This window comes from Solibacillus sp. FSL K6-1523, assembly GCF_038005225.1.
Taxonomy (GTDB): Bacteria; Bacillota; Bacilli; order Bacillales_A; family Planococcaceae; genus Solibacillus.
The window spans coordinates 110,001-167,671 of sequence record NZ_JBBOSU010000001.1 but is presented as its reverse complement, the minus strand read 5'-3'; the positions used below and the strand labels follow the sequence as shown (position 1 = coordinate 167,671).

The window sequence follows — 57,671 nt, the reverse complement described above, 5'->3', positions numbered from 1 at the left end:
CCGCATCACCACTCGAAATGACTGCAACGATATTTCCTGCCTCTGCCTGTTTAACAGCATCTTGCGCTCGTGATACTTCTTCGGTCATACCTGTACTGACAATTGTTTGTGCTGTTACTAAATGGCGAATTAAATCTACATACGTTTTATAACCCATAATATGATTACTTTGCTGTAATGCATCTACGGCTCTTTTTGTAATATGTTCTCGATCTCCAGGACCAAACCCAACTACAAAAATCTTCCCTTTACCCAAAACGTTCCCCTCCAATAAAAAAAGATACCCAAACTTCTTTTACAAAAGAAGTTTGGGTATCTGAAAATTTATATAAAAAATCGTATTTTCAAAAAATAGAATCTACTACGACCTGCTATATTTGAGTTCTCATCTACACTTCTCCCACCGAAAAGTAAGTAATCGAATTAAACAAGCAGGTTTCCTGGCTTAAACTTCACTTTACTCTCACATCTTCCCATCCTCATCAGACAGTGATATTCGTGATTTCATCCGTTATTACAGTAGCGGGGGCTGCATTAGATTTTCACTAATTTCCCTATTATTCTCAAAATATAAGCACTCATTTAATAGTTTATTAAATTATGACTTTACAATACCATATAAATGAAATATTACAACTATTTAATAATTATCTTAGCAATTTCATCTTTATAAAAAGCTAAACCTTCACCGTACTTGCTCGCTTCTTACTAAAGTAAATTCCTATAATAACAAAGACAAACATTAATGAAACCGTCATTGTAAATGTACTCCAAAATATTGACATCGTGACAGATTCATCAATAAGTCGCAATCCATATGTCGACAATTTATACGGAGTAACCGTCCAAAAACCACCAATGATGGAGTCTACAACTGAACCAATCAAGATCAAAAAAATTGCAATCGTCGTAGCAACCGGTGTTTTGAATGCTGCACTCATTGCCACTGTAACCGCCATGACAAATAGGAGCCATATACAATACGTTCCAAGCATCGCCATAAAGCGAGTAGGATCTACTTTGCCATATAAAAGTACCGTATAATACACACTTCCCGCATAGCCAGCTGTTGCACTAATAATTGCTACGCTGCTCGCCACAATCCATTTGCTCAAAAACATTGCGGTAAAGGAAATCGGACGCACATACAATAATGTGGCTGTGCCGCTTTGGCGTTCCTTGCTAAACGTACCTATATAGGAAGCAATTAGTACGATTAATCCAATAGATTGAAACTGTCCCGTTGAAGCCGCCAGTAAATCCATCGCATGAAGTTCTGGCATCATCATCGCAAATCCTTCAGGCATATTACCAACTGCATTCAAAATATCCTCCATGAAATAATTGAGGATTGGATCACTTACACCGAGTAGAACAAAGACAATCGGAATCCATATAAATTTAAAACTACGCCAGCTTTCCCGCCATTCTTTTACTAACAACGTGTTAAATTGACCCATTAGTTCCCGCCACCTTCATGAAGATTTCTTCCAAGCTCGCTGTTTCCCGCTCCACTTTTACAACGTGATACGGGGATTTCGCTAAACGATAAAGTAACTGTTGCATCGATGGTTTTTCTTCTCGGATTTCAACATAAGCAATATTTTGTTCTGCTTTTGCTACAAGCTCTGATTGACTCGCAAACTGTCTTGCTTCTTCATTTGATGCAAACTGGATTTTATAGCGCGGCTCATCAAATTTTGTACACACTTGATGAAGGGATCCTTGCTCGACAAGTTGACCTTTTCGTAAAAAGAGCACTTGATCGGTCATTTCCTCCGCGTCATTTAAAATATGCGTCGAATATAAAATCGTCGTTTGCTGTTGAATTTCTTTCAGTAAGTTCATAATTTCTCTACGCCCAACAGGGTCAAGCGCTGATACCGGCTCATCTAGCAATAATAATTTCGGTTGATGAATAATAGCTTGTGCGATACCTAAACGTTGCTTCATCCCACCTGAAAACGTTGCTACTTTTTTGTGCATCGCCGCTCCAAGACCGACGAATTCTAATATTTTTTGTGCTTCTTTTTTTACTTTTCTTTTTTCCACACCACTTAAATTTGCGGTCATTTCCAAAAATTCAAATGCCGTTAGCCAAGAAAAAAATTGCGGATACTGCGGCAAAAAGCCGATTGCACTTCGAATATCTTTAACACCTGGCATTAGAATTTGACCACTTGTTGGTTGTAACAAGCCTGTTAGCATTGATAATGTGGTCGTTTTCCCCGCACCATTTGGACCAATGAGAGCGGTTGCTGTATGTTCTTCCAATGTAAACGACACGTGATCGACAACTTTTTGTTCACCATATTGTTTGGTTAATTGCGCTACTTGAATACATGTCATTGGCTTTTACGTCCGAAAATAAAGTACAAAATCGGTCCAATTGTTGAAACAAATAATGCAACGACTACCCATAACCATTTCGGTCCATTCGTTGCGCCGTTACGTGCAATATCAACAATCACAACAAGTGCCAAAATAAATTGCAAAATAATTAAAGGGGCAATAAGCGCCCAATTTATATTCGCTAATTCTTCCACTATAATTCCTCCTCTAGTTGTAAATGATGTTGTAAATTCGTCATCATTATTTTAAATTGCGTATTGTCTTGTAGTGCATTAAATATTGGATTATTTGCAATACTTGTTACAAGATCTTTTTTAATCGACAAATTATCCCGTGGCGCTTGTTTATCAATTCGCTCCTGCTGATCAATCCAGTCCCCGAGCTTGTAAAAATAACGATCTCCTTGTAACTCCAATGGAAATTTTAATGTGCTACAAACTTTGATATAGTATTCAATCATTTGAAGCGCCTGCTCTGTTTGATTTCTCATCATATATCCACCTGCTGCTTTAATATAAAACACAAGCGCTATATTAGGATTTAAGTTTGCAATTTGAAAAGTTTCAAGCAACTGCTGTATACGTTTTATCGTTTCGTCAAAATGGACAGTATGATCAATTTCAAGCAACAATGTTTCCGTTGCATTTGAAATTAACCCGACCGTTTGCTGATACATGCTCACCTGCAAAACTTCTTTCGCCTTTTCTTTAGTACCGAGCATCGTATGCGCTGTTGCAATCAATTGCTCAGCCCCATATTGCACAGCTGCTTCTTCCCCTAATAATTCAAGCACTTGCTTCGGTTTCCCTTGCATAATAGAAATGTATGCTTCTAAAACTGTCGCTTCATATGATAGCTGGCGATGATGGCTTTGCGTTTTAATGCGCTCACATAAAGTAAGACATTTCCCCAAAATTTCATCTGGGTTCGCGGCTTTCGGATAATAATTCATATATAGTTGCACGATTTTTAACAAGAATGGAAAGCATGAATAATATTCTGCTATCATTTCATCGATTTGTTCATCTACTTGCTCGAACGGCTCATTTCCAAGCTTCGTAGCAAACATTGCATAAGTAGACATAATTCGTTCCTTCGTCATTTGCGGTTCATAGCCTAATAGAAGATCAATCGACACATTGAAATAAGTTGCGAGCTTCGGTAAAATTGTTATATCAGGATAACTTAATCCCTTCTCCCACTTCGAAACGGCTGCGCGTGATACACCGACATAGTGCGCAATTTGTTCTTGCGTCACTGCTAGTTCTTTTCGGCGCTCCGTGAAAATTTGGGCAAATTGAAAGTTTTGCATATGCATCCTCCTCTTACTACTAACTATAAAGATATTTAATGGGAAAAAGTAGCGAATGCATGTTAATTTTTCGTACATTCGTCAACTGGTAGTTGCAATGCATATAAAAAAAACGAAATCGCGCAAGTAAGTGCGATTTCGTTTTTACTATTTTATATAAAGTCTTTCAAGCGCTGCCTGCATATTGTCACGTACTTTTACTGCCGGGCGTGCTTCTTTTACTTGCGTAATGGCTTCATCTAAACTCGATGCAGCTCCGATTTCTAACAATGTCGCTACAGCCATAACACCCGCGCGACCTGTGCCACTACCGCAATGAATGTAAATCTTTTCACCCGTTTCATATGCTTGTGCTAATTTTTCCGCACCTGCTTTAATCGTTTCAGCTGTTGCCTCTTCTGTAATCGGCGTATGAATATAGTTGTACGCTTGCTCGCCTTCACGACCATTGACACGCACATCAAATACCGTATCAATTTGCTCAGATGACACCGCTTGTTCCGTATCATCCGCACTACCGATGAAAATTCGACCTGCTACTAGTTCATTATAATGACGATTCATGAAAAACCCTCCATTATTTAATCTTCTAATCAATTACGCCTCGGCGTAATTGCGTCCAGATTTTTTCGAGCATACTTGAAAAACTCCCCTTAAAAATCTATGACATCCGCCGGGGCATCGGGCCAACACGATGTTGGTCACTCAGGCGTTGCCGCACGACGCGGCGTTCTTAGCCAGAATTCCACTAATTCAGCGGGGGATGTACCTCGCTGAATTAAATTAGATGTTTAATATCTTCATAGCTTGGTAATGCCGTTAGAGCACCCGGTTTTGTCGCTGCCATCGCGCCTAATTTATTGCCGAAAGACACACATTTTATTAAATCTTCTGCAACTGTTGGAAGCCCGTTAAAATGAACATAACGTAAAACGCCTGCCATAAATGCATCTCCAGCACCTGTTGTATCTACTGGAACGACTGGATCAACTGTTACATGCATTACTTCCCCATTTAACACCGCATAAGCACCATCTGCCCCAACCGTTATAAGCACAATCGGCACTAACAGCTCGTCTAATTTCGCTAAGCCATCCTCAATTGTGTCTGTTTCTGTTAAGAAAAATAGTTCCTCATCCGTCAGCTTTAAAATGTCCGCATCTTCAAAAAATGAAGAAATCGTTTCGCGGCATTGTTGCTCTGAGTCCCAACGTAATGGACGAATATTCGCATCAATCGCTAAAATGGCTCCCTTATCCTTCGCCATTTCAACTGCAGCACGTGTCGTTGCAAGCGCAGTCGGCTCAAACATTGTTCCTGAACACACATTAAAAATCGATGCGCGTTTAAAAGCAGCCTCTTGTAATTGTACTGATGCTACTTGAAGCGCTGGTGTTTCGTCTACATAATCCTTAAACTCGCGCTCACCATTTTCATTTAAATGTACATAAACACCACTAACACGTTTAGTTGGGTCGTAAATAGCATAATCTAAATTTACGCCTTCTTTTAAAATTTCCTCACGACAAAATTGAGAGGTTTCATCATCCCCTGAAATGGTAATAAGTGCAGAAGGTGCACCAATTCGGCTAATGCCTGCCGCAACATTAATCGTTGCCCCACCTAGATATTTTGTAAATGACGTATTCGTTTGGTCATTTGCTATATAATCAACAAAAGCATCTCCGTAAACTAAAATGAAATCTTTGTCTGACTGACTCATGAGTTATTTACCTCCGACATTGTATTCCTCTTAATTTACCATAGAACTATGATTCCAATAAAGCTTCATACTTTTCTGAACTATCCCATTTCCCCTTATTGAGTCGATTTCTGTTATAATTTATTAGGTTAAGGAGATGTTTTTAAATGACCATTTTTATTAGACAGGCTGAAATTGCGGATGCACAAGCAATTGCACCTTTAATTTATGATGCGATTGGTGATATTGCTAATAACTTAACAGGTGAGCAAGAATTACCAAAGATTATAGCTGCTTTAGAACAACTTGTAAGAGAAACATCCAACCGACATTCTTATTTAAATACATTTGTTGCCACTTCAAATGATACGGTACAAGGCATTGTTGTTTTATATGATGGCAAACAAGGCGCAATACTTGATGGCCAGCTCGAAGCACTACTTGCGCAAAAAGGACTTCATCTGAAGGTTGATGTGGAAGCCCATGAGGATGAATATTATATTGATACAGTTTGTGTTTTAAAGGAAGCCCGTGGTCTTGGAATTGGGACAAAGCTTCTTCAATTTGCTGAAGAAAACGGCAAAAAACTTGGCTATCGTAAATTAGCATTAAATGTAGAGCTCGAAAAACTGGATGCACGTCGTTTGTATGAACGTATGGGTTTTCATGTCACAGAGCCCTGGACAATTATAGACGAACCGTTTCATCATATGGTGAAATCGCTTCATTAGAATAGGACGGTATTAGATGAAAGCAACTTGGATTTACCCTCTAATGATTGTCATTGCTTCTAGTAGTTACGGTATTTTATCAACGATTGTAAAAGTAGCAATGCAACATGGATTTACTTCTTCCGAGGCCATTACAAGCCAATATGTTTTTGGTTTTTTACTTGCCCTCGTGTTATTTATCGCAACACAACGAACATTACCGAAACTTACGAAATCCAGTGTACTCTTTCTTATATGTGCAGGTACATTAACGGCCTTTACTGGAATTGTTTACGGACACTCTTTAAATTATTTACCCGCTTCACTCGCAGTCGTTATGCTCTTCCAATTTACTTGGATTGGTCTCTTTATGGATTGCATTATTAAAAAGCGTTTCCCTAGCCGCATCGAGCTTTTTTCATTGGCATTTTTATTGGCAGGGACAATTCTAGCAGCTGGTATTATTGACGTCGATTTATCACAAATTGCATGGCAAGGGTGGGTATTTGGTTTTGCAGCTGCCTTTAGCTTTGCAGGCTTTTTACAAATCAATGCGCGTCCAGTAGAAGGCGTGACGACGATTGGTCGAACATTTATTTTATCCATCGTTTCACTGATCGTCGTTTCGATCTTCCTATCTCCTGAAATCATTTGGAATGGACAACTTACTGCGGGCTTATGGAAATTCGGTTTTGTGCTTGGGTTATTCGGCATTATTTTCCCAATTCTATTGTTCTCAATTGCTGCCCCGAAAGTTGGCGGTGGACTTGTTCCGATACTGAGTGCAGTAGAATTACCTGTTGCGATTATCGTATCCGTTATCGTGTTAAAAGAAACGTTAACAGTGATACAAATCGGCGGTATTATTCTCGTGTTAATTGGGATGATGTTACCTTCCTATTTTGCCGGGAGAAAACAGCGGATGATTTCATCTTCAGTTGAATAAGTATTTATGATTAACCAGCATATTTCGATATGCTGGTTTTTTAATTTTTCGGTGGGAAGTTACCTGAATCTTGGTTCTATCCGTCACATTTTAGATTCTATCCAACACTTTTTCACTTCTATCCAACACTTTCAGCTTTCTATCCGTTTAAACTTTTTTCCATGATTAAAAAACGAATTCCAAGCCATATTAAGAAAGATTCAAAATGAAAGGAGAGATATTTCATGGGAAGAGATAATAAACAAGGTCAAAGCAGCAACAAAGGTTCCTTACCCCAAACACCGAAAAACCAAAAGATTGCCCCAAACAAGGTGCGAGAGGAATTTGCGCAAGAGTTAGCAGATCTAAAGAAATTGGCTTTTAAAACTCCCCATAAGAAATAGGAAATTTATATTTTTCGCCTACACCCTTAATGTGCGCAATAAAAACTCCTTCAAACCATCAAAAAGCACTTCCTGTTCATTACCCTGAACAAGAAGTGCCTTATTTTTAACAGCTCTAGAAACGAAACAACCTAAAGCGATTTTATAGACTATTCAAAACTTGCTTCAATTTCCCCGATAATCTCCGGTAACTGTTGCATCGTTTCAATCGTATAATGCGCACCGTATGATTCAAACTTCAAGCGTGTTTTTTCAATTAGCTGTTGTTGTTGCTCGGTTGTGAGTTGTTGGTATTCTTCTTCACTCACACCCATTTCTGAGCTCCCAACAAGTACACCTACTGCCCACACACCAGCATGTAGCGCCTCTTTCATGTCTGATGCGGTATCCCCTACTTTGACAACATGCTTCACATGGCTTAGTTGTAGTTGACGCATATTTTCAAAAACCATATACGGGTATGGGCGCCCAACATCTTCTAAATCCGTCGGTGTGACAAGATGATCTGGTGAATAGCCTTTTTTCTTCGCTTCCGGTACGACTACCGCCATCATTTCCTTCGTATAACCTGTTGTTGAACCAATTTTAATATTATTCGCACGCAACCATTTTACTGTTTCTAACACACCTTGGATTGGGGTTGTATATTCTGCAAGGGAAATCATTAACTGTTCCTCAAATTGCGCATACAATTGATTCACATCTTCTTCACTAAATGAATTGCCGTGTACTTCTTGCCACTTCGCATGGATGCGAGGCATTTGTAGCATTGCGCGAATATGGTCGATTTTTAACATACCCATTGGTTCGCGTGCTTCTTCTAACGTTACCTCTACACCCGCATTCTTAAAAATCTCTAAAAATACATTTACCGGAGCAAAACATCCGAAATCTACAGTTGTTCCAGCCCAGTCAAAAATAACACCTTCAATTTTCGTTGTCATTATACTTGAACCCCCATATATTCTTTAATTGCGCCTACTAATTGCTCCATATCGGACAGATGAATATCGCCAATATTACCAATGCGGAATGTATCGGCATCCGTTAATTTCCCAGGATATAAAACGAATCCTTTTTGCTTAATCGCCTCATAGAAGGCCGTAAATTCAAAGCTTTCAGTCGGATAATAATATGATGTAATAATCGGTGACTGATCCGCTTCATCGATATATGGTGCAAAGCCCATTGCCTGCATTTCTTTGCGTAAATAAGAGTTATTCGCAGCATAACGAGTAAAGCGAGCTGCTACCCCACCTTCTTCTTCTAGTTCAACTAATGCCTGTGCAAATGCAGCCACCACATGTGTCGGTGATGTAAAACGCCATTTGCCATCTACTTTCATCGTTTGCCACTGATCATATAAATCGAGTGACACACTGCGAGCTACCCCTTGGCATGCTGATAGACGGTCGATATTCGCAATAACAAAGCCGAAACCTGGTACACCTTGAATGCACTTATTCGCACTACTAACTAAATAATCAATTTGCAATGCTTCCATATCAATTGGGACACCACCAAAGCTACTCATCGCATCAATAATTACTTGTGCATTATGTTGTTTTGCCACTGCAATCACTTCTTCAATAGGGTTTAAAATGCCTGTTGTCGTTTCACAATGCACCATTGCTACGTGCGTAATTGTTGGATCTTGTTGTAATAGAGTTGCAATATCGGAAGCATTTACCGCTTCGCCATAAGGTGTTTCGTACTGTGTATGCTGGATACCAATTGCATTTGCCATTTGCACCATGCGCTCACCATAAGCACCATTTGTAATGAATAGCACTTTATCACTTGATTGAACCGCTGTTGTTAGCACTGCTTCTACAACGAAACTCCCACTCCCTTGCATTAAAACAGTAGTATATTTTTCTTCAGTTACACCCGCAATCTCCAATAATTGTTTACGAATCGTTTGGGTAATTTGTTTATATTCATCATCCCACGTGCAGCGGTCTTCATTCATCACATTGCGTACAGTATTTGTCGTCGTTAACGGTCCTGGTGTTAGTAATTTATATCGATTCATCATAATCCCCCATTATTTCGCAGCGTTAAAGATCGCTTGATGTTGTTGTAATAAATCTACTGTTAATGTCGTTGCCCATTTTTTTAAGTACGCAGGTTCATTTGCCACTTTTTCACCTTCATACAAAGCGACTGGATATTGCACTAGTAATTGTTCACGTGCATCATTGGCAATTGTTAAAGCAATTTCTTGCGCTTTCTTTTCTTTTTCATCATCGCCCTTATCAACGACCGCAACCGATTCTACTAACGAGTAATTCCCTTCAATTGGATCAATATAATCAATCGGTAATCCCTCTTCTTTTGCATCAAGCGCCTGTGCACGTAAGCCAAAACCAATCGGTACTTCACCCGTTTTCACTTTTTTAATTGGACCTGATCCCGAGCTTTCTAAATGCGGCCCTACGTTTTGAATTAAATTTGCTAAAATTTTCGGTCCTTCTTCTTCCCCGTATTCCGCCATAATTGCTTGTACAAGTAGCCAGCCCGTAGATGAATCCATAATGTTTGGAATCGAAATTAAATCTTTATATTGCGGGTCGGTTAAATCTTTTAATGATGTCGGTGTGTCTAATCCTTTTTGTGCCAACATTTCAGTATTAACGAAAATCGAGCCGACATTCCCCAAAATCGGTAATTGGATATTCGACGTTTCATCGATCAATGCTTGTGAAGACGTTAAATCAATAAACATATCATGCTGTGCATCCGCGCTATCAATATAATAAGAAGCCATCGTCACAACATCAGCCTCAATCTTTTTCCCTTCAGCTAAAAGCTTTCCACCAAGCTCCGATGTCCCGACAGATTGAATCATATATTCCCCTTTAAAACCTTTATCATTTAGCGTATTTTGCATCACTTCAATCGCTTCATCATCTGCATTTGAATAAATAATTACTTGGTCATTTGAATTTGCACTACCACTGCTACAAGCTGCCAATACAATCGCCGAACTTGCTACCGTTAAAAATCCCATTACTTTTTTATTCATTTCCTTATCCCCTTTTCGATTGACTATTTAGATAAAACTCACAGGCTATTTTCACAACAATATTTGTTACTAAAATAAACAGAGATAGAATAAAAATTTCATTGAACTTTGAGAAATGCTGCAACTCTTTAATTTTGGTTGAAACTAAAACGGTATGTGTTGTAACTATGAAAATAACCCCACTCACCGTCACCATTGCGTTAATAAAGTAATAACTAAACACTTCTACTAATGTTTTTTTGATATTCGGTAAGATCACTCGGAAAACTGTTTGCAGCCAGCTATCACGTAGTAAAGCGCCTGTCACTTCCCAAGAAGGGTCCATTTTTTGCAATGCATTTTTCACCATTAAAAACGGTGTTGTAAAGAAATGCATAATCGCATAGGCAATAATAATGAAGAAAGTGCCTTTTAAACTACTATTATTAAAGAAAAATAAGTAACCTAAACCTAAAACCATTCCTGGTACTGCATTGGTTATCATCGCAATGGCATCAAATGCTTGGCGATTTTTTAATTGCGTACGCGCACTTAACAAACCTGCAACAAAAGCAATGACTACCCCAACAAGTGCCGTACTTATCGCAACAAGCAATGAATTCTTATACACATTCATTAATTCTGGCATTTGAATAACTGCTTGGAAATGTTGCAGTGTGAAGCCAAAATCAAATGGGTATGCTGTCGTAAATGGCACGATAATAAGCGGTGTAAATACTGCCAATAAAGTAAGGACTAAAACGACGCTACCTGAACCGAACAACACCGTCTTTGTTTTGGAAGAAAAAGCAACTTGCTGTGAAACAGACTTATACGACACATTGCCTCTTTCCAAAATTCCCATAGCAAGCATCCCAAGTACAGCTGGCGCAAGCATGGCAATCGAAATGACCGCACCTTGCGAGAAGTTTGGAATGGACCCAAGCATCGTTTGATAAAGCGTCGTTGCAATCACGTCATATGTGCCACCTACTGAAGCTGGTATACCATAATCCGTGAAACTTAAGATGAATGCTAAAATAAAGGCACCACCGATTGGACTTAGCATCGGGCGTAAAATCGTATGGTAAAATCGGCGCCATTTGCCATCATGCATCAGATGCGACACAATAATAAATCGGTGATCCATATACTGCATGGCATTATGCATAAGTAAAAATGCGGCTGGCAATGTGTACATAACATAACCAATGACTAAACCGTTAAAGCCGTAAATTGTGAAAATCGGTTGGCCAAAGATACGGCTGAATATCCCTTGATTCCCAAATGCATAAATCAATACAAAGCCATATGTAATCGTTGGTAGTAGCATCGGCATTGTCACACCGAGCCGAATAAATTTTTTAATTGGCTTTGCAACATTCGTAAAATGAATCGTGTAGGCTAATAAAAACGCCAGCACGGTTGTAATGACCGCTGCAATTGTTGATACCCATACACTATTGAAGAAAACCTCTGTTAATATCCCACTAGATAAAGCTTGTTCATAATTTTGAAGTGTCCAACCATCAGCTCCCTCAAATGATTTCAAAACAATTGCTCCTAGAGGCAGTGCTAAAAAGAATACAATGGTAGCTAACAGCAGAAATGCCATACCGCGCATTAGCATCGTCGTTTTAAGCATATTGCTCACCAAATAGGCGATATATATTCTGACGCTTAATGCGCAGTTGCTGAAGGATAAAGTTTTCAATAAATTCATTCGCGGGTTCATTTACTATTTCTACTGGACTGCCACATTGTGCGATATGTCCATCATTTAAAATTACTACTTGATCCGATAATGTTAACGCCTCTTCTGGATCATGCGTAACGATAATTGTCGTTAAATTAAACTCCCTGGAAATTGACTGAATGCGCTCTTTAATCGTTTCTTTAATCACACCATCTAGCGCACTTAATGGCTCATCCATTAGTAAAATATCTGGTTGCATAACAAGTGTTCGTGCAATCGAAACACGCTGCTTTTGCCCACCTGATAGTTCATGCACTTTCTTTTTCAAATGGGGGCTAAGCTCTAAAAATTCAATATATTCTTGGACACTTTTTTCATCAATGCCCTTCTTTTGATTACGCAATCCATAAATAATATTGTCGTATGCATTTAAATGGGGAAACAAAGCGAAATCTTGAAAGACGATATTAAAACCCCGTTCTTGCATAGGCTTCTGACTAATGTCCTCACCATCCCAAATGATCTTGCCGCTCGTTTGTTGCTCTAATCCTAAAATAATATTTAATAATGTTGTTTTTCCACAACCACTCGGTCCTAGAAGCGACATAATTTGTCCTTTTGGTAATGTTAATTGAATATCCTTTAAAACATCTTTCGTTCCAAAGCTTTTCTTTATTTGCTGAAGCTCAAGCACGTGTGCCACCTCTTTCTGATTACCCTTAGTATAAAAGTGCATTGTAAATTTAAAGACGTTAGTTTCGTAAATGTTGAGTAAATATTGCGTAAATTTAGATTAACTTCTGACAAAGTCTTGACCACTTTTGATATGGTAAAGAACGAGGAGTGATGGTTATGTATCCCGTTGAACGTCAACAAAAAATTATGGAAATCGTTCGAACACAGCAAGTTGTAAAGCATTATGAACTAACAGAAGCACTGCAAATTTCAATGGAAACGTTGCGCCGTGATATTCAAATCCTTGTACAACAAGGACTCGTTGAAAAATTTTATGGGGGGATTCGAGAGGTTGAACAATCAATGACAGAAACATTGATTGAGCAGCGTATGATTAGTCAATTAGACGAGAAAATCGCCATTGCCAGGGAATGTGCCAAGCTTATTCATGAGGGGGATTGTATTTTTTTAGATAGTGGTTCTAGTACTTTTCAAATTGCTAAATTCATTCGCAATATGAAAAATATCACGGTCATTACAAACTCTTTGCCAATCGCTGTAGAATTATTACATACATCTGTAGAAATCATTTTAATGGGCGGGAAAGTGCGTCATTCAGAAAAATCTATCGTCGCGTATGATTTTTTACTTCAATATGATCAATTGAATATTTCAAAAGCATTTATATGTACGAGTGGGATATCGATTCAAAATGGTTTGTCTGATTTTAGCTTTGAGGAAGTTTTAACAAGGCGAAATATCGTGCGCATAGCACAAACGATATACGTTGTAGCGGACCACACCAAATTTGAGCGAGATGTAGCGGTCAAAATTTGCTCATTAAGCGATGTCGATTACTTTATTACAGATGATGGATTGAATGATGTTCTTTTTAAGCAATATATAGATGCGGGGATACATGTTCAGCGTGTTGGTTTGGTTTAAAGAGTAAATTTAACAGATAAAATAAAAAAGCACTCACTGAAAAAGTTAAATATATTTGGTACAGTTAACCGCAACCTACTAATTGCGGTTTTTTATTCTTTATACGGTTATTCAATGTCCCAAAATACTCAGATTAAGCTCATCTATTCTTTAAAATGCATCCAACATACTAGTGACATTAATAAACAGAATATGTAAACTTCACATAATGGTTCGACCATATCAAACAGGTCGATTCCTCTAATTTACGCTTATGAAATTATAAATCCGCTCGACATAGAGTTATATGTATTTATTACGTTCTATTAAAATAATGGGGTGATTATTTTGAAAGATATGATCGAAAGCAATCAATCAAGTTGGAACATCGTGGCAAAGTATTTTAATGGAATTGACGCGTTGCCGAGCTATGGGCCTTTCACACAAACCGAGGAGGAGTTAAATCTCATTGGTGCATGTGATGGGAAAAATGTTTTAGAAATCGGCTTTGGTAGTGGACATTCATTGCTTTATATGCATAACAAAGGAGCTGCTGAATTGTGGGGTGTAGACTTTTCTATAGCACAAATGGCATTTGCTCGTGAAACATTAGCAGATATTGAAGCAACGTTATATACGGCTCCAATGGAACAAGAAATCGGTTTGCCGAAAGAGTATTTCGATTTAGTGTATTCAATTTATGCAATTGGATGGTCGAATGATTTAGCAAAAACGTTCCAGCTGATTTACTCTTATTTGAAACCTGGTGGGGAGTTTGTATTTAGTTGGGAACATCCCTTTTACGCACAAATAAAGTGTCAGGATCATCAGTTTTATTTAAATGGATCCTATCAGCAAGAAGGCTCCATTGATATGCCCACATTTAAAGGGGAAAACGCGCCAATGAAGGTTCCTAAATATAAATTGGCCACGTTTGTGAATGAACTTCTTAAAGCGAATTTCGAACTGGTTTCTTTAATTGAATCAGACATTCCTAAGGAGATGAAAAATACGGATATTCCATATTCGGAGCGTTATTATTCATTACATAAAGCGAATCATTTTCCAACTACATTTATTATAAAGGCAAAAAAGAAAGGCTAGGTTATTTCCGGTATGATGTACTTAATTTATTGGAAGGAAATGATTATATGGAAGGCGGAAAGTATGAATAGTCAGTTATCATCATTTCCTCAATATTAAACTTCGCATTTCTAATACTATAAATTTATCGAAATAAACTTAGTAAATATGCCATTTCATTAAATAATCTCCCTCCTGAATTAACTGATAAAATAACCTTCTTCGGTAATTTTAGTTACAACATTGAAATAGCCATCGTTATACTTTATTGATTTTGGCAACTAATTTACTTAGAAAAAATAAACATAAAGTTACATTAATTATTTTTAGTAGGGCAAGTTTTTCATTTATTTTTTTCCATATTACTAAATATACTTCTAGCTCTAAAGGTATCGTTTTTGGAAACTTAGTACATCAACTTGCATTTTCTAATATTTTTATTTTATTTTTGGGGAGCTTTAAAGTCATCCCTTATGTTGGTGGGAAAATTGCTCAAAATAGAATTATAACTAAAACTTGATTTTCGAAGTCAATAAAGGATTGTTTAATCTAAAGAATCAAAAATGTGCCAGGTGCAATGGAGTTTTCCCCGCACCTGGCACTATAATTATTAAAGAAACATCCCTGCTATTGCCGCACTTAATAAAGAGGCTAACATCCCTGCAGCAATCGCTCGAACGCCTAAACGTGCGATATCTGAACGGCGACTAGGTGCTAATGACCCTATACCACCAAGTAAAATCGCCAGTGAGCCTAAGTTTGCAAACCCACATAAAGCGAAACTAACTACAATTACTGTTTTATCAGAGAGATTTGCAATTGACTCGCTAAAAGATTTGTATGCAACAAATTCATTCAATACTAGCTTTTGTCCAATGTAAGAACCCGCTTTAACCGCTTCTTCCCATGGAACACCAATTGCAAAAGCTAATGGTGAAAATAGGATACCTAAAATCCCCTGAATTGTTAAACCTTCAAAACCAAAGAAACTCCCTAAACCACCAAGTAAACCGTTAAGCAACGCGATAATACCGATAAACGCTAATAGCATAGCCCCAACGTTCACCGCGAGCTTCATTCCATCACTTGCTCCACGTGCTGCTGCATCAATCACATTTACAGCAGTATCATCCTTTTCTAACTTAAAATTCCCCTCATCAACTACTTCTGTTTCTGGAAGCATCATTTTCGCTAAAATTAATCCAGCAGGAGCAGCCATGAAACTTGCTGCAAGTAAGTATTCTAGAGGCACACCTAACAGTGCATATCCGACTAAAACCGAACCTGAAACCGATGCGAGTCCTCCAGTCATAATGGCAAATAGCTCCGATTTCGTCATTTTATCGATGAACGGTCGAATGACAAGTGGTGCTTCTGTTTGCCCAACGAAAATGTTCGCAGCTGCTGAAATGGACTCGGCCTTGCTTGTCCCAAGGAGCTTTGAAAGTCCTCCACCAATAATACGAATAAAAAACTGCATTATACCTAAATAATATAAAATAGAAATTAATGCAGAGAAGAAAATGATTACAGTTAATACTTGGAACGCAAAAACAAATCCGAAGTTTACTGTATCTGCTGCTGGCCCAAATACGAAAGAAATTCCTTCATTCGCATAGGATATTAAATTTTGAACGCCGTTGGATAGACCTTCAAGTGCTTTACGACCTGCTTCCCATTTTAAAACAATAAAAGCAAATAAAATTTGAATTGCTAATCCGGCTAAAATTGTCCGCCACTTAATCGACTTTTTAGCACTTGATAAAAGAAAAGCAATAATTAAGACGGTAAATATACCGCCTATTCCCCATAACACGTTCATAATAGACACCTTCTTAATATTTTTGGGAAGAAACCACTCGTTATTTGAAAATTCATATTTCGACAGTTTTCGACATGCTTTGAAATGCAATTTTAACAAAAAGCAAGTCCCTTGTAAAATGACGAATGATTCCGATTTATTAAGATAAATCCATAGCCCACGCTCATTATGAGTTTATTCCTCTAAAACAGCCGAAAAGATTTTGGATTCTATATAGATTGAACTAAATGCTCTTATTTCATTCAAATTCGTGCCGGATTCTTCAATAGATTTTCCTATTTCCCCGTTGTAACTAGCCAACTTTTACCGCAAACTAGCCATTTCTCCGTCAAAACTAGCCACTTTTCAAGCGTTACTCGCCAAAATACATCGAAAACTAGCCGAATTGATGCCGAAACTAGCCAAACCACGTTTTACCCGCTGATTTTTGGGATATTTGGTGTCCTCGCAATTATGATTTTTAATTAATTCAATGTAAAAATGCCGAAACGCTATAAATTCAACGTTTCGGCATACTAGTTCACTTGCTCTACTATTTCTATTTTATTGCTGTGAGGAAATCGGTACTATTATTTCTAGCTCTGGGATGTATTGAATCTTTGGGTCACCATTTTCATCCATTTGGAATGATCCATTTGGATAGGCATCATAAAGATAGGTATACGGTTTGATTGTAATGGCATTTGGTAAAGTTTCAAATGGATGTAACCGTAAATCCTCAATTAAATCGCTAGTTCCTTCATTTGTCTCACGGCTACCATTGCCATGAATTATTTTTAATTTATTTCCTTGATCATCAAAAACGTCGATGCTTATTCCTCCCCGAGAATCTATAGAAGTTGATTTATCAAGCAAGGCTTTTCTTGTCGTAATACTCGTTGTAATGGGCGTTAGTATAACTTGTTCAATAGTGAAATCGTTATTTTTGTATTTTCTACTTATATTAGGCTGTAAGTTTATATAGTTACCACTATCACTTACTGGAATATCTATTATAAATGGTTCAGAAATTCCATCTATTGTAGTGGTTAATGTCAAATTAAACTGCTTTGGGAAAGGCTCCCCACCCTGATTTTTTAAATCTGCAAATTCCAAAATCGCAAAATTATTATCCTTACTTGGTTGTCCAAAAATACCGCTAAAATTGGTGTGATTAAGTGGTTCACCATTTAGTAAAAATTCAATATTGCCCATTATTTGATCTGATAAACTTTCTTTTGAATTTTCAGCTTCTTTCTGATGGCGTTCAACTCCAATTGCAACACGTGCACCGTCATACACGACTTCTGTTACACTTAATGTAAAACCTTCATGCGTAACGCTTGTATTCAATTTTGTTGAGAGCCCCTTTTCATCTGCGGCATGCAGACCAACATCCCTTTCACTAGATTTAAAAACAGATGTTGATATAGGCTCGTCTTTTATCGTCGCCGTCGTTGGTGAAATTAAGTTCGTCATAATTAACAAACTAAAAATCATAGCTGCGGAGGTAGTAAAAATCATTACGCCATGACGCAGTTTCTGACGCGTTCTAGATTTTCCAGACAGCTTTGTATCACGACTACTTTCATAATTGCGCATTGTTCGATTTACCAAATCCACTTCCACAGGTGTTTCTCGAATAATTTTTTCTAATTGATCTACCTCTTTATCCTCCTGTTTTGAGCGAGTGTTCATAAAATTCCCCTCCTAACTTTTTTTCTTTCAGTAACTTTTTACGTAATCGTTCATACTTTTTTCGAACCGTTGTTGGTTTCAATTCCATAATCGAAGCAATTTCATCAAAGCTATATTCCTCGATCGAACGAAGCAGCAAAATCCTTCTTTCATCCACATTTAACTTATCTAATAATTCGTGGATGAAATCATCATATTCATACGCTTGTCTATGGCTAAGTTCGTATGCTTGTTCTTTCTTAAAGCTCGTCCAAAATTTGTAGCTTTTATTTTTCTTCTTTAATAAATCCATACAATGATTATGTGCAATTTTATAAAGCCACGCAGAAAAAGAGACCGTATAAGAAAAGTTATGAATGTTTTCTAATCCCTTTATAAAAATATCTTGTGCAGCATCTTCCGCCTCTTCCTTATTTTTTAATAAATAATAGCAATAAATATATATTTGTTTTTGAAAACTACGGATGATTTCAGTGTAGGCATAAGTGTCACCTGATTGAACTTGTTCTAAGATTGATTTTATTTCTAAATTAGCATTTTCTTTGGATGTATTTGATGTAGTCAAAACGTTCCCCTCCTCTCTGACATATATAACTGAAATTGGTGGAGATTTGTGACATCTATGTAAAAAATATTTTTGTAATATAAAAGGCTATGTTAAAGGTTGATTTACAACGTTAAGAAGTCAGCTGAGTATGCAAGATTTCATTCAAAATGTACGCTAGTTCAGTTTCTTTTGAGCATCGATAAAACCTTGTTATATAGAGCTTCAACCGATTTCGCATAAAAACTGTATATGATTGCAGTAAAGAAAAAACACTTAGAACATGGCACTGCCTGTCGTTTTTGAGACAGTAATAAAACACCTATTTTAAGCAACCTGTTGTCGGTATTTTACCGGTGACAGGTTGTTTAGTTTCGTTTGGATACGGGTATTATTATAATAATTTATATATTCTTCGACGATACGAATTACACATGCATTAGTCGTGCTGTGTATGTCGTCAAGATAAAACGTTTCTGACTTTAGCGAGGAGTGAAACGTTTCGATTGGGGAATTATCCGCTGGTGTGCCTTTACGAGACATACTCATGGTAATTCCTTTTTCTTTCACTTCTTTTTGATAATCGTAAGACGTATATACAGAACCTTGATCACTATGCAAGATGACGCCTTTTGGCAATTGTTTAAGCTGGTCAAGCGTTTCTAAGACAAACTCTGTATCTTGTGTTGAACCAATTGTATACGCGATGATTTCCCCATTATACAAATCCATAATGCTTGAAAGATATAACATCGACTGTCCAAAAGGCAAGTAAGTAATATCGGTTACGAGCTTTTGTAAAGGAGCTGTTGCGTTAAAGTCACGGTTTAACGTGTTATCAGCTACTTTAGATGGTTGACCAGTCCGTTTACGCTTTTTCACTTTTACCCGACATGACCAATTATATTTCTGCATCACTTTTTGGATAGTCTTTTCACTGATTCCAGAGAATAAGGCTGCTATTTTCCGATAACCATAACGATATTTATGGGTTGCACAAGCTTCACCAATCGCCTGATCTCGCTCGGCTTTTTTAGAAGTATTCCCGGTATTCTTTCGCCAACGATAATAGGACGCACGTGCTACACCCATATGCACACAAATCGATTGAATTGACATAAATCCTTTCAATCTTTCCACTAAATCTACGAATACTAGCCCAACCACTTCCTCTCCAATTCTACATACTTTTTTAAAACTTCGATTTGTTGTTTAAGATAAAGATTTTCAGCTTGTAAACGAGCTTCCTCAGAGTCATATTCTGGCCCTTTTCCGTAGGAATATTGCTTTCCTACCGGTTGATGCAATCGCTGAGTTTCTCCTGCTTTATACCATCGCATCCAAATCATTAATTGTGATTTATTCTTAATTTTTAATTCCTCTAGTATTTCCTTAACTGGAATACCTGCTAATCTCATTTCAATTGCTTTAATTTTAACTTCAGCTGGATAACTTACTCTTCTTCCCATAGAAAAAACACCTCCACGTTAATTTATTGGTATTAAATACCTGATTTAAACGTAAGGTGTTTTTTATTTGTCTCATTTTTTTAGGTCAGTGCGCATTGATATAACAATTTTTTAAGTGTTTTATTTTGCCCAAAACTTGTATTTGGGAACGTTTTTTTGAATGGTAGTGAATAACATATTACTCTTTAGATTTTAGTTCAATGTATGATCTCATATCCAATAATGTTGCAGGCAAATGACTCTAGTCTATCATAAATTCAAATTCTAGCTTATTTTTTTGACTAGAGAATTCTTGGAATTTCCCCTCTAGACTAATTTGTCCAAATGAGTGGGTAAGAGGTTACTTTTGTGCCATAGTAGACGAAGATACAATTAGAAATTATATCGCCAACCAGTTTAATGAAGATGATAGAATCGTATAATCAGAACAAATCTAAAGTTTGTTTTTTAAAAGGAGTCAAAATATGAAAAAGTTACGAATCGTATTATTATGGATCGTCGGAATTATTGTAGGTCTTGCACTCGCAATTTTTATTGCCTTTAAAGTGTCCGTGAAACCTGGCGTTTATATCATTAGTAAAATGTTCGATCAACCAGTCGTTATTTTAGATGAAGCCCGTTATCAAGATGCCGCATCTAAAGTTGAAGTGTTAAAAGATGTCCCTTATGATTCCACTTTCAACGACAACATTTTTGATTTATATTATCCAAAAAATCAAGAAGGGCCGTTACCCGTTTTAATTTGGGTACATGGGGGTGGCTATGTTTCTGGCAATAAAGAAGGGATTGCAGAGTTTGCGACCTATATTGCTGCGGATAATGAAATTGCAATCGTTGCCATGAACTATGAAAAAGCCCCACAATTACAATATCCAGGGCAAGTAAAGCAAGTAGAAGAACTCGTTCAATTTTTACGAGCGCATAAAGACACGTATCCAATGATAGATCTTTCAACAATCCTTTTTGGTGGCGACTCAGCAGGAGCCCAAATTGCTGCACAATACGTTGCGATTCAAACGAATACGGCTTATGCACGTGAGCTAGATATGAAACAAACAATAGGAGAAAATTCAATCCATGGGTTTATCTCTTACAGTGGTCCCATCGATATTCAACAAATGACGACTGTAAAATCAGATGATCGGTTTATGAAATTCTTCGTAAACACCGTAGCCCGTGCGCTCATTGGCACAAGAGATTGGAAAGAGAGTATGGAAATTAAACAGGCTTCTGTAAAAGAATATATCACAGAAGATTTTCCACCGACGTACATAACGGACGGCAATGCGTTTTCATTCCAAGAACAAGGAATGGCATTTGAAGAAAAGCTGAAATCGCTCAACATTCCTGTCCAATCATTATTTTTTAATGAGGCAGAAAAGGAAATTGTACATGAATATCAATTTAATTATGAATTAGAGGAAGCAAAGGAAAGTTTGCAACAGACGATTGATTTTATTGATGAACAAGTGGGAATATAAAGAATAAGTAGACCGACAAAAAAATATTCATGAGTATTTACATCAACACAAAAGTTTCTTCCGTAAGCATTCCATAAAAGTAAGCCCCCAAAGCGTCCTTTGGTAACATTATACAATATCGCTTAACTCACCTAAAAATACAAACATAAAAGAGTATGATTCATTAAATATCAACCTTCATCTTTAACAAAGCTAAATAAAAAAGAAAAGGCACCTGTTTGGAGCAGGGACCTTTTCAAGTTAATTATTATTATCCTCTTTATAAAACCGCTCGCCCGTTTCTTTGTTGAAGTAAACGATTAATCGCTTATTTGTACTCGGGTCAATTGATATTTCATTTGTACGTTCGAAACCTTTTGGAACTTGCTTGCCATGTTTTGTTTTGAAACGGCGATCCCAAAACAGCCATGACCCGATTATTAATACAATAAGAATTAACAATTGGATGCCGTAAAATCCTAAAATCCATCCCATTGCTATTTCTTTTCCACAATAACAGCTGTTCCATAAGATACGATTTCGCTCATATTTTGACCAATTTCACCTGAGTCGAAACGCATCATAATAATTGCATTGGCACCCATTGCCGAAGCATTTTTCACCATTCGATCCATCGCTTGCTTTCTGGCATCTTCAAGCATTTCTGTATACTGGTTAATTTCCCCACCTACAAGCCCCTTAAATGAAGCCATAATATCTTTACCAATTCCTCTAGCTCTTACAGTTAAACCAAATACCGGACCGATCACTTCTTTAATTTCATGATTCGCAATGTTTTCAGTTGTAACGATAATCATTTAAACCTGCCCCTTTACATGAAAAGTTACTTACCTATTTAGTATACAATAAATCATCTCGAAATATGGCTGCTAACTTAATTCACCAATAATATGTGTAGTGCTTCACATCATCCTCAATTTCCATTCCCATTTTTTCATAGAGTGCTTGTGCTTTCGTATTAGAAGATCCCGTTTCTAAAGTGATAAATCGACCCTTATTCTTTTTTGCATATTCGAAAGCTTCTTCCATCAACTTTTCCGCGACACCACTTCTTCGGCAATGATCTGCAACATATAAATCATTTAAAATAAAAGCCGGTTTCATCGCGACAGAGGAAAATGTCGGATAAATTTGAGTGAATCCTACAAATTCCCCTGCTTTCTTTGCTGCAAAAATAATCGATTCTTTATTGCGAATTCGCTCTTTCAAAAAGTTAGTTGCACCGATTAGATCACTCGTTTGGTTATAGAACGTTCTATAAGAATCGAATAATCTAGCTATTTCTTCTACATTCGTTAAATCAACTCGTTCAATTTTCATAGTTATTCCTCTTTTCATAATTGATATTTATAATGCGCGCTATACTTTACCCTATCTCCTTATTTTCCCCCAAAATACTTAATACACCGAATAAAAATAATAAACTAACGCCGATAAAAGTAAGTCCCGAAAATTGAATACGCGCATCGAATAATTGAAAAGCAAAAGTAAAGACCGGAATAAAGCATAATGACATCATGACGATGAACGTATTCGTATATTGAATTCCTTTTTGTAATAAATACATTGGCAACATGACACCTAAAACGGTAATGAGTAAAATCCAAGTAATATTCGCTTTAAAATAAGGGATTATAAGGTCATATGTAAAAAGAAATGAAATAATAATAATGCCAATATATCTTTTCGCTAAAATCATCGAGCTTGTCCAGCCCAGTTCATTAAGTTGTTTAGAATAGATGGAACAGAATACAGCACCTACTCCACATAACAAACTTGCGACAATTCCTAATATCACTTCTATCGATAATTGCATTTTCACGCCGGATTCACCAAATAACACAGCAGAAATTAGCACCGCGCATGCTATAAATGTTCCTATCGCGATATACCATTGTTTTTGGCGGACCGCTGTTTTTTGAAAGACGGCTAAAAGTAAAATAAAAAGTGGACCAATTCCCATTTCAAGCGAACTGACAATAGCAGGTTCTATATATTTTAATGCGAAGTAAAATCCCATAAATGTAATAATCGATGCCATATTTAAAAGCAACAGTGGACGCCGCGCTTCTTGCCATTGGACTTTCACCTTTTGCTTAAATGCAAAAGCTTGAAAGTAAACGGCTGTCACAAAGAAACTAATTCCCGTAAAAAGAAATGGGTGAATCCCCTGCACTTTATTCGCATAATACACTTGGCTTAACGCTGTAATAATGGCAGATACTAATAATGCGATAATCCCCATTTTAAAAGTATTTTTCCTTATTCCGTGATTCATCGAAAATCTCCCCCGCCCTTATTGCCTATTCAATATACTAAAATTATATTTATCCTTGTGTTTAACATATATTACTAGATAAACTTTATTTTTCAAGTATAATTACGAATATTGTAAATTTTCAATCTCCAATGGAGGTCTCAAGTAGATTTATTCCAATCTATTTTGAATCACCAAATAGGTTGGCGAAATAATGTACTTGCATTACAAATCATTAATTATTGCAATAATTGTAGGCATAACCATGTATATACTTGATATAATCGAAAGCAATTCATTGCTAAACTTTGCTATACTTTTTATTATCTTATCCATTACATTAACGTTATTTCAGAAATTCGAGGAGAATAAAGGGGAACGTTAAATCTTTAGTTTCTTTCTACCTTTTAAACTTGTTCGTTTTAATTTCAGCCACAATAAAGAATGAATATAAATCAAAAGGAGCCTTATTATTATGTCTTTATTTACAATGCTTGTTTCAGACCAACCGTTAAAGGAAGTCGATTTAACGGGAATTACTGAAATAACCGTTCGAGAATTAAAATTTTTAAATCCTATTACAGAAAATTCACCCGAGAAAATTTGGCATACGATGGACGACGATGCACTAATCATTCAAGCTCCTGATGAATCTGCATTTAACAAATTAGTAATTTCAGCTACTGAAACGCCTCCATTTGATTTAAGATTTTACTCAAAAAAAGAGCATGTCTATTTTATCGGAGGCAACTGGAGAGGTGAGTTTTTAACGGATCTTTCAAATTATATAAAAGAAAATATACGAGCAGAACACAACGTAGAATTACTTGTTTTTTGGGCTGATGATGAGGCGCATAGTTTGAAACAATATACATTCAAAATTAATGAGGTTCAGCCAAGCCAACTTGAAACGATTGAACAAAAAAGATATAGTCGCGCTTATTTTGTTTAAGGGGAAAAATTATATTAGAGACATGGGGGGATTATAGTGAACTCTAGCAAGGGCGATTCGAAAAGATTGGCGCTTTTTTTAATTATGCAAGTACTAATTATTGCATTCGTAATCTTTTATTTTAATTTTATAAAACCTAAAAACTCCCTTGAACTCTATCAAAGTTTTTCATTTGCTAAAGATTATGAAGAGGCAAAGCAGTTTATGTTAGAGGGTTACGAGGATTACTTGGATGAAGACGATTTTCATTATATTAATAACTTAAATACTATTGCTGAACAAATCAATCAATTTACACTATTTGTATATAATGATAAAACATATGTACTTATGACTTCTCCGGGGACACACAAATTAGAAGTGCTGAACGTTGAAGAATTGCCCGAAGAAGTAAGAGCCTATTTTCTTAAAATGGGGAAAGACATGAAATAACCTTTCCCTCATTCAGAGCGCTCATTTTTTCCATTCAATCTCTACTTTATAAGGCCCATGCAAAGAAATCTCGAGTAATTTCAACGCCATATATGATGGCTCGTGCTCACAATTATTTTGAATCCACCAAGTAATACTCTCAATATAAGCACCTGCAACATAATGAAGAATAAATGCACTTTCCGCCCGTATATCTTTCGGCGGGATTTTTGTCGTAGCAATTCCATCTTCAATATACTGTAGTAAAATTTCTTTAAATGCCTTAATAAATAGGCCATCTGGTTGATTAACTAATAAAACTTCATAAGCTAATTGATTTTCTAAAATATGTTCAAATAGCCACAGCATATTTTCAGGCAATTCTTCTGGACCAAAATCTTTCATATCTTTTGGATGGTTAATTTCCAAGCATGCCTTTAAATCTTTCAACAACGTTTCATGCAAATGTAGGCGAAGTTCCATCGGGTCCCTATAAAATTTATAAAAGGTAGGCCGTGTTACATCCGCCTCTAAACAAATATTTTGTATCGACATGTTTTCATTCGATTTTATGAGTAATGAAAGATACGCTTTATGCATTTTTTTTATGGATTTCACTTGTCTAGCATCCAGTTTCAACTACATCACACCTATCTATATATTGCTTTCACTTGCCACGAATTTTAGCTATCCATCGGAATCGCTGTTCTATCCGTCACTTTTAACTTTCTATCCGTTCATTCCATACAAAGAGATAAAAAAGAATCATCGAACAAGATTGCTCTCATTCCATGATTCCATAATAATCAATTACGCCAAGGCGTAATTGCGTCCAGATTTTTTCGAGTTCGCTCGAAAAACTTCCCTTGAAAATCTGTGACATCCGCTGGGGCCCAACTTGATTTGCCGAATCAAGTTATAGTGCTGTCCATCCACCGTCAATGACAAGCTCTGCACCTGTCATAAATTTAGATTCATCACTCGCTAAAAATACAACGCCATATGCTACATCTTCTGGGTTACCAAAGTAAGGTAATTGCGTATGTAATTCATAATAAGGCATTGCCGCTTCCATCGAAGGCGCTGTCATAGGAGTTACAATAATACCTGGGTGTACTGAGTTCACGCGGATTTTATCTTTTCCATATTCAACTGCCGCTGATTTTGATAAAGCACGTAATGCACCTTTTGCAGCTGTATATGGGCTTGATCCAGCCATCCCTACAATACCGCCAATAGAAGAAATATTAATGACAGAACCGCCGCCTGCTTTTTTCATTTCTGGAATACAGTATTTCATCCCTAATACACAACCATTTAAGTTGATGTCCATAACGGAATTCCACTCGTCCATTTCCATATTCGCGAAACTATTTGGACTCGCAACACCCGCATTGTTTACAAGAATATCGACTTTACCATATAACTCAACTGTTTTAGCTACGATTGCTTTCCATTCATCTTCAGAAGTAACATTTTGCTTAATTGCTGTGATTTCTCCACCAGCAGCTTTAATTTCTGCTTCTACTTCTACTAATTTTGCTTCATTAAAGTCCGTTGCAACAACTTTCGCGCCTTCTTTTGCAAATAATCTTGCTTCTTCAGCACCCATACCATTTGCCGCACCTGTAATAATTGCTACTTTACCTTGTAATCTCATTTTAAAAGCCTCCAAGTCATTTTTAATTTACAAAACATAAATTATCTTACAATTTAATTTTTATCACATAAAGTCTATTTTTGCAATTAAGAGCTTTGAATATTCACAAATTTACTGATATTACAAATAGGAATGTCACAGATTTTTTTAAAGAACAGTCGGTTTATTTTTGGGATTGGGTTGTTTAATTGGTATCATCCTTTGGGGGCTTACGATCTTAATACAAATTCGCAACGAACTGATACAGCAAAATCCAAATACATAAAAAATAGCGTGCCATATACGAACATACGTCAAATAGCGCCCCCCTGTTTAGGGGGCACTGTTTGATACCTGCATTGTGCAATGTTTACTTTCATAACTTCTTGCAACCTTCTATTCCCTCGCTTTATAACGAGTTGTTGGTCCACTACCGACTACAGATATGTCCCCTGAACAAATGTGATTTTTTAATTCCGTTAGTGCAGCCATTTCATAATAATGGCGATTAATTGTTCCTACCTCATCGTACACATGCTTTTCCCATCGTTTTGGGACGAAATCTAATGCACTCCATCTAACTTCAGAAAATTTAAATTGTGCTCTAGAAAGAAGGCCGATTTTAACTATCCAAGAGGAAACCAGCCAGAATCAGTTAAATCATGTCCCGTTTTGCAAAACTCCGCAAACCATAAAGAAGTAAGAATAGGAAGGTCCCAATTAGTAGTGCATAAAATAAGAAATAAGATTGAATAGGGGATTCATCTTCAGGTGACATCGCTAGCATAGGCTGCGTCCATGGATAAATCTGTCCTAATGGTGTACTCGCAATAATTATAGCTGGGAGAGTAAAAATAACGCTACCTGCCAATGGTATGCCAAAAGTTTTAGCTCTAATGGATATAATTAGTTGTAAAAGTATCAAAGGCAAGCATGCTAAAATTCCTCTAATCATGAATCCGAAAATTGCAAAGATAGGAAGATTACCTTCTACTCCTTTTATAAAACCAACTCCAATAAATAAGGTTATTAAAACTAACATTGTAATGATTACCATACGAACCACTGTTAAAAATTTCCCCAAAAATATTTCCGAGTGTTTGAGTGGTAAAGCTAAAAGTTGCTTCCAACCACCACCGACATGTTCTTCCCTACAAACAAGAGCTGCGTATATCCCAACTAAGATTGGTAATACAAAAGGACCCATAAATAACGCTACCTGTGTCCACACTTCAATCCACTCATTGTCTCCAGGCTGCATAAAAAGATTATAGTTTTTATAAAAATTGATATAAGCTAGGAACACCCCTAATAAGGGACCCATTAAGTAAAGTAACCACAACCTGGAACGTTTTAACTTTAATCGTTCAACATATAAGATATTTTTCAAAATAATCTCTCCCTACTGGACATTTCGTTTAGCAAAATGTTTAGAACCTATAAACATTAGGATTATACCTAATATGAAATTGATGACGAGATAGGCTGAAAAATCCGGGTTATATCCAATACCCTCATATTGTAATATGACTGTTGATGATTGGATTGGATAAGCTAAAGGGAACCACCTTGTCATTTGAGCAGCCGCTAAAAAAAGACCCATAATAGCCGAAACTGATCCAATAAGGATCGAGAATGCCTGATTTTTAATGGTCATAGACAACCAAAATTGAAAAGCCATAATTGGTAATACTGTGACTAACATACCGTAACAATCGCCTATCAATAACCCAAAAGGAATATTCCCTTCAAATCTTAGTATTTTTCCTAATAGAATCATTCCAATTAGAAAAAAGGTAGTTGAAAAGAACAGACTAATAGTTAGCCAAATAAATTTACTCAAATAAATTTTCCCTCTTGATATAGGCATTGAAAGAGTATGTTTCCATCCATTTGCCTGATGTTCAATATTAGCTATCACTGATGCAGCTAGTGTGATGGCTAATGGGAAACCTAGACCAAATAACAAACTGTTGTCATACAATAAAAACATCCACATAGAACTAGCACCAAACATTTCAGCTTGTTTTTCCACAAACTCGGTACGATATGTGAGATTCACTAATTCGTATGCTAAAATAAGTAACGGAACTAATAAAACAATAATTAATAACGACGATCGTTTTAGTTTTAATTGATCTGCCTGTAATATCCTTTTCATAAGCTCCGCTCTGCACCTGTTAATTCTAAGAAAATATCCTCAAGTGTTCTTTTCACTTCTTCAAGTCGATATACAGAGACACCCGAATGAACTAAAATAGAATTAATTTCTGAAACGAATGCTGGATTCGTTTGGGACAACCACAAAAAACCTCCTTGTAAATCCGTTTTTAATTCTCGTCTTTTTAATATTTCATTTGCTTTTATTACATCACTAACTCCGATTTTTAATAGAGGTTTCCGTTTTTGTCTTAAATGTTCAATCGAATCTTGAAAAATCATTTTTCCATTATTAATGATTCCTACTTTTGTAGCCATTTGATCTATTTCACTTAACAAATGACTAGATACAAGAACACTCATTCCGGTCTCTGGTAACTCTTTAATCAACTCTCTAATTTCCTGAATACCAGCCGGATCTAAACCATTAGTAGGCTCGTCTAGTATTAATAAATCTGGATTACTAAGTTGGGCGACAGCAATTCCCAGACGTTGCTTCATTCCAAGCGAATATTCTTTGGTTAGCCGATTTGCCACTTTGGTTAATCTTACAATTTCCAATACTTCATTCACACGTTTGTCTGGAAGATCTCGTAACCTACGAACGACTTCTAGATTCTCACGCCCAGTTAAGTTTCCATAGTATGTTGGAGACTCCACTAACGATCCGATCCGTTGTAAAATTTGAAGACGATTTTTTTTCAGGTCTTGGCCAAAAATTTCAATATTTCCTTGTGTCGGTTTTATCAAACCTAGTAACATTCGAATTGTTGTTGTTTTTCCAGCGCCATTAGGTCCAAGGAAACCATAAATTTGTCCTCGTTCAATTCTTAAGTTCACCCCATCCACAGAAGTATGCTTCTTATACTTTTTGGTTAGCTCTTTTGTCATTAATATTAGATCACTCATCTGTTCCTCACCTCATTTCTATCGTAAACGAAACTTTTTTAACATGAACTAAACTCTTTCTAAACATTTCCTTAACGATATCTCCTGAAAATTGCTATCTATTTATGCCACATCTACGTAAAATCAACGGCCATTAAATAATTTGACTATTCAGAACACTTAACGGAATATAAATTCTCTTCCGTAACAAATACTTCAACTTATATTTAATGTAAAATAATACTAAGTTAGGAAGGGGGAACAAATATGACTTTCAAACTCGAAGAACATAAAATTCTTATTGTCGATGACGATCAGCATATTCTAGATTTATTAACAGTCGTTTTTGAAAAGGAAGGATTCCAAAATATTTTAAAAGCCAGCACAGGAGCCGAGACTTTGTTAACAACAATACAAGAAAATCCTCACATTATATTGTTGGATGTTATGTTACCTGATATTGATGGGTTTACTTTATGTAGCAAAATTCGCTCTAATACAAATGTACCTATATTATTTTTAACAGCTAAAACTACAGATTTAGATAAATTGCAGGGGTTTAGTTTTGGAGGAGATGACTATATTACAAAGCCTTTTAACCCTTTAGAAGTCGTAGCTCGTGTGAAAGCCCAATTAAAGCGTTCTACTCAAATTCCATCATCGCATTCACGTAAAAACGTATATAATTATGGATATTTTAAAATAGATCCCAATACTGGAATACTTATTGTTGATGATGTAAGGATAGAATGTCCTACTCAGGAAATGAAACTTTTATTCTATTTTTGCGAACATCCTAACCGAATTTTGAGTAAACATCAAATTTATAAAGATGTATGGGGGGAATTTTATGGTGGGGATAGTACGGTGATGGTACATATACGACGTTTACGTGAAAAAATAGAGAAAGATCCTAGTAGGCCTAAATGGATAAGAACAGTTCGAGGATTAGGATATATATTTGAAGCAGGCACAAATGAGGAATTATTGTGAAATTAAAAAATCGCGTCGCCTATTACTTCGTATCGCGTCTTTTTTGGTTGATGTTTATTTGGGGCTTATTCATCGTAGTTAGTATCGTTATATTCAGCTTCTTTCTTGGATATAACAAAACAGAAACTCCACAATTATTGATTAGCAAAATTGTTGAAAGTACGGTTGTTGTTGATCAAAACCTTTCAGTAAGCTCAAAAATAAAAGAAGATTTAATCAAAAATAAAATGTGGATGCAAGTATTAGATGAACAGGGTGACGAAGTCTTTTCTTTCAATAAACCTAAAAGTATACCAGAGCATTATATACCAGGGGAATTAGTGTCCGATTACCTTTATCCTGCTAAAAAGGGCTATCAGCTTTCTACATGGTATAAAACTTTGGATAATCAGGATTTAACATGGGTCTTAGGAAAACCGTCAACTGAAAATAATCCCTTTCTTTATTGGATGAATAATCTATGGATTCTTTCTATCATAATAATTGGAATAATAATTGCCTCATTTTTTGGAAGACAATTAGGTGCTCCCTTACTCTATATTGCATCTTGGATTGAAAATTTATCTAAAGGGAAATATGAAGAACCCTCTTATTATTTGAAGTTTCATTCAAAAAAGAACCGACGGAATAAAGCAGAGTTTAAAACGTATCAAGAATTAACTCAGGCACTTTCAGGTCTTACATCAATCCTTAAGAAAAATGAGCAGGAAAGGAGGTTATTGGAAAAAACAAGAGAAGAATGGATGACAGGGATTTCTCATGATTTAAAAACTCCACTATCTGTTATTAAAGGATATACTGTCTTACTATCTTCACATAAACATGATTGGGAACAAGATAAAGTACGTCACTTTTCCAAAATTATGGAGGAACGTGTGGAGTATATGGAGCAATTAATTGAAGACTTCAACCTAACTTTTCAATTGAAAAATGATGTTATTCCGATACAACTTGAACAAAATGACCTTGTAATTGTGCTTAAAGACATTTTGGAACAACTGAAAAGTTTGCCTGAATCAAAAAATAAGTTAATTTCATTTGAAACAAATAGGAATCAAATATATCTTAATATGGATATGAAATATTTAAAACGAGCATTTGAAAACTTAATTGCCAATAGTATTAAACATAATCCTCCTGAAACTAAAATTAAGATCATAATTCATGAAAATCTGTCTCATCCAAGGCAAATATGTGTCTTAATTGAAGATGATGGAATCGGTATGGATCAAGAAACTATTGAACATTTATTCGACCAGTATTTCCGGGGGACAAGTACAACTTCTAGCAATTCTGGAACAGGTTTAGGTATGGCAATTGCTAGGCAAATCCTTATAGCTCATGGTGGAAATATTGAAATCAATAGTAAACTTCAACTAGGAACCCAGTGTAATATTACCTTCCCAATCGAATAGGATTTATTTAAAAACAATATTGACAAGTTACCTGAAAAATACTGATATTTCCTTAGCATAGGAAATATCAGCTTTCTTTTGTCGAATTTTTCTTAACGTATGTTTGGCGCTTTTTATTGGTAGGCCCCTTCCCGTATTGATTACTCATATATGCAAAAAAATAATCGATTATAATCAATTAATCGATTCGATTTTCATTCCACCTCTTTATTTTGTTACAGACAGTATAGGTGTGGATATAGCGAAAAATACGAACACACGCCAAACAGTGTCCGCCTGTTTTGGAGGCACTGTTTGATGCTTTTACTGCCAATCAAAAATAGTGTTGAACATCCAAATAAAACTCATATAAGAAGTAACACCCAAAACCAAAGAGGAGCATTCCAGCAACAATGGATGTCCACTTAATCATCTGTTTATTCATTACCTTTCTTGTCATGGAAATAACCGCTAATAAACCGATATCATGAAGTAAAATACCCGTTAATATCCCGAGTGCTGCAATGATAAAACTGCTTGATTCACTCGAAGAATAGGAGTCCGCTAGTACAGCACCAAATACAGACACCCAGAACACTAAATTCCCTGGAGATACAGCTACAAGTAACCCATTACGAAAAGTTTTACCGATTGATTTATTTACTTTTTCACCGGCTAATGTGATGTCCTGATCTGCATTTTTTATCGAATCATATGCTAGCAGGAATAAAAAACCTGCGCCTATAATCCATAACGGCATTTGAACATAAGGTAGTGATAGTATTTGTGCAAGCCCAAAATAGAGTGCCAATATGAGTAATACATCGATTGTCATTCCACCTATTCCAACAGCCCAACCGTGAAAGAATCCATTTTTCAAACCTTGTTTTGTCATTTCAACCGTAATTGCTCCTACTGGAAGTGCAATTGATAAACCAACTAGAACAAATTTTAAATAAATATCCATATCCAAAACATCCTTCTAAATTTTTATATGTATTTTCATTCCGTTTAACCTCTTTTAATGCATAAAAATACATTTACCTTATTTAAATTTATAGTACCATAAATACCCAGGATACATGCTTATATATTTGAAATTTCATTGAAAAAAGATAGCAACCCCACAATCAATTTGATAAAATTAAAGAATATTCAGTTAAATGTTAATGTATCTTATTTAAACAACAATTGTATTTAGGCAAGATGGACACAAATAGTTCCCTGTTGGTATCCTCTTAATCGTACAGGTCGAAAAGCAACTCAAAAAAATTTACAAAGGTGGGATGAACATGAGTAATCAATATATTCTTGCGGTCGATGGGGGCGCCTCAAAAACAACGATGTCCATTCGTACAGCAGTCGGACTGGAACTTTTTAGTGCCACTTCAACAGGTTCTAACTATCAAGCCGTTGGAGTAGAAAGTGTCCAACATGTACTAATCGGATTATTGCGAAGTGCAGCAGCACATCTCCCACCAATCCATCTAGAGGTGGCGGTTTTTGCGATGGCTGGAATGGATACGAAGCGTGATAAAATTATTCTTGAAGAGATTATTGAGCAAAGCCTTGCCCGTTCTTCATTTACATTTGGCACAATCATTATCGAAAATGATGTTGAGGCTACGCTAAAAGGGTTATGTGAAGAGAATGCGACACTGTTAATTTCAGGTACAGGTGCGATTTGTTATAGTGTCGCAGGTCAAACAACTTTCCGAGCGGGTGGCTGGGGACATCGCGTTGGTGATGAAGGTAGTGGCTACTGGATTGGAAAGCATATTGCCAAGGCGGTTTTCCGCGCAGCTGACGGTCGCAATGAACCAACCTCGCTCACAAAACTTATTTTAGATGCTTATAAACTAGAAGATAGTGACGCGTTACTCAACTGGATTTACAGTGAAGAATATACAAATACGCGACTAGCGAACTTAGCTTCATTTTTACAACAGGCAGTTATTCAAAATGATAACGTCGCGAAAAAAATTGCAGAAAAAGCCGCTATGGAGTTATTCCTATTAAGCACGACCGTATTAAACAAGGCTAACTATACACAAGGGACTCACCTATTCTTTTTAAATGGTGGCATTTTAAAAAACAATGAATTCATTTTAAATTTATTAAAAGAAAAGCTAGTAGCAATTTATCCGCAACTTACAATTCAAATGTGCGAGAAAAAGCCGATTGAAGCTATTGTAAAGCGTGCATTCAACGCATTAAAGGCTCCAATAAATCCATAGTAGGAAGAATAAAACGCTATTTCAAAATAGCGTCATTCTGTTGATAAACTCCATCGTCAATAGAAATTCTGTGAAAATTCGGGTAAAGTCCCTTCAAATCATAATTTTTATGAATTGGAGGGACTTTTATGTTTTTTATGCACTCACGTCAAGATATCGAAAAAAATCGTCAGTTTTATAAATGTATGTTCGACTCCAGTCACCAGTTAATTCAACTAGACAAACTCATCGATTGGCAGTGGATTTGTCAAAAACTCTTACCTTATTATTCTTCTACAAGAACGGGTCGTCCTACTGTTGACCCTCTTTTTCTAATTAAAATTCTTGTGATTCAGGGATTAGAAGGGTTTCGTTCAGTTCGCTTCACCTGTAAACAAATTCAGTCCAATGCTACCTATCGCTGGTTTTTAGGGATTTCTCCTTTTCAAAAAGTGCCGCATCATAGTACCGTTTCACGTTTTTTATGGGAACGCCTACAAGGTGCTTCTTTTTGGCGAGCACTACATCATACACAACTCCTTACACTTCAAGCTGAGAGTTTTATCGCGAATGAAACGTGGGCAGCGGATGAAACAGAATTAAAAGCGAATGCGAATAAACGCTTTCGCCAAAAGCTCATTGTCCCAAAAATGGTTCTAGAGAAATCAGAAGACCTCGAAACTATCAATGCCTTTCGCACACGTCAAGGAAAGAAGGCGTTACAGCCAGCTGAACCTAAAATCGAATATGCTTCAACGAATTTTAGTCCGATTGATGCCGATGCTCGGCTTTCTGTTAAACACGTTGAACGGGGGCAGTTTGCGTATTTTGAACATCGAATTGTCGATACGCTTCATGGCTTTATTATTGCGACAGACGTCACAGCCGCTAATGTTCCTGGGCATAAAATCTTACCTAGACAAGTCGATCAATTAAATGAACTGTTTGGGGCTTATGCAAAAGAAATTACATTAGATGCAGGGTATTACAATGCGACATGTGCGAAGGCTTTATTCGCCCGAAATTTTTTTGTTTCGGTGCCATATAAACGATCGCGGTCAAAAGAACATCCTCAATGTAAAAGAGTTCAATTTAAACAGGTGACAGAAGCTCTTTATTGTTGCCCAAATGGCGTACCTTTCACATACTCTACGACGACGCGTCAAGGCTATCATGAGTTTAAGGCTCCTAAGAGAAGTTGTTTCAACTGTCCTTTCGCTCTCAAAGAAGACACCGATCGGATCTTAAGAATCTCGATTCATCAACCGACATATGACCATTTAAGAGAAATGCGACTTTCATGGAGGGGGAAAATCTTGAGAGTGGTACGGCCACAAACCATTGAACTGAGTTTTGCCCAAAGTAAAGAAAACCACGGTCTCCGTTACGCCAGATACCGCGGTCTTCAAAAAGTAGAAACACAAGTTTTGATGACAGCCATCATTCAAAACTCGAAGAAATGGACCAAGCTCCGTTCACTACAACAAGTTGGACTCCATCTCACATATAAAATTATAGAAGAATTTTGATGAAAATTCAAAAAATCCCGTTTAAAGTTCAACGGGATTTCATTGACAGTTTTGTTTTTCAACACTGTGACGCTATTTCAAAATAGCGTTTTTGTTTTATAATAATTTCATCTCGCGAACACGCTTTGTAAATGTAGCAATTTCCGACACGCCCAATTGCTTTAGCTGATTTGCATTATCCGCTACAAAACTTCCTAAATCATCAGGATAATGAGCATCGGAGCTCAACGTAATAGGTATTTGATGCGCTGCTAACACACGTAAAAAAGATGGGGACGGACAGCTTTCCTGCACTGGATAACGGTAATATAACCCAGAGTTAATTTCTGTCGCAACATCCGCTTCCTTTAATGCCTTGGCAATCCGCTCATACCATGCATGCATGAATGCTTCATTTTGTACGCGATAATTAAACACTTTCAAATTATCCAAATGGGCAATAAAATCAAATTGCTTACTTACAATCATTTGTTCGACTGTTTCAAAAAAATGTTTATAAAGTATTTCTGGCTCAAAGCTTTGAAAGCGATGTTGCAGTGCTGGATTATCAAATCCCCAACCATCAATAAAATGGACAGAGCCGATTAAAAAGTCCCACTCATATCCTTCAATTAAGCTTTGCAATTCCTTTTCGCCTCCAACAAAATAATCGCACTCCAGCCCTAGCTTTAACGCAACCCCATGCTGTGCCCATTTATCCTTTGCCCGCTCAATACATGAAACAAATTGTGCCATATTTTGCGTCATTACTTGATCGAGCCATTGCCGCTGTAATTTTCCGACCTCTTCTCGTTCATCCAACAACATATACTTTTCAAAATAGGCCCTTGTTTCTTCAAATCTGTATAAATGATCGACAATGCCTACCTCTTGAATCCCTAATTGCAATGCACGCTTTAAATAAAGATCGAGCCATTGCTCACTATAACAACCATGCACCATTCGTTTTTGTAACTGATCCATTGTTTTTTCCATTTGTACTTTCGTGCTGTCTAGCTGAAATTCATCTGTCATTGTCGCAAGTGCCCGAATCGTACGGTTTAACCACTGGGCATTGTACGGTCCCTCTTCCAAATGTAAATGATAATCGACTAACATTTAATGACCTACTTTCGTCCAAATTGATTGCCACTCTTCCCAAGGACTTTCACCTGTCGAGATAATTTCATGGAAGTAATTTAACGCTCCAATTTTCGCAAAGGATTTTTTCTTTAACTTTGTATGGTCGACTAATAAAATAGCTTGGTCACTCCGTTCAAGCATGACATGTGATAATACTGCCTCATTCATATCATAATCATAAACGGCTTGCTGTGTAACACCCCCACATGAAATAAATGCTTTTTGCACATGAAAATGACGCAACCATTCCATCGTCAATGCACCGACAAGTGATTGTTGCTCCGTATTCACAATACCTCCAACACAAATAACTTCACCGCTAAATTGATGCTTTTCTAGCGCGCGGCTAAAAGCATTCGCTGCGGCAAGAGAGTTTGTGATAATTTTAATATTCTCTCCTTGTATGAAGTTCGCCATATGTACCGTGGTCGTCCCTACATCAATATAAATCGTATCACCAGAAGCAATCCGACTTGCAGCAGCCTGTGCTATCTCCCTTTTTTCAACCTCATGTAAATTCATTTTCAAATTAAATTTTGGTTCTTTATATGTAGGCTCATAAACTCGTGCTCCCCCGTGAAAACGAGTAACGCGTTTCATCGCCTCTAATTCCTTTAAATCTTTACGAATTGTTTCGGGCGTTAATTTTAATTGCTTCGCTAGCGCAACAACCGTAATCTTCATTTCTTGATGGACCATTTGCTCAATTAGCTCTAAGCGTTGTTCTTTTGCTGTTTTCATTCGAGTGAAATCACATCATTCTCTGCAATCGTTAAAACATAATCGTGATTGATATCAATTTGATTGCCTTGCTGATGCAATTGCTCAACTTGAAATACTTGTCCATTCGCTTCAAAATCGACTTTTAGCACATTGCCTTTCATCAATATATTTTTGGCAATTGCTCTTGTCTTAATACCTGATTGATTGGAGTTGATTAAAATCACTTCTGGTCGGATGGCGAAACGGTTCCCTTGTGCTGTAAGTTTCTGTCCAATTATTGCTTCTAGCTCTCGTCTTGAAAACACATTGTAGTTTCCGATAAAATTCGCAATGAATTCTGTTTTCGGATGCGTATAAATTTCTGTCGGTGTACCAAGCTGCTCAATTTTTCCGTTATTCATCACGACAATGCGGTCAGACACATTCATCGCTTCATCTTGGTCATGCGTCACGAGCACCATTGTCATCTTTAGCTCTTGTTGAATTTGACGTAGCTGCACTTGTAATTTTTTTCGGATTTGAGCATCGAGCGCACTTAATGGCTCATCCAACAAAAGCACTTTCGGTTTGACTGCTAATGCTCTTGCTAATGCCACACGCTGTTGTTGCCCACCTGATAATTGCTGTGGATATGACTCCCTTTTTTCTTCTAGCCCTACTAGCTGCAATAAATACGCCACTTCTTTTTGAATTTGCGCTTCGGTCTCTTTCTTTACTCGTAAACCGAATGCGATATTTTCATATACCGATAAATTCGGGAAAAGTGCATATTGCTGAAAAACCATCCCGACATTGCGTTCCTTTGTTGGGACGTTATTCATCGGTTGCCCATCAATTGACACATCCCCAAATTCTGGTTCTATTAAGCCTGTAATCACGCGTAAAATTGTACTTTTCCCACAACCACTTGGTCCTAAAATCGTTAGAAATTCACCATCTTCAATATGCAGCTCAATTTCATTAAGCACTGGCTTATTTTGATAGATTTTTTTAATTTTCTTTAAGGCTACCTGACTCATTTCGCATTTGCCCCTTTCATTCTTGTCGATAATTGCATTACGCTAAATGTGAGTATGGCCATTAATAGCACGTAAATGAATACAACTGCACTCGCTAAATGACCACTTGTATTTAATTGTTCGACTAGGAAAACTTGAAGCGTTTTAAATTTCGATCCAACAATTAAATTAATTAATACAAACTCCCCAAATAATATGGAGAACGATAATAGTGTTGCAACAAATAGTCCTGGATAAATCGACGGCATTAATATTTTACGAAACGAATACCATTTATTCGCTCCCAATAACTCGGCTGCATCCATTAGCTGTCGACCATTAATCGTCATTAAGCTATTTTTTGTGCCTTGATACAAATACGGCAAAATAATGACACAGTACACACCTACAACAACCGCAACGAGCGGAATAACTGTCACTGAATAAAACTTCAATAAACCTACCGACAAAATGATTCCAGGGAAGGAATAAATCATGACAATGATGGCCTTAACCCATTTTTCATATTGTGGAAAATATAAAATAATCACACAAATCGCAGGCACGACTAGTATAACCGATAACAGCACCGCCCCAGCGCTCAATAAAACGGAGCGACCAAATGCGAGGAGAAATTCTTTATCTTGAAATAATGTGAGTATCCATTTTAATGTCAGTCCTTCAGGGAAAACCGTATGATTCCAGCTCGTAGAAAATGCATAAACAACTGTGGCTAAAAGTGGAATCGCTAAATAAAGACCAACAAATGTTAAAGGAATCCATCGTATAAACTTCATTTACAAATTCGCATCCTTTCGCATTTTTTTCGTCATCCATTCACTAATCAACATGCCTACAATCATTACGGCACCAAGAAGGACTGCAATCGCACTCGCCAATTCTGGCTGCGCAAAAATATCGCCTGACAATAAGGCACCAATACGAATTGCTGTTAAGTTATAGCCACTGCCTGTTAGAGCATAGGCGGACGCGTAAGCACCCATTGCATTCGCAAATAAAATCGTCAACGTTCCAGCAAGTGCCGGCCAAATAATTGGAACACCAATTTTCCGCCAAAAATACGCGTTTGAAGCGCCTAACATCATGGCGGCATCTTTCATTTCCTTTTGAATGCCATAAAAAACAGGGTAAATTAACATGATTGCTAGTGGTAGCTGAAAATAAATATAAATTAACAGCAGCCCTGACCAACTATATAAATTAAAGTTCCAATCCCAGCCCATAAATTGAACGAATAATGTGATCAAGCCACTATTCCCAAGTATAATAATGAACGCAAAGGCAAGTGGAACCCCGGAAAAGTTGGATGTTAAATTAATAATAATTAAAATTCGTTCCCGCACCTTTTCCGAGTAAGTATAAATTGCGTAGGAGGCAAAAATCGCAATTATTAGCGCCAAACAAGCCGAAACAAGTGATAGCCAAATGCTATTCGCGAAGCTTTGCAAAATGTAATCACTTAAAAAAATCGTTTTATATTGATTCAAGCTAAATCCATTATTAAAACGAAAACTGCTGTATAGCATGTAAATTAGTGGGATAAAGAAAAAAAGTACAAGCAATACTTCGAACGGAAGAAGGAATAAGGAAATCCATTTATTAGTACGCAATTATTCCGCCTCCCGGACTCCTTTTAAATGCAGTTTTTGCATTTTCGGAGATTTTTCTATTTCTAACAACTCGCAAATTAACGGAGCTATTTGTAATTGAGAAACCACTTCTTCATAAATGCCAGGCTGCACTTTTGGTGAAATAATAAACAGTGGTACCTCACGATCAGCCGCCGTATTTCCACCATGATTGCCATCTGCTGTCATTCCATGATCGGCGGTTACGATAATTTGATAGCCTTGTTCAAGCCATGCTGGAATGGAAAGGGCTAATAAACCATCTGTTGCCAACACACGATTGCGATATTGCGGTGAATCTGCTGTAAATTTATGCCCATCATCATCAATATTCATCGGATGAATATACAATAAATCTGGTGTGAATTGTTGCGTTAAATAATGTGCATCCGCAAACACATGCGAGTCTGGATAATGGTCTTCAAAATAGTAACTACCATTTTGAATGACCCCGTCTGAATTTAGCTGAAGACGATCTGTAAAATGCTGAAATGGCGCTTTTTGATACAGTTCACTCACCCAATAATACGCGGCAGCTGCCGTCACTTTTTGTGCAGCTTTTGCTAAATGGAAGATGCTTTCCTCTTTTGACATCCGCACAATATGATTATGGACAATGCCATGCTCAATCGCTGGGGTTCCTGTACAAATTGTTTCATACATTGGACGTGATAGTGCTGGGAGCTCTCCTTTTACCTTATAACGCGCGACTTTTCCTTGTTCTACTAAATGTTGCATGAACCCTAAATGGGTACATGCAACATCAAAACGTAGTGCATCTAGTACAATGACAATGACCTTATTTGACATGGATTAACACCTTCTCCTGCCATAATGTTGGGATTTGAGCAGTCGTCGCTTCCCAAGCACTAAAATCTTTTACTGGATTCGCATTTTTATATAAATCTGCATCTAATAATAATGATTTTGCTTCATCTGATAGTTTTGCATTTTCACGAATCGGACGTGCATAACCTTTTGCTAAGTTGTCTTGTCCTTTATCCGATAAAATATATTCGCGCGTTAACATCGCTGCGTGTGGATTTTTTGCATATTTATTTATAATCGTTGCATACCCCGAAACAACGGATGCGTCAGATGGAATCGTTACATCAAAACGGTCTTTGTCGATTTGCTCACGGTATCCAAGTGCGTTGAAGTCCCATAATAATGCGATTTCAACTTCCCCTTTTTCTAAATTCGCAACGGAAGGATCTGTTGTTAAAAGGCGCCCTTGCTCTGCCAGCTTTGCAAAATATTCAATTCCTGGCTCAATATTTTTTTCATCACCGCCATTTGCAAATGCCGCTGCCAAAATCGCAAATTGTGCCTGGTTTGCTGCTAATGCATCACCAATTGCCACTTTATAGTTTGAATTCAAAAGTTCTTCCCATGAAGTTGGAATTTTCGCTACTTTATTTTTATCTGCTAAAAAAGAAATCGTTCCTGTATAGCCAACAACCCAGTCCCCGTCATCATCCTTTGCCCATTCTGGAATGTCGTCCCAATACGATGTTTTATAAGCTAGCGTTAAATCCTTTTGTTCTGCAATCGGTCCATAGGCAATACCAACATCTCCAATATCCGCCGAAGCATTTGCTTTTTCCGCCTCAAACTTAGCTATTTCCTCCGCGCTCGACATATCTGTGTCTACATGCTTCAAGCTATATTCCGTTCCTAGCCCTTCCCATGTATCCTTCCAGTTTGCCCAAGTATCCGGCATCCCGACTGAATTGATTTTCCCTTCTTGCTTTGCCTTTTCTTCAATTTCCTCTAGCTTCAAATTGCCCAAGTCTTGTGCACTACCTGAATCCACATCATTACTACATGCCGCCAAAGTACATACTGATAAAACTGTTGCCACTAATAAATGATTTCTCCACTTCATGAAAAGACCCCACTTTTGTTTTTTTTTTGAATCTATCCAAACTATACAATTCAAAAGTTAAGCAAAAATAAAACAAAGATTAAGTGTCCATTAAGAATTGTAAATGACTGTTAGATTTGTAAAAATACCATAACCAGAAAACCTAAAATTAATTAACAAATCAAGTATGTAGCATCACAAATGAAACATACTATCTCCATATGCATAAAAAATATTACTTAAAAATATTTAATTTTATGTAACGTTAGTAGACTTCCTACGTCTAATCCCTTTGTAATCAAATAATTAATAAAAGGAGATAATATTATGAAAAAAATGATAGTAATTATGCTAACGATGGTGTTAGTACTAGTAGTTTCGGCATGCTCTGGAAACAAAACTTCTACAACGGATGATAAGACAGCGCCAATTGAGCCAAATGTATCTGCCAAAGAAATGACCGAGCAAATGCTAGCAGAAGTGGAACAACCCGCACTAATGGAATTAACGGCAGAGGATTTGAAGAATGTTTACGATTTAGATGCGGCAAAACTTGAAGATTTCTCCGTTCGAATTCCAATGATGATGGTACATTCGAATGAAATTGCTATCTTTAAAGTGAGAGACGTAAATGATATCGCGGAAGTATTAGCAAAAGTAAAGGGAAGAGCTGAAAATGCCATGAAGTCATTCGAACAATATCTTCCGGATCAATATGAAAATGCAAAGAATCACAAAATCGTAACAAAAGGAAATTATGTATTATTCGTTATTTCTGATCAAGCAGACAAACTAATAACAGTTTATGATCGCTTCTTCACAGAAAAATAAACGACGATGGTATTTAGTAGCCTTCTTTTCCTATTCTTGTTCTTGCCAGCCGTGTTAACGCTTTATTATTGCTCGCCAAGAAAGTTTAAAAACCTCATTTTATTTATAATGAGCCTTATTTTTTATGCATGGGGTGAACCGGTCTACATCGTCATCATGTTAGTGTCTACGCTGACAGATTTTTGTTTCGGTTTGCTCCTAGATAAACCGAATATGACCTCCGTAAAGCGTAAAGCCATTGTTGCATGTTCCATTATTGTGAACCTCTTGCTGTTATCTTATTTTAAATATGCTGATTTTCTCATTCAAAATGTCAATGCGTTACTCGGGACGAATATCCCGTTAACCGATCTGCCTTTGCCTATCGGAATATCCTTTTACACGTTCCAGTCGATGTCTTATATTATCGACGTCTACCGTGGGACAGCAAAAGCACAGCGAAACTGGATAGACTTCGGCACATATGTCGCCCTGTTCCCACAATTAGTAGCAGGGCCGATTGTGAAATATAGCACGATTGCAGAACAGCTAAAACAGCGCACTGAAAATATGAAGATGTTTGCGGAAGGTGTTCGTAGGTTTACCATTGGATTAGCGAAGAAGGTGCTACTTGCCAACAATATCGGCTTGCTATGGGATACCATTTCGAGTTCCAATCCAGCGTCGATGCCTGTGTTAACAGCCTGGTTAGGTATTATCGCATTTGCTTTCCAAATTTATTTTGATTTTAGTGGTTATTCAGATATGGCGATTGGTCTCGGTCTTATGTTTGGTTTCCGATTTAACGAAAATTTCAACAAACCTTATATAGCCCAAAGCATTACTGACTTTTGGCGGAGATGGCATATATCGCTTAGCAGTTGGTTTCGCGAATATGTTTACATTCCGCTTGGTGGGAATCGACGAGGGTTAGCCATTCAAACGCGAAATATTTTAATTGTTTGGATGCTAACAGGCTTTTGGCATGGCGCAAGCTGGAACTTTATACTGTGGGGATTGTATTTTGGTGTCATTCTCATTTTTGAAAAATGGTGGGGATTAGCATTACTTCAACGTGCACCACGCTTTATTAGACATCTTTATGCCATTCTTCTCATTCTTATGGGGTGGGTACTATTTGCCTTTGAAAAACCTTCTTTAATTATTGGCTATTTGGCTGCCATGTGGGGGTTCAATGGTCAAGCTCTGTGGAATAACGAAACAATGTACTTGTTTTATACAAATACCATTTTGCTTATCGTATTAGTCATCGCCTCTTTACCGTTGAAGCGATATCCTAGATTATCAATCGCCCATTTAGCTTGGTATGGATTTCTCTATTTACTTTCGGTTGCCTACTTAGTAGATGCCACATTTAATCCATTTTTATATTTCCGTTTTTAGGGAGGAAGACTTTATGAAGCACATATCAGAGCGATTACTAGTCGTTGGATTTGTTAGTTCGACGTTTCTTATCTCAGTACTTTTCTTCGCTATGCCTCATCATCGTTTTTCTGAACTAGAAAATAGATATTTACAGGCCGCGCCACAACTTACTTGGGATAACTTAGTATCCAAGAAATTTGCTGAAGAGACGGAGCTTTTCATTACAGATCACTTTCCGTTTCGAGACAAGTGGTTATGGATCAAATCAACATCAGAACAAGCCCGATTGCAGCAAGAAAATAACGGTATTTATCAGGGCAAAGATGGCTATTTATTTGAAAAGTTTTTAGAGCCTAATTATATGAAGGTTCAACGCTATGCCGAGTCAGTAAACCAGTTTGCAAGCAATCATCCGACTGTAAAAATGACGTTCATGCTTGCCCCAACATCAATTGGCATCTATCCAGAACGATTACCTTGGTTAGCATCTTCCTATTCTCAAAAGCAGGTCAATCAATTTATCGAGGCAACAATGCAAAACAAATTAGCCTTTATGAATGGCTTTGATTTCTTAGAACAACATGCATCTGAACCGATTTATTATCGGACGGATCATCATTGGACAACATACGGAGCTTATTTGGCTTACGTTGCCTATGCCGAGCAACAAGGATGGCAACCACTTTCTCAAAGTGATTTTTTAATTAAAACAGTGAGTGAGTCATTTCTAGGGAGCTACCATACAAGGGGGCAGTTTACAGGATTAACACCGGATACGATTCAGACTTACACACCTCTTAATCCAGCCTTCACAGAAATATATATCGCCGATTCCGATCAAACTGTGACAAGCATGTATGATGAACGCTTTTTAGCGAAGAAGGATCAATATTCATATTTTCTAGGTGGGGTTCATGCGTTAATAAAATTGACAACGAGACTTGATCCACAACAAGTTACACAAGAAAAGCTACTCGTCATTAAAGACTCTTATGCGCATAATGCTCTCCCATTCCTCACAAATCATATACCCGAAATTCATGTAATTGATTTGCGTTATTATAATGGTAGTATAGGAAATTACTTATCCGAGAATAACATTCAGGATGTGCTGTTTTTATTTAACACAGCTACTTTCATTGAAGAGGCGGCGCTTTTAAAATTAAATTAAGTGGAGATAAGTTAGTCCCGCTCAAATAACCTTTTTCCTTTGTAGTATAACGTCCTTTACTGCCATCACCTAGTTGCCAAATATGCACAACTTGAACTACTCCCACCTACGCTATCGCTTAGAGGAGGGAGATTCTTGGCTGAATATCTCTATTAGATGGAGAATTCACCGAGCTAGCCCCGTAGTCCCTACGGTTTGAAGCCTTAATGCTTCTTGTAGAATATTGATGCTTGCGTTGAGATCTCGGTCATGTTCTGTAAGACATTTTGGACACGTCCATGTGCGGATGGCGAGATTCTTCACGTCTTTATGTTGATAGCCGCAATGTGAACAAAGCTGGCTGGAGGCAAATGTTTTACCTACTCGAATCACCTGTTTGTCGTGCCATTGTGCTTTGTACTCGAGCATATGCGCGAATTCTGACCAGCCCGCGTCACTAATAGCCTTGGCAAGTAGGTGATTCTTTTGCATCTTACTGACACGCAAATCTTCAATTCCGATGATGTCGTGGTTTTTGACAACTTCAGTGGATATTTTGTGTAAGTAATCATGCCGTACATTGCGGATTTTCTCATGAATTTTTGCTACTATTATGCGCTGTTTTTGATAGTTTTTCGCTTCATCTAATGGACAGTTTCGTTTGATGACCCCCTCTTTTTTACAGGCTAAAATGCGTTGTTCTTCTGCTAATTTTGCCTCTAGCTTACGGAAAAACTGCGGGTTGGCGTAGGTTGTACCGTCAGATAACTTTGCGAATTCTTTGAGACCAACATCAATGCCGACGTTTTTCGTTGTTTTTGGGTAGGCTTGGATGTCTGTTTCAGCTAAAACTGCGATGAAATACTTACCTGTGGGGCTTCTTCTAATGGTTATGCTCATGATTTTTCCTGTAATTTCTTTGGATTTTGCGAATTTCACATGACCTAGTTTCGGGAGTTGGATGCGACCTTTGATTATTTTGATATTATCATTCGTCATTTTTGTCGTATAGCTTTGTGTGGGGTTTTTCTTCGATTTAAAACGCGGTGCTTCGTTTTGCTGTTTGAAAAAACGGTCATAGCTATCCGCTAAATGTCGTACTGTTGTTTGAAGGGCAATGCTATCTACTTCTTTTAGCCAGCTTGTTTTTTCTTGTTTTTTTAATGTTGGCAGCATCGCGGAGCATTTTCCATACGACAAGCCTTTACCTGTTTCCTTGTATGTGGCTTGCCACTCAGCAAGACAATGGTTGAAAATGTAGCGACAACAGCCTATTGTTTTATTAATCAATGTCGTCTGTTCCTTTGTCGGATAGAGACGGAATTTATACGCTTTATACGTCAACAATCGGTTCACCTCCATTTCTTACATTCTATCAAACAGAATATACGTTCGCAAGTGTAAGAAAAAACTTTAGGCTACCGCCTACCGACATTCATCTCCCACTTACTCATTTAGCTACACCCTACACATTCCTTGAAGTGGGAGTCTTCTGTCGGATAATGATAAAAAAGCCGAAATGACTTTCCCATCTCGACTCATCCACTTATTCTTTTGGGATTGTTTTACTACCTAATGTTTTCTCAATCCATTCATCTGCTTCTATTTTCATCTCATCTGTAATGGATGTATACACTTTTGCAAGCGCTGCTACAATAATAAATGCATCATCCGTTAATCCTACTAGAGGTAAAAAATCAGCCACGACATCTAATGGCAAAATAAAATAACCGAGCGCACCAAGCATAATTAATTTATTTGCTTTTGACATGTCTGGACTTTTTAATGCTACAAATAATGTTGAAGCAGCTTGCATTGCTTTATAGCCAAGACCCCCACCAAAGCCTTTCATTTTACTGAGAAACTTTTTATCAGAATAATGTTTATCTTGTCCTTCAATCATTTTATCAAATTTAAAATTTTCACTCATGATGATTCTCCCCTCTTTAGAAAACACGCTCTACACTATTTTACCCACTTATTCCAATAGCAAGACAACTTCTTTTCATTAGTATTTACGATTTCTTCATTGAAAAGTTTCATGGGCGTGCGTTATTTCCTCTAAAACTTGCACATAGTTGCTGCAGAATTTTCGCTGGATGAATGACTTCATCATAATAAATAACCGAATTCTTTCTTAATTTTGCATGTCCAATCGGCACTTCATAAAGCTGAGCATTCCGCTGAATCGCTTCGACAAGCATGTTCGTATCAAAGTTAAAAGTCTCCCCCTTGACCTGATATAGCCATGCTAAATGTTGTCGTGGAATATAGCGTAAGCCTGTTTGTATATCGAGCAAACGTTTATGAAAGAATAGTTCAAACAACATCGAGTTAGCGCGGTTTTGGAGTTGATGAAGCACCGAGTAATCCGAATTTTTAAATTCCCGTACACCTAAAATAATACCATCGGAGAAAATTTTCGTGCTCATTATAATTTGCTCTACATCGAGAACAGAATGCTGACCATGTGCCCCGACAGTAACGATTCCTTTACTATGGAATGAGGAATTCAACAAATAGTGAAGCCCCGTTTTAATTGCACGCCCCTTACCGAAATTTTGTTCATGTGTTAAAACGACATGCCCTTTATTATGTAATGTTTCAAACGTCTTTTTATATTTTTCATCACTGCCATCATTAATAATGATAATTTTTTCAATCGCTAACTTTTCAAGCTTTTCAACGAATTCAATAATTGTTGGCAAAGGATTTAATGCCGGGATCAGTACGATGACTGGTTCCATTTTTACACTCCCCTTTATACTAGACCAATTGAATCAAGTTTATCGAGAAATGAGGTTAAATACAATGGTATGCAAAAAGATACATTTGGGTGCGGCTAAAATACTGAAGGTAAGGTAAATCCAAATGAAACGTTTTTTCAGACTTACCTTCTAAGGATTCTCTAAATTATTTCCTTGATTTAGTTGGGTGCGTGCTAAAAAAGCTTAACATAATGGTCAATCCTGCGATCATTCCAAAAACATAGGAATAGGATACAAACGCTTTGAGTACCCAAGTATAAATAGAGAAGTTAAGCATTTTATCTGGCAAAATTCCTAACATTGAAAGTGTAGCTAACAAAGGATAGCCACACAACATAACGAAACTCGGCATTGATACACACCAGAATAAAGATAGATTAATTTTTACTGACCACTTTTTAACAAAAAGCAACGAAAGATAAAAACCAAATAATATTGGATGAACTACATCATACCACCAAACTGGGATTGGATTATATTCAGCCATCGCCGTTTGTTGCATTTGATTTTCAAAATTTAAACTAAACTTAATGAATACAATTAGTCCGATAACCCAAATGATCTTCCAAAAATAAGGACTATATTTCCCCATACAATTCCTCCCCCCTATCAATAGTAACGTATACTATTACTCTTCTATTATAGTTCAACAAGGTTATACTAAAATCCCTTTACGTCGATCGAAGTTTCACTTTATTCATATTCTTCCGATAAAAAGCATAATTAAAAAGATATCACTTATCGAAATCGACTAAATATATGAAAGGAGTGAGTACGTTAATGGTGAATCGCGACTTGCTTACAAATCTTTGCAATGCTATTCCTGAAACTCATCGTCCATTAGCTGAAGCATTACAAGGGGCAGCACGCTATACGATTTCAAATCCTACTCTTTCCTTAAAAAAGTTGAATGTCGCACTTAGTATTATTGTTCGTGATTTATATGAAAAAGAAATGAACAAATCAGGGAAGGGTTCCGATCTTCGTACACTCCTACTTAATAAAGGATTTGCTGAGAAGATTCATCCTCGACGTATGTATTTATTGATGAATTTAATTCAAAAAACAACATTAACATCCTCTAATGCTATCGTCGATACAAAGGCAGCAAAAATCGCACTTGATTACTTAATTGATTTAACTACTTGGTATATAAAACACTTAACAAGAGGAGCGAAACTTGCTCAGGCCGCTTATTTTGATTTAGATGAAATGCAAACAGCACCTCAACGAACGAAACTTGATTTTCCAAAGCATGATTATGAAGATGCAGCACGTTGGTTTTTAGATTCTGCTAATAATGGGGACAGTAACGCCCAGTATAATCTCGGATTTTTATATAATCATGGAAATGGCGTGAGAAAGAATTATCTCGTAGCTGCCAAGTGGTATACACGCGCAGCAGAGCAAAATGATGCAAATGCGCAATATGCACTTGGTGTGTTGTATCAATTGGGGCAAGGGGTTGACCAGGATGTGCGAAAAGCAGCCGAGCTCTATGACTTAGCAGCTCATGCTGGTAATGCTGATGCACAGTACAACCTCGGCTCCCTTTACAATCAAGGGCATGGCGTCGAACAAAATTTCCAAAAAGCAGCGCATTGGTATGAAAAAGCAGCAACGCAAAGGAATACAAGTGCACTAAATAACCTCGGCTTTCTATACCATGATGGCAATGGGGTCGAACAAAGCTTTGCGCAAGCCGCCACGCTCTTTACCGAAGCAGCCACTGCGGGAGATGCGAGTGCCCAGTATAATCTTGGTTATTTATTTAAGAATGGGCGTGGGGTTGAGCAGTCGTTTAAACAAGCGGCAAAGTGGTTTTTAACAGCAGCGATGCAAGGACATACAAACGCACAATTCCAATTAGCCCTCCTTTATAAATCTGGGCAAGGCATACAAAAAAATGAAGAAGAAGCGTTAAAATGGCTCACACTTGCCGCGAATAGCGGGCATATAAATGCACAATATTCACTTGGACTTATTTATAAACAACAAAATACAAAGCATTCCATTTCTTTAGCGATTGAGTGGCTTTCAAAAGCAGCAGCTAGCGAACATATTAGTGCCAACTATGATCTTGGTATCATTTATTTATCGCTTGGGCAATTGGACAGTGCTCATAAATGGTTAAAACGTGCAGCTAGACAAAACCATGCACAAGCACAATTTCAATTAGCAATGCTCGCTTTAGATGGGGAAAATAATTTACCGAATTATAATGAAGCATTCAAATGGTTGCAGGCAGCCACAAGTCAAAATGATGCCAATGCAGAATTTCAGCTTGGTTTACTTTATGAGCAAGGTCTAGGTACCACGCTCAACTATGATGAAGCACGACATTGCTATCGTCTTGCCGCAGAACAAGGACATATCGAAGCTCAGTATAAGCTTGGCAATATTTTTGATAAAGGACTCGGAGTGAAGCGGGATTATCAGGAAGCAGCAAAATGGATCCTACGTGCTGCTAATAAAGGTTTTGCAAAAGCACAATTTCAACTAGCTCAAATGCATGCGAACGGTGAAGGAGTCGCACATGACTATAAAGAAGCTGCCAAATGGTATCGCCTTGCCGCACAACAAGGACATGTTAAAGCGCAATTCCAACTAGGGATGCTTTACAAAAAAGGACAAGGTGTCGCCCAAGACTATACAGAGGCTACACGTTGGTTAAAACAATCGATCGAACAAGAAATGTAAAAAAAGCTGGCAAAGAGGAAATCCTCCTTTGCCAGCTTCTTATTTATGCTTTTACCACTTGTGCAATTTGCTCATGAAAAGCTTGTAGTGCTTGATCTACATTAACTGTGTGATTTTGCTCTTGCAATGCTTCACCAATCACCACAATTGCCTGCTCGAGCATTGAAGCTGTTGTATTCCCCATATGCCCGATACGGAATGCCTTACCCGCAAGATGCGCTAATGAACCAGCTACAATAATCCCTCGTTCAGCTAAACTTGCACGAAATGCACCATCTTCAACGCCTTCTGGATATAAAATACAACTTAATGTTGGAGCAGCAACAGACTCATCTGCTAACGGCGTCATGCCGTATGAACGAAGCGCTGCACGAACCGCTTTTCCAAATGCGATGTGGCGTGCTTCACGTGCTTCCATTCCTTCCGCTAAAACGATTTTTAATGCTGCGTCATAAGCGTAAATTAAATTTACTGGTGGAGTAGCAAAATACGTTGCTGGATTGTCCATTACCCCTCTCCAACAATTAATATCTGCATAATAAGCCGGAATTTGGCCTAATGCTTCACGCGCTGCTAATGCTTGCTCACTAAATGCAATAATTGCAAGGCCTGGTGGAATACCAATCGCTTTTTGTGAGCCCGTTAACACAACATCAATTTTATAAGCTTCATTATTCCCATATGCTTTGCTCATATCTTCTTCAAGCGCAGCCGTCGCCACAACGCCATCGACAATGACAAGTGCACCCGCATCTTTAATAATTGGGACTAATGCTTCTAAATCTGACATGACCCCCGTTGACGTATCTGCATGTGTAATTGTTACTGCTTTAAATGTGTTCGTTTTTAATGTTTCTGCGACTAACTGTGGGTCTACACGTTCACCCCATGCAGATTGTAAAACTTCTACTTCAATACCGAATGCATTGGCAAGTGGTGTAAAGCGATCCCCGAAATAGCCATGGCTAATGACTAGAAGACGCTCCCCTTTTCCGACCGTGTTAACAATCGCCATTTCCATTGCCAATGTACCTGAACCCGCTACTACATACACTTCACTCTTTGTATTGAATAACTTTTTTGTTTGCTCAATGGCATTTTTAAAAATAGCGACAAAGCGCGGATCTGTATGACCACGTGTTTCACTCGCAAGCGCATCATAAATTTCATCAACAACAGGTGTCGGTCCTGGTACAAGCAATAATTCTCGATTCTTCATTTTTTTATCCCCTTTATAATTGTCCTATTTTTAAAAATAGAAAATGTCCTTCTAGCCCCATCCCGACTAAAAAGACATTTCCTATTCAATAACTGTTACAAAACTTTATAATAACCCCTAAGTTTTAACTGTCTATTTAATTGGAGGCAATCCAATTATATTTGCCCTAAATCGCGTTCCAATTCGATTTAGCCGTATAGTAGATAACTGTTAAGATAAATACCTATTCAAAATTTCCTTCCACCATTTAAAATTGAACTAGTCCGTCGTTTCGGCATATCGACTTCCCCGCTTGTTCCCCAACAGCGGTCTCGCATTTTAAAAAACTTCTGAAAGATTTTGATTAAATGTTTTATATATAGTGATTCCCCTGTTAATTAAATAATAAATATTTAATCAATCACTATTTTATATTTCTCCCCACTCATTAGAGAATGGGGAGCTTTTTATTAATTAAACGAATTGCTCAGTTTCTGTAGATCCTGCCATTGCTGTTGTTGATGATGTACCACCAGAGATAACTTGTGATACGTCGTCAAAATAACCAGTACCCACTTCACGTTGGTGACGAGTAGCTGTATAACCTTTTGATTCTGAAGCAAATTCAGCTTGTTGTAATTTAGAGTATGCTGCCATGCCGTTATCTTTATAGTCATGTGCAAGCTCGAACATAGAGTGGTTTAATGAGTGGAAACCAGCTAATGTTACGAACTGGAACTTGTAACCCATTTTACCTAGTTCACGTTGGTACTCAGCAATTACATCTTCAGAAAGGTTTGCTTTCCAGTTGAATGATGGTGAGCAGTTGTAAGCAAGCATTTTCCCTGGGAACTGTGCATGGATTGCATCCGCAAATTCACGAGCCTCCTCAAGAGATGGCTTAGATGTTTCACACCAGATTAAATCAGCGTATGGTGCATAAGCTAAACCACGAGCGATTGCTTGTTTGATACCTGGATTTGTACGGAAGAAGCCTTCTGGTGTACGTTCGCCAGTGATGAACTCAGCATCGCGTGGATCGATATCAGATGTAACCATATCAGCTGCATCAGCATCCGTACGAGCGATTAAGATTGTATCAACGCCCATTGTGTCTGCCGCAAGACGAGCAGCGATTAAGTTACGTACTGCGTTTTGAGTTGGTAGTAATACTTTACCACCTAAGTGACCGCATTTTTTCTCAGAAGCTAATTGGTCTTCTAAGTGTACGCCTGCAGCACCTGCTTCGATCATACCTTTTACTAGCTCGAATACGTTCAGTGGACCACCGAAACCAGCTTCAGCATCTGCTACGATTGGTGCGAACCAGTCAAACTCATCTTCACGACCTTCAGCATGATCAATTTGGTCAGCACGTTGTAGCGCTTGGTTAATACGTTTAACTACTTGTGGTACAGAGTTTGCTGGGTATAAAGATTGGTCAGGATACATTTGACCTGCAATGTTCGCATCAGCAGCTACTTGCCATCCTGATAAATAGATTGCTTTTAATCCTGCTTTTACTTGTTGAATTGCTTGGTTCCCCGTAAGCGCACCTAATGCATTGATAAATGGCTCTTCATGTAAAGAGTTCCATAAACGTTTAGCCCCGCGTGTTGCTAAAGTTTGCTCAAGTACTACTGACCCCTGTAATTTAACTACCTCTTCTGCTGAATATGCACGTTCGATACCATTCCAGCGTGAGTTTTCTGCCCAATCTTTTTGTAAAGCCTCAATTTTCTGTTGACGAGTTGACATGTTAAATTTCCACCTTCCGATTTGTGTTTGTAGAAAAAACATTCTGCTATGAAAATTGTTACCCCTCTGTTCCATAACAGTTATCCTTGATGTAATATACTATATAACAGTTAATTTAAATTTTCATTATTTTCCGACAAAACAGTTTATTTTTATGATAGAATATACTTTTTATGGGATGGATTACTAAAACATGGATAATACAGAGGGGGATAATTCACGATGATTTTTGAGGATATAAAAATGAGTACAGAGGAAATTGAACAATTTAATACTATTTTAGAAGAGTGGATTCCAAGCGATGCATCTATCGCCATTGCATTTCAGGATACGTTTGTTTACTTTCGTTCAGGACATCAAAAGATTCATTTAGCAATCGGCTCCAAGGTTCCAACAGATAGCATCGCGTATAAAGTAATACAGACTAGAAAGAAAACCGATGCCATCATGGAAAATCTGATGTTTGAAACACCTTATTATGCGATCGGATATCCAATCATCGTTAATGGCGAGTTTGGAGCGCTCGTTGTAGTCCTGCCTCCATTATTCAATATACAGTGTCCTGAACCATATCGATTTATTACAGGTAAACAAGCAGAGGATTGGATTCCAATTCCAATAGAACAAATATCTCATTTTGAAAGTTTACAAAAAAGAACTTGGTTTTATAAAGATGGAGAACAATATAAAACATCTGTCACTTTAAAAGAATTACAAACACGCTTACCTGATACATTCACTCGTATTCATCGTTCTTATATTGTTAATATTTGCTCTATAAAAAGGATAACGCGTGACCTTACATCAAACTTTATTGTGCTTTTAAATGATGATACTGAACTTCCTGTAAGCCAATCATATATAAATAATTTACGCGCGCTGTTGGAGTTTTAACTTTTTGGCCCTTTTCGTGAAATTCATTTAACGTCTTCATTTCATTTAAGCGCTTGGAGAAACTAAAGAAAATAAAATGTCCACTACTAAAATTGAATTTCAGTAGTGGACATTTTATTTAGTAAAAGATCTATTATTCATTAGATAAGTTTGACCGAATAGAAAAAACCACTGATTTCTCAGTGGTTTTAAGTGTGCCTAGCGATGTCCTACTCTCACAGGGGGAAGCCCCCAACTACCATCGGCGCTAAAGAGCTTAACTTCCGTGTTCGGTATGGGAACGGGTGTGACCTCTTTGCCATCATCACTAGACTATTTTAAAAGACAAGATTTATTATATCATTTTTACTAATAAAATCAAGTGATTTTTAGTAAAAAAATAAATTTTATTCTTTCAAAACTGGATAAACGTTTCATTGAATTGTGCAATAAATTGTGGTTAAGTCCTCGACCGATTAGTATTCGTCAGCTCCATATGTCGCCACACTTCCACCTCGAACCTATCTACCTGATCGTCTTTCAGGGGTCTTACTTACTTGCGTAATGGGAAATCTCATCTTGAGGGGGGCTTCATGCTTAGATGCTTTCAGCACTTATCCCGTCCACACATAGCTACCCAGCGATGCTCTTGGCAGAACAACTGGTACACCAGCGGTGTGTCCATCCCGGTCCTCTCGTACTAAGGACAGCTCCTCTCAAATTTCCTACGCCCACGACGGATAGGGACCGAACTGTCTCACGACGTTCTGAACCCAGCTCGCGTACCGCTTTAATGGGCGAACAGCCCAACCCTTGGGACCGACTACAGCCCCAGGATGCGATGAGCCGACATCGAGGTGCCAAACCTCCCCGTCGATGTGGACTCTTGGGGGAGATAAGCCTGTTATCCCCGGGGTAGCTTTTATCCGTTGAGCGATGGCCCTTCCATGCGGAACCACCGGATCACTAAGCCCGTCTTTCGACCCTGCTCGACTTGTAGGTCTCGCAGTCAAGCTCCCTTATGCCTTTACACTCTACGAATGATTTCCAACCATTCTGAGGGAACCTTTGGGCGCCTCCGTTACTCTTTAGGAGGCGACCGCCCCAGTCAAACTGTCCGCCTGACACTGTCTCCTACCCCGTTAAGGGGCATGGGTTAGAAGTTCAATACAACCAGGGTAGTATCCCACTGACGCCTCCTTCGAAGCTGGCGCTCCGAGATCTCTGGCTCCTACCTATCCTGTACAAGTTGTACCAAAATTCAATATCAGGCTACAGTAAAGCTCCACGGGGTCTTTCCGTCCTGTCGCGGGTAACCTGCATCTTCACAGGTACTATAATTTCACCGAGTCTCTCGTTGAGACAGTGCCCAGATCGTTACGCCTTTCGTGCGGGTCGGAACTTACCCGACAAGGAATTTCGCTACCTTAGGACCGTTATAGTTACGGCCGCCGTTTACTGGGGCTTCAATTCGTAGCTTCGCTTGCGCTAACCACTCCTCTTAACCTTCCAGCACCGGGCAGGCGTCAGCCCCTATACTTCACCTTACGGTTTTGCAGAGACCTGTGTTTTTGCTAAACAGTCGCCTGGGCCTATTCACTGCGGCTCTCATGCGCTTGCACGCTCAAGAGCACCCCTTCTCCCGAAGTTACGGGGTCATTTTGCCGAGTTCCTTAACGAGAGTTCTCTCGCACACCTTAGGATTCTCTCCTCGACTACCTGTGTCGGTTTGCGGTACGGGCACCTCTCACCTCGATAGAGGCTTTTCTTGGCAGTGTGAAATCAGGAACTTCGTCCATACGGACTCGTCATCACAGCTCAACGTATTAGTGTGCGGATTTGCCTACACACACGCCTTACTGCTTGAACAGAGACAACCAACGCTCTGCTTACCCTATCCTACTGCGTCCCCCCATTTCTCAAACGGTGAGGAGGTGGTACAGGAATATCAACCTGTTGTCCATCGCCTACGCCTATCGGCCTCGGCTTAGGTCCCGACTAACCCTGAGCGGACGAGCCTTCCTCAGGAAACCTTAGTCATACGGTGGACGGGATTCTCACCCGTCTTTCGCTACTCATACCGGCATTCTCACTTCTAAGCGCTCCACCAGTCCTTCCGGTCTGACTTCAACGCCCTTAGAACGCTCTCCTACCACGCATCCATACGGATGCATCCACAGCTTCGGTGAATCGTTTAGCCCCGATAAATTTTCGGCGCAGCGTCACTCGACCAGTGAGCTATTACGCACTCTTTAAATGATGGCTGCTTCTGAGCCAACATCCTGGTTGTCTAAGCAACGCCACATCCTTTTCCACTTAACGATTACTTTGGGACCTTAGCTGGTGGTCTGGGCTGTTTCCCTCTTGACTACGGATCTTATCACTCGCAGTCTGACTCCCGTGTATAAATATCTGGCATTCGGAGTTTGTCTGAATTCGGTAAAGCG

General features: G+C 37.8%; 56 protein-coding genes, 2 rRNA genes and 1 riboswitch (2 of these 59 cut by a window edge). Of the genes, 17 read left to right on the top strand and 41 right to left on the bottom strand.

The window, feature by feature from the left end; translation table 11 throughout:
- From cobJ to MHI10_RS00825, 7 genes are all read right to left on the bottom strand, one after another.
- Positions 1 to 256, bottom strand: the 5' end (the start) of a protein-coding gene (gene cobJ, locus MHI10_RS00855; protein ID WP_340782121.1) for a precorrin-3B C(17)-methyltransferase. 1,463 nt of this gene lie to the left of the window's left edge; 256 of the gene's 1,719 nt are visible here — the first part of the coding sequence; it begins with the start codon at positions 254 to 256; the stop codon falls past the left edge of the window.
- 157 nt (positions 257 to 413) lie between these two features.
- Positions 414 to 597, bottom strand: a riboswitch (cobalamin riboswitch).
- Between the two features lie 80 nt (positions 598 to 677).
- A complete protein-coding gene (locus MHI10_RS00850) occupies positions 678 to 1,460 on the bottom strand; it encodes an ABC transporter permease (RefSeq protein ID WP_340782119.1) in 783 nt (260 codons plus the stop codon).
- The gene (locus tag MHI10_RS00845; protein WP_340782117.1) at positions 1,447 to 2,349 is read right to left on the bottom strand and encodes an ABC transporter ATP-binding protein; all 903 of its coding nucleotides are present in this window, start codon (positions 2,347 to 2,349) and stop codon (positions 1,447 to 1,449) included. The genes MHI10_RS00850 and MHI10_RS00845 overlap by 14 nt, the downstream gene beginning before the upstream one ends.
- Positions 2,346 to 2,546 (bottom strand): PLD nuclease N-terminal domain-containing protein, encoded by a 201-nt coding sequence (locus tag MHI10_RS00840; RefSeq protein ID WP_340782115.1) that lies wholly within the window; start codon positions 2,544 to 2,546, stop codon positions 2,346 to 2,348. The genes MHI10_RS00845 and MHI10_RS00840 overlap by 4 nt, the downstream gene beginning before the upstream one ends.
- Entirely contained in the window at positions 2,546 to 3,664 is a 1,119-nt protein-coding gene (locus tag MHI10_RS00835) for a helix-turn-helix domain-containing protein (protein ID WP_340782113.1), read from the bottom strand. Before MHI10_RS00835 ends, MHI10_RS00840 begins: the two co-directional genes overlap by 1 nt.
- Before the next feature lie 147 nt (positions 3,665 to 3,811).
- The gene (locus MHI10_RS00830) at positions 3,812 to 4,228 is read right to left on the bottom strand and encodes a protein-tyrosine phosphatase family protein (RefSeq protein WP_340782112.1); all 417 of its coding nucleotides are present in this window, start codon (positions 4,226 to 4,228) and stop codon (positions 3,812 to 3,814) included.
- A gap of 214 nt (positions 4,229 to 4,442) precedes the next feature.
- Positions 4,443 to 5,387, bottom strand: a complete 945-nt coding sequence (locus MHI10_RS00825; protein WP_340782109.1) for a carbohydrate kinase family protein — start codon at positions 5,385 to 5,387, stop codon at positions 4,443 to 4,445.
- 146 nt (positions 5,388 to 5,533) lie between these two features.
- Between MHI10_RS00825 and MHI10_RS00820 the strand changes: the two genes are divergently transcribed.
- From MHI10_RS00820 to MHI10_RS00810, 3 genes are all read left to right on the top strand, one after another.
- Positions 5,534 to 6,097: a GNAT family N-acetyltransferase gene (locus MHI10_RS00820; protein ID WP_340782107.1), complete on the top strand. Its 564-nt coding sequence runs from the start codon at positions 5,534 to 5,536 to the stop codon at positions 6,095 to 6,097.
- A gap of 16 nt (positions 6,098 to 6,113) precedes the next feature.
- Positions 6,114 to 7,022, top strand: coding sequence for a DMT family transporter (locus tag MHI10_RS00815; RefSeq protein ID WP_340782106.1), 909 nt, complete (start codon positions 6,114 to 6,116; stop codon positions 7,020 to 7,022).
- A 224-nt stretch (positions 7,023 to 7,246) separates the two neighbouring features.
- Positions 7,247 to 7,405 (top strand): YfhD family protein, encoded by a 159-nt coding sequence (locus MHI10_RS00810; RefSeq protein ID WP_152982954.1) that lies wholly within the window; start codon positions 7,247 to 7,249, stop codon positions 7,403 to 7,405.
- A gap of 149 nt (positions 7,406 to 7,554) precedes the next feature.
- Here the strand turns inward: MHI10_RS00810 and phnX are convergent, their stop codons facing one another.
- The 5 genes from phnX to MHI10_RS00785 are packed head-to-tail and all read right to left on the bottom strand — an operon-like array spanning position 7,555 to position 12,802.
- On the bottom strand, positions 7,555 to 8,349 hold the full coding sequence (gene phnX, locus MHI10_RS00805; RefSeq protein ID WP_340782103.1) for a phosphonoacetaldehyde hydrolase: 795 nt from the start codon (positions 8,347 to 8,349) through the stop codon (positions 7,555 to 7,557).
- A complete protein-coding gene (phnW, locus tag MHI10_RS00800) occupies positions 8,349 to 9,440 on the bottom strand; it encodes a 2-aminoethylphosphonate--pyruvate transaminase (RefSeq protein WP_340782101.1) in 1,092 nt (363 codons plus the stop codon). The genes phnX and phnW overlap by 1 nt, the downstream gene beginning before the upstream one ends.
- Positions 9,441 to 9,452: 12 nt before the next feature.
- Complete coding sequence (locus tag MHI10_RS00795; RefSeq protein ID WP_340782100.1) at positions 9,453 to 10,433, bottom strand: extracellular solute-binding protein; 981 nt, start codon at positions 10,431 to 10,433, stop codon at positions 9,453 to 9,455.
- Between the two features lie 4 nt (positions 10,434 to 10,437).
- Complete coding sequence (locus MHI10_RS00790) at positions 10,438 to 12,057, bottom strand: ABC transporter permease subunit (protein WP_340782097.1); 1,620 nt, start codon at positions 12,055 to 12,057, stop codon at positions 10,438 to 10,440.
- The gene (locus tag MHI10_RS00785; RefSeq protein WP_340782096.1) at positions 12,050 to 12,802 is read right to left on the bottom strand and encodes an ABC transporter ATP-binding protein; all 753 of its coding nucleotides are present in this window, start codon (positions 12,800 to 12,802) and stop codon (positions 12,050 to 12,052) included. Before MHI10_RS00785 ends, MHI10_RS00790 begins: the two co-directional genes overlap by 8 nt.
- Positions 12,803 to 12,960: 158 nt before the next feature.
- Here MHI10_RS00785 and MHI10_RS00780 point away from each other — a divergent pair, with 158 nt between their 5' ends.
- Both MHI10_RS00780 and MHI10_RS00775 read left to right on the top strand, forming a co-directional pair.
- Positions 12,961 to 13,728, top strand: coding sequence for a DeoR/GlpR family DNA-binding transcription regulator (locus tag MHI10_RS00780; RefSeq protein WP_340782095.1), 768 nt, complete (start codon positions 12,961 to 12,963; stop codon positions 13,726 to 13,728).
- 336 nt (positions 13,729 to 14,064) lie between these two features.
- On the top strand, positions 14,065 to 14,811 hold the full coding sequence (locus tag MHI10_RS00775) for a class I SAM-dependent methyltransferase (protein WP_340789082.1): 747 nt from the start codon (positions 14,065 to 14,067) through the stop codon (positions 14,809 to 14,811).
- Positions 14,812 to 15,400: 589 nt separating this feature from the next.
- Here MHI10_RS00775 and MHI10_RS00770 read toward each other — a convergent pair.
- The 4 genes from MHI10_RS00770 to MHI10_RS00755 form a co-directional block, all read right to left on the bottom strand.
- Positions 15,401 to 16,612: a NupC/NupG family nucleoside CNT transporter gene (locus MHI10_RS00770; RefSeq protein ID WP_340782094.1), complete on the bottom strand. Its 1,212-nt coding sequence runs from the start codon at positions 16,610 to 16,612 to the stop codon at positions 15,401 to 15,403.
- A gap of 543 nt (positions 16,613 to 17,155) precedes the next feature.
- On the bottom strand, positions 17,156 to 18,289 hold the full coding sequence (locus tag MHI10_RS00765; RefSeq protein WP_340782092.1) for a DUF4179 domain-containing protein: 1,134 nt from the start codon (positions 18,287 to 18,289) through the stop codon (positions 17,156 to 17,158).
- Positions 18,261 to 18,854 (bottom strand): RNA polymerase sigma factor, encoded by a 594-nt coding sequence (locus MHI10_RS00760; RefSeq protein ID WP_340782089.1) that lies wholly within the window; start codon positions 18,852 to 18,854, stop codon positions 18,261 to 18,263. Before MHI10_RS00760 ends, MHI10_RS00765 begins: the two co-directional genes overlap by 29 nt.
- A gap of 306 nt (positions 18,855 to 19,160) precedes the next feature.
- A protein-coding gene (locus MHI10_RS00755; protein WP_340782087.1) for an IS3 family transposase occupies positions 19,161 to 20,302 on the bottom strand; the annotation gives its coding sequence in 2 pieces (ribosomal slippage) (positions 19,161 to 20,017 and positions 20,017 to 20,302; 1,143 coding nt in all).
- 464 nt (positions 20,303 to 20,766) lie between these two features.
- Here MHI10_RS00755 and MHI10_RS00750 point away from each other — a divergent pair.
- Positions 20,767 to 21,783, top strand: a complete 1,017-nt coding sequence (locus MHI10_RS00750; RefSeq protein ID WP_340782086.1) for an alpha/beta hydrolase — start codon at positions 20,767 to 20,769, stop codon at positions 21,781 to 21,783.
- Between the two features lie 240 nt (positions 21,784 to 22,023).
- Here MHI10_RS00750 and MHI10_RS00745 read toward each other — a convergent pair whose 3' ends face one another.
- The 4 genes from MHI10_RS00745 to MHI10_RS00730 all read right to left on the bottom strand — a co-directional run bounded on the left by MHI10_RS00745 (position 22,024) and on the right by MHI10_RS00730 (position 24,061).
- Positions 22,024 to 22,257 (bottom strand): hypothetical protein, encoded by a 234-nt coding sequence (locus MHI10_RS00745; protein WP_057985322.1) that lies wholly within the window; start codon positions 22,255 to 22,257, stop codon positions 22,024 to 22,026.
- Between the two features lie 2 nt (positions 22,258 to 22,259).
- Positions 22,260 to 22,580 (bottom strand): YbjQ family protein, encoded by a 321-nt coding sequence (locus tag MHI10_RS00740; RefSeq protein WP_340782084.1) that lies wholly within the window; start codon positions 22,578 to 22,580, stop codon positions 22,260 to 22,262.
- Between the two features lie 82 nt (positions 22,581 to 22,662).
- Positions 22,663 to 23,103: a GNAT family N-acetyltransferase gene (locus MHI10_RS00735; protein ID WP_340782082.1), complete on the bottom strand. Its 441-nt coding sequence runs from the start codon at positions 23,101 to 23,103 to the stop codon at positions 22,663 to 22,665.
- Positions 23,104 to 23,149: 46 nt separating this feature from the next.
- Positions 23,150 to 24,061: a DMT family transporter gene (locus tag MHI10_RS00730; protein WP_340782080.1), complete on the bottom strand. Its 912-nt coding sequence runs from the start codon at positions 24,059 to 24,061 to the stop codon at positions 23,150 to 23,152.
- A 454-nt stretch (positions 24,062 to 24,515) separates the two neighbouring features.
- Here MHI10_RS00730 and MHI10_RS00725 point away from each other — a divergent pair, with 454 nt between their 5' ends.
- Both MHI10_RS00725 and MHI10_RS00720 read left to right on the top strand, forming a co-directional pair.
- Positions 24,516 to 24,992: a hypothetical protein gene (locus MHI10_RS00725; protein WP_340782078.1), complete on the top strand. Its 477-nt coding sequence runs from the start codon at positions 24,516 to 24,518 to the stop codon at positions 24,990 to 24,992.
- Positions 24,993 to 25,028: 36 nt separating this feature from the next.
- Positions 25,029 to 25,424: a hypothetical protein gene (locus tag MHI10_RS00720; protein ID WP_340782077.1), complete on the top strand. Its 396-nt coding sequence runs from the start codon at positions 25,029 to 25,031 to the stop codon at positions 25,422 to 25,424.
- Positions 25,425 to 25,445: 21 nt separating this feature from the next.
- On the opposite strand, the gene MHI10_RS00715 is transcribed toward MHI10_RS00720, so the two are convergent.
- The 5 genes from MHI10_RS00715 to MHI10_RS00695 form a co-directional block, all read right to left on the bottom strand.
- Positions 25,446 to 26,021, bottom strand: coding sequence for a TetR-like C-terminal domain-containing protein (locus MHI10_RS00715; protein ID WP_340782075.1), 576 nt, complete (start codon positions 26,019 to 26,021; stop codon positions 25,446 to 25,448).
- A 298-nt stretch (positions 26,022 to 26,319) separates the two neighbouring features.
- Entirely contained in the window at positions 26,320 to 27,063 is a 744-nt protein-coding gene (locus MHI10_RS00710; RefSeq protein ID WP_340782073.1) for an SDR family NAD(P)-dependent oxidoreductase, read from the bottom strand.
- Positions 27,064 to 27,697: 634 nt separating this feature from the next.
- Complete coding sequence (locus tag MHI10_RS00705; protein WP_340782071.1) at positions 27,698 to 28,432, bottom strand: ABC transporter permease; 735 nt, start codon at positions 28,430 to 28,432, stop codon at positions 27,698 to 27,700.
- Positions 28,433 to 28,444: 12 nt separating this feature from the next.
- Positions 28,445 to 29,203 carry an ABC transporter permease gene (locus MHI10_RS00700; RefSeq protein ID WP_340782069.1) on the bottom strand — a complete coding sequence of 253 codons (759 nt, stop codon included), beginning with the start codon at positions 29,201 to 29,203 and terminating at the stop codon, positions 28,445 to 28,447.
- The gene (locus tag MHI10_RS00695) at positions 29,200 to 30,111 is read right to left on the bottom strand and encodes an ABC transporter ATP-binding protein (RefSeq protein ID WP_340782067.1); all 912 of its coding nucleotides are present in this window, start codon (positions 30,109 to 30,111) and stop codon (positions 29,200 to 29,202) included. Before MHI10_RS00695 ends, MHI10_RS00700 begins: the two co-directional genes overlap by 4 nt.
- Before the next feature lie 246 nt (positions 30,112 to 30,357).
- Here MHI10_RS00695 and MHI10_RS00690 point away from each other — a divergent pair, with 246 nt between their 5' ends.
- Positions 30,358 to 31,083: a response regulator transcription factor gene (locus tag MHI10_RS00690; protein ID WP_340782065.1), complete on the top strand. Its 726-nt coding sequence runs from the start codon at positions 30,358 to 30,360 to the stop codon at positions 31,081 to 31,083.
- Positions 31,080 to 32,498: a sensor histidine kinase gene (locus tag MHI10_RS00685; RefSeq protein ID WP_340782064.1), complete on the top strand. Its 1,419-nt coding sequence runs from the start codon at positions 31,080 to 31,082 to the stop codon at positions 32,496 to 32,498. The genes MHI10_RS00690 and MHI10_RS00685 overlap by 4 nt, the downstream gene beginning before the upstream one ends.
- A gap of 313 nt (positions 32,499 to 32,811) precedes the next feature.
- Here the strand turns inward: MHI10_RS00685 and MHI10_RS00680 are convergent, their stop codons facing one another.
- Positions 32,812 to 33,444 (bottom strand): LysE family transporter, encoded by a 633-nt coding sequence (locus MHI10_RS00680; RefSeq protein ID WP_340782062.1) that lies wholly within the window; start codon positions 33,442 to 33,444, stop codon positions 32,812 to 32,814.
- A 325-nt stretch (positions 33,445 to 33,769) separates the two neighbouring features.
- Between MHI10_RS00680 and MHI10_RS00675 the strand changes: the two genes are divergently transcribed.
- Both MHI10_RS00675 and MHI10_RS00670 read left to right on the top strand, forming a co-directional pair.
- Positions 33,770 to 34,714 carry an N-acetylglucosamine kinase gene (locus MHI10_RS00675; protein ID WP_340782059.1) on the top strand — a complete coding sequence of 315 codons (945 nt, stop codon included), beginning with the start codon at positions 33,770 to 33,772 and terminating at the stop codon, positions 34,712 to 34,714.
- 128 nt (positions 34,715 to 34,842) lie between these two features.
- A complete protein-coding gene (locus MHI10_RS00670; protein WP_340782057.1) occupies positions 34,843 to 36,222 on the top strand; it encodes an IS1182 family transposase in 1,380 nt (459 codons plus the stop codon).
- Between the two features lie 96 nt (positions 36,223 to 36,318).
- Here MHI10_RS00670 and MHI10_RS00665 read toward each other — a convergent pair whose 3' ends face one another.
- The 7 genes from MHI10_RS00665 to MHI10_RS00635 form a co-directional block, all read right to left on the bottom strand.
- Positions 36,319 to 37,320: a histidinol phosphate phosphatase domain-containing protein gene (locus tag MHI10_RS00665; protein WP_340782055.1), complete on the bottom strand. Its 1,002-nt coding sequence runs from the start codon at positions 37,318 to 37,320 to the stop codon at positions 36,319 to 36,321.
- Positions 37,321 to 38,085, bottom strand: coding sequence for a DeoR/GlpR family DNA-binding transcription regulator (locus MHI10_RS00660; RefSeq protein WP_340782054.1), 765 nt, complete (start codon positions 38,083 to 38,085; stop codon positions 37,321 to 37,323).
- Positions 38,082 to 39,086, bottom strand: coding sequence for an ABC transporter ATP-binding protein (locus MHI10_RS00655; RefSeq protein WP_340782053.1), 1,005 nt, complete (start codon positions 39,084 to 39,086; stop codon positions 38,082 to 38,084). Before MHI10_RS00655 ends, MHI10_RS00660 begins: the two co-directional genes overlap by 4 nt.
- Positions 39,083 to 39,862, bottom strand: coding sequence for an ABC transporter permease (locus tag MHI10_RS00650; protein WP_340782050.1), 780 nt, complete (start codon positions 39,860 to 39,862; stop codon positions 39,083 to 39,085). Before MHI10_RS00650 ends, MHI10_RS00655 begins: the two co-directional genes overlap by 4 nt.
- Positions 39,863 to 40,612, bottom strand: a complete 750-nt coding sequence (locus MHI10_RS00645; protein ID WP_340789080.1) for an ABC transporter permease — start codon at positions 40,610 to 40,612, stop codon at positions 39,863 to 39,865. It abuts the gene before it with no gap.
- Positions 40,613 to 40,696: 84 nt separating this feature from the next.
- A complete protein-coding gene (locus MHI10_RS00640) occupies positions 40,697 to 41,524 on the bottom strand; it encodes an alkaline phosphatase family protein (protein WP_340782048.1) in 828 nt (275 codons plus the stop codon).
- Positions 41,514 to 42,602, bottom strand: a complete 1,089-nt coding sequence (locus tag MHI10_RS00635) for an ABC transporter substrate-binding protein (RefSeq protein ID WP_340782047.1) — start codon at positions 42,600 to 42,602, stop codon at positions 41,514 to 41,516. Before MHI10_RS00635 ends, MHI10_RS00640 begins: the two co-directional genes overlap by 11 nt.
- Positions 42,603 to 42,908: 306 nt before the next feature.
- Between MHI10_RS00635 and MHI10_RS00630 the strand changes: the two genes are divergently transcribed.
- Genes MHI10_RS00630 through MHI10_RS00620 form a run of 3 tightly spaced genes read left to right on the top strand, consistent with a single transcriptional unit; the run spans position 42,909 to position 45,948 of the window.
- Positions 42,909 to 43,412 (top strand): DUF4358 domain-containing protein, encoded by a 504-nt coding sequence (locus tag MHI10_RS00630; RefSeq protein ID WP_340782046.1) that lies wholly within the window; start codon positions 42,909 to 42,911, stop codon positions 43,410 to 43,412.
- A 6-nt stretch (positions 43,413 to 43,418) separates the two neighbouring features.
- Complete coding sequence (locus MHI10_RS00625) at positions 43,419 to 44,795, top strand: MBOAT family O-acyltransferase (protein WP_340782045.1); 1,377 nt, start codon at positions 43,419 to 43,421, stop codon at positions 44,793 to 44,795.
- Positions 44,796 to 44,808: 13 nt separating this feature from the next.
- Positions 44,809 to 45,948, top strand: a complete 1,140-nt coding sequence (locus MHI10_RS00620; protein ID WP_340782044.1) for a DHHW family protein — start codon at positions 44,809 to 44,811, stop codon at positions 45,946 to 45,948.
- A 165-nt stretch (positions 45,949 to 46,113) separates the two neighbouring features.
- Here the strand turns inward: MHI10_RS00620 and tnpB are convergent, their stop codons facing one another.
- From tnpB to MHI10_RS00600, 4 genes are all read right to left on the bottom strand, one after another.
- Positions 46,114 to 47,289: an IS200/IS605 family element RNA-guided endonuclease TnpB gene (gene tnpB, locus MHI10_RS00615; RefSeq protein ID WP_340782042.1), complete on the bottom strand. Its 1,176-nt coding sequence runs from the start codon at positions 47,287 to 47,289 to the stop codon at positions 46,114 to 46,116.
- A 184-nt stretch (positions 47,290 to 47,473) separates the two neighbouring features.
- Entirely contained in the window at positions 47,474 to 47,857 is a 384-nt protein-coding gene (locus MHI10_RS00610; protein WP_340782041.1) for a YkvA family protein, read from the bottom strand.
- 109 nt (positions 47,858 to 47,966) lie between these two features.
- On the bottom strand, positions 47,967 to 48,674 hold the full coding sequence (locus MHI10_RS00605) for a glycosyltransferase family 2 protein (RefSeq protein WP_340782040.1): 708 nt from the start codon (positions 48,672 to 48,674) through the stop codon (positions 47,967 to 47,969).
- A 166-nt stretch (positions 48,675 to 48,840) separates the two neighbouring features.
- A complete protein-coding gene (locus MHI10_RS00600) occupies positions 48,841 to 49,287 on the bottom strand; it encodes a hypothetical protein (RefSeq protein ID WP_340782039.1) in 447 nt (148 codons plus the stop codon).
- Between the two features lie 188 nt (positions 49,288 to 49,475).
- Here MHI10_RS00600 and MHI10_RS00595 point away from each other — a divergent pair, with 188 nt between their 5' ends.
- Positions 49,476 to 51,395, top strand: coding sequence for a tetratricopeptide repeat protein (locus MHI10_RS00595; RefSeq protein WP_340782038.1), 1,920 nt, complete (start codon positions 49,476 to 49,478; stop codon positions 51,393 to 51,395).
- Between the two features lie 43 nt (positions 51,396 to 51,438).
- Here MHI10_RS00595 and MHI10_RS00590 read toward each other — a convergent pair whose 3' ends face one another.
- A complete protein-coding gene (locus MHI10_RS00590; RefSeq protein ID WP_340782037.1) occupies positions 51,439 to 52,614 on the bottom strand; it encodes a pyridoxal-phosphate-dependent aminotransferase family protein in 1,176 nt (391 codons plus the stop codon).
- A 453-nt stretch (positions 52,615 to 53,067) separates the two neighbouring features.
- Positions 53,068 to 54,351 (bottom strand): isocitrate lyase, encoded by a 1,284-nt coding sequence (gene aceA, locus MHI10_RS00585; RefSeq protein ID WP_340782036.1) that lies wholly within the window; start codon positions 54,349 to 54,351, stop codon positions 53,068 to 53,070.
- Between the two features lie 222 nt (positions 54,352 to 54,573).
- Between aceA and MHI10_RS00580 the strand changes: the two genes are divergently transcribed.
- Positions 54,574 to 55,245 carry a LytR/AlgR family response regulator transcription factor gene (locus MHI10_RS00580; protein ID WP_340782034.1) on the top strand — a complete coding sequence of 224 codons (672 nt, stop codon included), beginning with the start codon at positions 54,574 to 54,576 and terminating at the stop codon, positions 55,243 to 55,245.
- A gap of 196 nt (positions 55,246 to 55,441) precedes the next feature.
- Here the strand turns inward: MHI10_RS00580 and rrf are convergent.
- Positions 55,442 to 55,557 (bottom strand): 5S ribosomal RNA (gene rrf / locus MHI10_RS00575).
- Positions 55,558 to 55,680: 123 nt separating this feature from the next.
- Positions 55,681 to 57,671 (bottom strand): 23S ribosomal RNA (locus tag MHI10_RS00570) (it continues 936 nt past the right edge of the window).

Coding starts and splice junctions, on each gene's coding strand:
- MHI10_RS00850 (WP_340782119.1), bottom strand. CDS start 1,460: ATGGGTCAATTTAACACGTTGTTAGTAAAAGAATGGCGGGAAAGCTGG.
- MHI10_RS00845 (WP_340782117.1), bottom strand. CDS start 2,349: ATGACATGTATTCAAGTAGCGCAATTAACCAAACAATATGGTGAACAA.
- MHI10_RS00835 (WP_340782113.1), bottom strand. CDS start 3,664: ATGCAAAACTTTCAATTTGCCCAAATTTTCACGGAGCGCCGAAAAGAA.
- MHI10_RS00830 (WP_340782112.1), bottom strand. CDS start 4,228: ATGAATCGTCATTATAATGAACTAGTAGCAGGTCGAATTTTCATCGGT.
- MHI10_RS00825 (WP_340782109.1), bottom strand. CDS start 5,387: ATGAGTCAGTCAGACAAAGATTTCATTTTAGTTTACGGAGATGCTTTT.
- MHI10_RS00820 (WP_340782107.1), top strand. CDS start 5,534: ATGACCATTTTTATTAGACAGGCTGAAATTGCGGATGCACAAGCAATT.
- MHI10_RS00815 (WP_340782106.1), top strand. CDS start 6,114: ATGAAAGCAACTTGGATTTACCCTCTAATGATTGTCATTGCTTCTAGT.
- MHI10_RS00810 (WP_152982954.1), top strand. CDS start 7,247: ATGGGAAGAGATAATAAACAAGGTCAAAGCAGCAACAAAGGTTCCTTA.
- phnX (WP_340782103.1), bottom strand. CDS start 8,349: ATGACAACGAAAATTGAAGGTGTTATTTTTGACTGGGCTGGAACAACT.
- phnW (WP_340782101.1), bottom strand. CDS start 9,440: ATGAATCGATATAAATTACTAACACCAGGACCGTTAACGACGACAAAT.
- MHI10_RS00795 (WP_340782100.1), bottom strand. CDS start 10,433: ATGAATAAAAAAGTAATGGGATTTTTAACGGTAGCAAGTTCGGCGATT.
- MHI10_RS00790 (WP_340782097.1), bottom strand. CDS start 12,057: ATGCTTAAAACGACGATGCTAATGCGCGGTATGGCATTTCTGCTGTTA.
- MHI10_RS00780 (WP_340782095.1), top strand. CDS start 12,961: ATGTATCCCGTTGAACGTCAACAAAAAATTATGGAAATCGTTCGAACA.
- MHI10_RS00775 (WP_340789082.1), top strand. CDS start 14,065: ATGATCGAAAGCAATCAATCAAGTTGGAACATCGTGGCAAAGTATTTT.
- MHI10_RS00770 (WP_340782094.1), bottom strand. CDS start 16,612: ATGAACGTGTTATGGGGAATAGGCGGTATATTTACCGTCTTAATTATT.
- MHI10_RS00765 (WP_340782092.1), bottom strand. CDS start 18,289: ATGAACACTCGCTCAAAACAGGAGGATAAAGAGGTAGATCAATTAGAA.
- MHI10_RS00750 (WP_340782086.1), top strand. CDS start 20,767: ATGAAAAAGTTACGAATCGTATTATTATGGATCGTCGGAATTATTGTA.
- MHI10_RS00745 (WP_057985322.1), bottom strand. CDS start 22,257: ATGGGATGGATTTTAGGATTTTACGGCATCCAATTGTTAATTCTTATT.
- MHI10_RS00740 (WP_340782084.1), bottom strand. CDS start 22,580: ATGATTATCGTTACAACTGAAAACATTGCGAATCATGAAATTAAAGAA.
- MHI10_RS00735 (WP_340782082.1), bottom strand. CDS start 23,103: ATGAAAATTGAACGAGTTGATTTAACGAATGTAGAAGAAATAGCTAGA.
- MHI10_RS00730 (WP_340782080.1), bottom strand. CDS start 24,061: ATGAATCACGGAATAAGGAAAAATACTTTTAAAATGGGGATTATCGCA.
- MHI10_RS00725 (WP_340782078.1), top strand. CDS start 24,516: ATGTCTTTATTTACAATGCTTGTTTCAGACCAACCGTTAAAGGAAGTC.
- MHI10_RS00710 (WP_340782073.1), bottom strand. CDS start 27,063: ATGAGATTACAAGGTAAAGTAGCAATTATTACAGGTGCGGCAAATGGT.
- MHI10_RS00700 (WP_340782069.1), bottom strand. CDS start 29,203: ATGAAAAGGATATTACAGGCAGATCAATTAAAACTAAAACGATCGTCG.
- MHI10_RS00695 (WP_340782067.1), bottom strand. CDS start 30,111: ATGAGTGATCTAATATTAATGACAAAAGAGCTAACCAAAAAGTATAAG.
- MHI10_RS00690 (WP_340782065.1), top strand. CDS start 30,358: ATGACTTTCAAACTCGAAGAACATAAAATTCTTATTGTCGATGACGAT.
- MHI10_RS00680 (WP_340782062.1), bottom strand. CDS start 33,444: ATGGATATTTATTTAAAATTTGTTCTAGTTGGTTTATCAATTGCACTT.
- MHI10_RS00675 (WP_340782059.1), top strand. CDS start 33,770: ATGAGTAATCAATATATTCTTGCGGTCGATGGGGGCGCCTCAAAAACA.
- MHI10_RS00670 (WP_340782057.1), top strand. CDS start 34,843: ATGTTTTTTATGCACTCACGTCAAGATATCGAAAAAAATCGTCAGTTT.
- MHI10_RS00665 (WP_340782055.1), bottom strand. CDS start 37,320: ATGTTAGTCGATTATCATTTACATTTGGAAGAGGGACCGTACAATGCC.
- MHI10_RS00660 (WP_340782054.1), bottom strand. CDS start 38,085: ATGAAAACAGCAAAAGAACAACGCTTAGAGCTAATTGAGCAAATGGTC.
- MHI10_RS00655 (WP_340782053.1), bottom strand. CDS start 39,086: ATGAGTCAGGTAGCCTTAAAGAAAATTAAAAAAATCTATCAAAATAAG.
- MHI10_RS00650 (WP_340782050.1), bottom strand. CDS start 39,862: ATGAAGTTTATACGATGGATTCCTTTAACATTTGTTGGTCTTTATTTA.
- MHI10_RS00645 (WP_340789080.1), bottom strand. CDS start 40,612: ATGCTATACAGCAGTTTTCGTTTTAATAATGGATTTAGCTTGAATCAA.
- MHI10_RS00640 (WP_340782048.1), bottom strand. CDS start 41,524: ATGTCAAATAAGGTCATTGTCATTGTACTAGATGCACTACGTTTTGAT.
- MHI10_RS00635 (WP_340782047.1), bottom strand. CDS start 42,602: ATGAAGTGGAGAAATCATTTATTAGTGGCAACAGTTTTATCAGTATGT.
- MHI10_RS00630 (WP_340782046.1), top strand. CDS start 42,909: ATGAAAAAAATGATAGTAATTATGCTAACGATGGTGTTAGTACTAGTA.
- MHI10_RS00625 (WP_340782045.1), top strand. CDS start 43,419: ATGGTATTTAGTAGCCTTCTTTTCCTATTCTTGTTCTTGCCAGCCGTG.
- MHI10_RS00620 (WP_340782044.1), top strand. CDS start 44,809: ATGAAGCACATATCAGAGCGATTACTAGTCGTTGGATTTGTTAGTTCG.
- tnpB (WP_340782042.1), bottom strand. CDS start 47,289: ATGGAGGTGAACCGATTGTTGACGTATAAAGCGTATAAATTCCGTCTC.
- MHI10_RS00610 (WP_340782041.1), bottom strand. CDS start 47,857: ATGAGTGAAAATTTTAAATTTGATAAAATGATTGAAGGACAAGATAAA.
- MHI10_RS00605 (WP_340782040.1), bottom strand. CDS start 48,674: ATGGAACCAGTCATCGTACTGATCCCGGCATTAAATCCTTTGCCAACA.
- MHI10_RS00600 (WP_340782039.1), bottom strand. CDS start 49,287: ATGGGGAAATATAGTCCTTATTTTTGGAAGATCATTTGGGTTATCGGA.
- MHI10_RS00595 (WP_340782038.1), top strand. CDS start 49,476: ATGGTGAATCGCGACTTGCTTACAAATCTTTGCAATGCTATTCCTGAA.
- MHI10_RS00590 (WP_340782037.1), bottom strand. CDS start 52,614: ATGAAGAATCGAGAATTATTGCTTGTACCAGGACCGACACCTGTTGTT.
- aceA (WP_340782036.1), bottom strand. CDS start 54,351: ATGTCAACTCGTCAACAGAAAATTGAGGCTTTACAAAAAGATTGGGCA.
- MHI10_RS00580 (WP_340782034.1), top strand. CDS start 54,574: ATGATTTTTGAGGATATAAAAATGAGTACAGAGGAAATTGAACAATTT.